Genomic DNA, 55,795 nt, shown 5'->3' on the forward strand with positions numbered 1-55,795 from the left:
CTGGTCCGGGGTATGCCGGGCCTCATGGTGCCGCTGACCGGCGGCGCCAAACTAGAGGACGGTGTCCGATGAACGGGCGTTCGCAACGGGGCCTCGTCGCCCGCTTGCTCGTGTTCACAGCGTTGATCGGCGTGCTGCTCGCGGGAATCGTGATCGCCATCCAGCGCCCTGTCGACGGGTCCACCCGGACGTTCGAGGCGCTGTTCACCGACGCCAGCGGCCTCAGGGAGAACGCCGACGTCAGGATGTTCGGCGTCGCGGTCGGCAAGGTCACCTCGATCGAACTGGACGGCAACCAAGCGCGTGTGCAATTCACCGTTGTCGAAGATCGGCCGATGTTCGATACAAGCGTCGTCGCCATTCGATACCAGAACCTGACCGGCCAGCGATACGTCGACGTCAAGCAACCGGATTCGGCCGGCAGCACGCTCGGGCCCGGCACGGTCATCGGCACCGACCACACCATTCCGTCGTTCGACATCACCGCCCTGTTCAACGGCATGGAACCGGTACTCGCTGAATTCTCGCCCGCGGCGGTGAATCAGTTCCTGGAGAACGCGATCGCCGTGATCGAAGGGGACGGAAAAGCAGTCGGATCGACCCTCGACGCGATCGACAAGCTTTCCGCGTTCGTCACCGACCGACAACAGGTGATCTCGCTGCTGTTGCGAAACTTCGAGCAGGTCTACCAACAGCTCGGCGGAAAGTCTCCCGAAACCGCGACGCTCATTCGCGGTATCAGCGACGTATTCGTCAACCTGCAGAAGCAGTTCGAGGGCCTGATGGATTTCGTCGACATCGCACCGTCGGTGCTCGGTCCATTGAATAACTTGTTGGCTGCACTCGGCTTCACGCAGCCCGACAACCCGGATCTGCAGAACGACCTGCGACTGCTGTTCCCCGATCCCCAAACCACGATCGATCTTCTGAACAAGCTTCCAGGTTTGCTGCAATCGTTGACCAACCTTATGCCCGACCCCAACAACCCGATAAATACGACCTGCGCCAACGGGTCGGCGGATGTACCGGGAATCGTCGCGGTACTTATTGCAGGACAGCAGGTTTCGATATGCAACGGCTGAAGCACGGGCTGGGGTGGGTGCGCGAGCTACGGTACGGCCAAGACACCGACCCCCGTACCCAACGACTGCTCGGCATCCTCGGTCTCCTTGCCGTCGTGATCGTCGTCATCGTGAGCGCCGTCATCTACGTGTTTCCATTCGGCAAAACCACCTACGCCGCAATGCTTTCCGACGGCGGCAGCGTTCGTGCAGGCGACGATGTCCGCATCGCGGGCATCTCCGTCGGAGCGGTGGAATCGGTCGAGCTGACCGAGGATTCGGTGCGTATGGAGTTCACCGTTCGCGACGACGTCTTCCTCGGAGATCTGACAACTCTCGACATCCGTATGCTCACCCCGATCGGCGGCCACTACGTCGCAGTGTCTCCGTCCGGCACAGAGCCGCTCGGCGATCAGCCGATCCCCGCGGACCGAGTTCGCCTGCCGTACAACCTCGTCGAAGCCCTTCAGGATGCGCAGAGACCGATTGCGGAGATCGACGCAGGCAGCTTGCAACGCAGCCTCGCCCAGCTCACGTCGTCACTGCAGACAAGCCCGAACTCGGTCTCCTCACTCACCGACGCGGTGTCCACCATGGTCGGCCTGCTCGACAAGCAGAACGCGGACGTCTCGCGCGCGCTCGACGTAGCCGAGGAATATCTCCGCGTCCTCGGCGACACAAAATCGGTGATCGGGTCGATGCTTTCCAAGATCGGGCTGATGGAAACGCAGATCCTCGACCGCAAGACAGAGGTCATCGAAGCGCTTCGGGTCGCGAACGAATTCCTCGCTCGCATCGCTGCGATCGAACCCGCGTGGCGTGAGCAACTCGAACCACTCGCCGACCGAATCGTCGCAGCGGTACCACAACTCGACGAGCTCGGCAGGCGCCTCGGTACCGTCGCCGACTTGCTCGTCCGAGCTGGCGACAGGTTCCGCAGCCTCGTCACACCTGCGGGGATCGCGATCGATCACTCCGAGACCACAGTTCGACCGATCTGTATCCCTGTTCAGGGAAGGAGCTGCTGATGCTGCGCAACTTGGTCGCATCGCGCGGATTCGTGTCGATTCTCGGAACGGTTGTCGTGGCCGCCGTTGCCGCAGCGGGTGCGTTCGTGCTGCTGGAGCCGACCAAAGCACGCATCGACTACTGCGCGATCATGCCCGACTCGATCGGGTTGTACGTCGGTAACGACGTAACCCTTCGGGGCGTTCCGGTCGGCACCGTGAGCGATATCCGGTCCGAAGGGACCCTGGTTCGTGTTGACTTTCGCATCGACGCAGATCATCCCCTACGCGATACCGTCACCGCCACAACAGTTTCCGATACCATCGTCGCCGACCGGCGACTCGCTGTGAACGATTCCGCCGGCAACGCCTGGAATCCGTCGGAGTGCGTCACTCAGACCGCGACACCGAAAAGTATTACCCAGACGCTAGATTCACTCGCGGGCCTCGCCGACCAACTCGACGGAGGCAACGACCCCGCTGCCCGGAACACCATCAGTGCCGCTGTCAGTGCATTCGACCGGTCGGTATCGGGCACGGGCCCGAAAATGAACGACATCATCACCCAGCTTGCGGCCGCGCTCCGCTCACCCGACGCCGCGATCGGTCGGATCGGATCGCTGATCGACACTCTTGCGTCTCTATCGCAAAGCGTCGCCGATGGCTGGGGAGATCTGCGCACAATGCTCACCGGCCTCTCCCCCTTGCTTCAGCTGGTGAACCAGGTCTGGGATCAGGTCGTTGTGGTCGTCGATTCGATCGTCGTGATTCTCCCCTGGCTCAACGACATCACCACCAAGTACGGCGGACCGATCCTGCAGTTACTCGACAAAACCGTGCCGTTTCTCGACCTGGTGGCCGCCAACGTCGGCACGCTCGAGCAACTGATCGACATGATCCCAGCCGTCGAAACGGCGTTCCGAACCGTCATCGATCCGCAAACCGGACTCGCGATGGTGTCCTACGCGCCACCGAGGGTCGCGCTGGACGAGCAACTTTCCGTTCAAGTCTGCGCAGCGACCAACGCGGTCGCCCCGGGGTCCTGCCATAGTGCCGAAACGGCGTTCACAGCAACAGATCTCGCCGCACTCGTATTCGGCCCGTCAGGAGGCGTGCGATGACCCGACGCAAGACCATCACCCAGATGGTGACTACGCTCGCTGCCTTGCTGGCCGTCTGCATGCTCGCGGGCTGCGGGGTCGATCCCGCTGCACTCAGCCTGCCGGGCAGCAAGGCCGGCGGTCCCACCTACACCATCCACATCGAGTTCGCGAACGCGCTCAATCTGCCTTCTCGTGCACGTGTGGTCGCCAACGGCGACCACGTCGGCGACCTCGCGGGATTGACCGTCGCCGACCCGACGTCGGCCCGTCCGGGTTCGGTCGTTGCCGATGTCGAGATTCAGCAGGGCGTTATTGTTCCCAGTTCTACAACGGCCCAGTTGCGGCAGGACACTATTCTCGGCGACATCTACATCAGCCTCGATATTCCCGCCGATGCAGACCGCCGGGACCGAATCGAACCCGGCGGCACAATTCCACTGGAAAAGACCGAAGCCGCACTCCAAGTCGAAGACGTGTTGGCAGGACTTGCCACCTTCGTCTCCGGTGGTGCCATCCGGTCCGCGCAGGATGCCATCACTCGCGTCAACGCCGCACTTCCGGCCGACCCTGCCGAGACCGCCCGTATCGCCGACATCCTCAAACGGGATGTCGTCGACGTCGCGGCGAATCAGGAGGACCTCGACGCCTTCATCGCCGCTATCGACACCAACGCTCGGCTTATCATCGACAACCGCGAGCAACTCGATCAGATACTTACTCCCACAGGCGTTGTCGACATCACCGAAATCGCACGATCGCTGATCGGTGTCATCGGAGTCATCGGCGCCCTCGGCGGCATCGTGCATGCGCTCGAATGGATCGCGCCGCTGGCCACCGAAGGCGACGCGGCCGCACGGGCCTTCCTTCCCATGCTGCTCAACACCGGGCGTCCCCTGAACCTCTCCGCTCCGTCGAATCTCAACCGCATCACCGCGTTCATCCGAGACAAGCTCATTCCCTGGGCCGAACGACCGACAGTGAACATTCACGGAATCCGCACCGAGACAGCCTCTTCGGCTCAACCGGTCTCATCCGAAGACCAAGTCGACCAGGTGCTAGCCACCTTGCGCATGATCGGAGTCGTCCGATGACAAAGCCTCGTCTCAGCTCGATCGTGTCACTCGGATCGATCCTCGTCGTCGCCGTTGTTGCCATCACCTATCTGCTTTTCGGTGTCGCCCGGGTCGACTGGTTCAAGCACTCGACCTCGGCGGTCATGTTGATACCCGACTCGGCAAATCTGGTGCCGCGCTCGCCTATTCTTTTGTCCGGCATACGCGTTGGCCAGGTGACTGCGGTGACGAACACAGTCGACGGGGTCGAGGTTCGCTTCGACATCGACGAGGGCAGGAAGATTCCGATCGACAGCCGAGTGGCGATCGAAGCACTGTCGGCGCTCAGTGAGCCCTACGTCGAATTCCGCCCCAACACGGCCGGCGGGCCGTTTATAGGCGACGGGCAGCTGGTGAACAGTCTTTCTGTCGCGACGCCGAGGTCCATGCCCGAGGTCGCTCGCACCATCACGACCCTGCTGCAGCAGCTCGATCCCGCCGCCATCGCGTCCATCATCGACACGTTCGACCAGGCGTTGGACGGTACGGAATCGGTACTGCCCGAACTCACTCACGCATCCGATCTCCTCGCCGCCACGCTCTTGTCCCGCGCGCCACAGATCCGCGCGATGCTCGACAACGCGCAAGTTCCTGGACCCGACGTCGCTGTCGCCGGAACCAACATGGCCGACGCAGGGCCACAGTTCGCCGAATTCGGTGACAAGGTCGGGGAGGTCGTCGACTCACTCGAGGTGCTGCTCGACGCCCGACCTGTGCCCGACGCATACACGACCGGCACTGGACTGATTCCGTTCCTCCACGAACTCGACGCCTATCTCGAGGAAGTTGGCCCCGACCTGGTTGCCCTCTACCCGATCATCGGTCCCCTGCTTGCAAAGGCCGGCGACGCGACGCAGGGAATCGATCTGTCCGCCTTGATATCTGCAGCCCTTGCCTCCGTCAGCCCCTCTGGCGCAGTCGAACTGCAGGTCACCGTCAACTAGCTCCACCAAAGCCTCAGGAGGCAACGATGACTACGCAATTCTTCAGCTACAACGGCAACAAGGTCGCCTACACCCGTGAGGGACGTGGAAAGCCGATTCTGTTCTTGCACAACGGCGGAGCGTCCAAAGAGATTTGGACTCGGCAAGTCGACGCGCTTCGCGATCGCTACGAGGTGATCTGCCTCGACCATCTCGGCTTCGGCGAATCGGACATGCCGGAGTCGGGATACACACTCGATAAATACGTCGACCTGTTGTCGGCCTTCATCGATCACTTGCAGACCGACAAAATATCGGTCGCGGCCAACTGCATGGGTAGTGCCATGACGTTGATACTCGCTGACCGCCGCCCCGAGATCTTCGAGGCACTCGTACTACTCAATCCGTTGTCGGAGCAGACGACGCGCGGAGGCGCAATCGGTTTGGCGTTACCGCTCGTGAAGCGATTCCCTCAGCTATCGCTCGCTGCCAGTCGGCGAATTCGGATACCGGCACCTTTGACGAGGTTCATCATCGCAGCCCAGTACGGCCCACGCGGTTGGCGCAGAGGCCTGATCACTCCGTTGCCCGGTGCTGCCGCCGCCGGCGCGGGCTGGGGCCGCAGAGGCAGACTGACGTCGATGGCAGAGATGTTCTCCGACCTCACGCTGTTCCGCGCCATCGACCAACTTCGTCCGGGCGCAGACTTCCCACCGCTCGCTGTCGTCTGGGGAACGGCCAACCTCGGTCTATCCGCTCGCAAGGGGCGCGTTCTCAATCGGGCCCTGGAGCCGGATCGCGAAGAATTTCTACCTCGCTGCGGCCACCTCCCGATGATGGAGAACCCGGAGGCCGTCACCGCCATCATCGACGAGTTCGTCGGCGCGCCGCCCGCCCGTCGGGTAGGGGTCACACTGGTGGCCCCCGCCTGATGTTCCGCCGCTCGAGCGCGAAATCGCGTTGAATACCGCCTCCATCGGGATTGCATTGTTATTCGGATAATAGTATTCTTTCAATGAAAATCAGCACCAAACACGACAAGGGAGTCGACGGATGACCGTGACAGTGGTGACGGGTGCCGGTAGCGGCATCGGCCGAGCGACGGCGAGCCGCTTCGCTCGCAAAGGTTCGGCGGTAGTTGTGGCCGACATCAACGAGAAGACCGGCACCGAGACCGCCGACCTCATCCGGAAGAACGGCGGCAACGCAATCTTTCGCCGACTCGATGTTGCGGACGTGGCGGACTGGGAAGACTTCACCGACTGGGTATGCGCCGAATTCGACGTGCCCGACGTCGTGGTCAACAACGCGGGCATTCTCATCGGCGGCGGATTCCTCGAGCAATCCGGGGACGACTGGCGTCGGATGATTGCGATCAATCTGATGAGTCCGCTCATCGGCTCGCGACTATTTGTCGAGCGAATGGTCGACGCCGGTCGGCGCGGCCATATCGTGAACGTCGCCTCCGTCGGCGCGTTTCTGCCGACTTCGGTGGCCCCGTCCTACGTCACCGCGAAAGCTGGAGTCTGGCTGGGGACACAGGCGCTACGGCAGGAGTTCGGTAGCAAGGGCATCGGCGTCAGCGCCATCTGCCCCGGACTCATCCGAACCAGTCTGGCGGCCAACGGAACTCGGGCGGGTGTCGACGAATCCGAAAGTTCCGCGTGGTCCGCGAGGCTTGCCGCCGGCCACCGCATCATCGGCCGCTCCCCCGACCGTGTGGCGTCGGCGATCGAGCGTGCGGTCCGCTGGAACCTGTCGACCGTCCCGGTCGGCACCGAGGCGTGGGCGGGCTACTACCTGTCTCGGCTCTCACCATCAGCAGTCCGGGGTCTCAGCGGCCTGGCGTCGATGGATTTCGCAGATCGTGGAGTCTCGTTGTCCGGCAAAGTATTCGGAGGTGCTCGATGAAGACCGTGATCGTAACCGGCGGTGGCGCCGGCATCGGCCGGGAGACGGCAAAGCTGTTCGCACGCAAAGGTAGCCGGGTGATCGTCGCTGACATCGACGAGGCGGGCGCCGAGGAAACCGTTGCGGCGATCAAGTCCGCGGACGGTGAAGCTGTGCCCTACCGACTGGACGTACGCAGCGAAGACCAGTGGGAAGACTTCGCAGGCTGGGTTCGCACGGTCTATGGCGGTGCGGATGTCCTGATCAACAATGCCGGCGTGATGGATCTCGGCGGCTTCGTCGAAACCACGATCCCGCAGTGGCAACGGATGATCGACATCAACCTGATGAGCGTCGTGTACGGCTCCAAGGTCTTCGCCAAGCAGATGATCGACACCGGCGTACACGGCCACATCGTCAACATCTCCTCCGGCGCTGCATTTCTCCCCTCACAGCTCGAGCCCGCCTACGGCGTGGCGAAGATCGGCGTACTGATGGCTACGCAGTCGCTGCGGGTCGAACTTCGCAAGCACAACATCGGTGTGACCGCGATCTGCCCGGGAGTCATCCGTACCAACCTGCTGGCCAACGGTGAGCGGAACGGACTCACCGCTGAACAGCAGGCCGAATGGAAAGCCCAGATGGGCACCGTCCAAACGTCATTGGGCTTCGGCGGACCCGACAAGGTGGCCCGAGTCATCGAGCGATCCGTGCGAAACAACTGGGCGATCGTTCCGGTAAATCCGGAGGCTTGGCTCGGCTACGGGTTATTCCGGCTCTCGCCGACCCTGCTGCGCACGGTCGCGTCGGTTGCGTCCTACGGCCGGATCGACTCGCTGATCACCACCGCTCGGCCGCTGCTGGATCGTCTGACCAAGTGAGGGGCGGGATCGTTCCCATCCACGCGGAGGAGGCATCGGCGGCATCCAGCGTTCGGGTTCAGGTAGTCGGGGGCCGAGTAGGCGAATGCAGATTCTGCACGCGATGTCCAGAGCATTCTTCCGACCGCTCGTGGGCGGGTACTTCGTCTTAGTCGAGCGCGGGCCCCTACGCGGAGATCGGGCGTTCCGGTTGGCGAACTTCGTCGATCTCCTTCTCGCGCCACTGCGTCCGCCACGCGGAACTCAACGCCGGGCGGTCCAGTTCGAGAAGTTCCGTGCCGAATGGTTGTGGCACCGCGAGGATCCCAGCCCCGACGCGGTCGGGCACGGCGCGATCCTGTACTTGCATGGCGGAGCGTTCGTGACCGGAGGGCTCAACAGCCATCGCAGACTTGCAGCACGCATCGCCCGCGCCGCCGGGGTAGCGCTCTTGAACGTGGATTACAGGCAACTGCCACACGCTCACTTTCTCGACAGCGTCGACGACGTGGTCACCGCCTACGAACATCTGCTCGAGCTCGGCTTCGCTCCGCGGAGGATCGTCTTCGCGGGGGATTCGGCCGGTGGCGGTCTGACGTTCGCCGCCGCACTCGCCGCCCGCGATCGCGGCCTGCCCACTCCGGCAGCGATCGCCGCCATCTCCCCCTTGGCCGACTTGGACTCCACCTTGCGCGCAGCGCATCCCAACGACCGGCGCGATGCAATGCTGTCGGCGCGTGGGCTTGGCGCGCTTGCCAGAGTTGGTTTCGCCCGCGGCGACGAACTCGATCCGCAGTGGTCGCCGGTCAGTGCGGAGTTCACCTGCATGCCCCCTGCATTGATCCAGGTCAGCGACTCCGAGGTGCTCCTGGTTGATGCAGAACTGCTGGCCGATCGCTACCGTGAGGCGAATGTTCCTCTGACGCTGCAGATTTGGGACAACGCGATCCACGTATTCCAGTTCGGAGCCGATCTACTCCCCGACGCACGCTCGGCGATCGCCGAGATCGGCCACTTCGTGCGGAGCGCATTCGACGACGATATCCAGGACTTGCAATCGGTAGACGGGGAGCGGTCGTGATGGGTTTCTACGAAGATCGCATGCTCCCCCGGTTCGTCGATCTGGCCTGCGGTTCGTCGATGCTGGACTCGGTGCGCGAGCGAACGTGCGCGGGATTGTCCGGACGCGTGGTCGAAATCGGGTTCGGTTCAGGGCGAAATGTGCCCTTCTATCCGGCCTCGGTGACAGCAGTCAGCGCCGTCGAACCCGCCGACCTCGGTTGGGGTATGGCCGCCTCCCGGGTGGCCGCCTCGGCAGTGTCGATCGAGCGCGCAGGACTCGACGGACAATCGTTGCCCTTCGAAGACAGCATGTTCGATTCCGCGCTGTCGACGTGGACGCTGTGCACTATTCCGGATGTGATGGCAGCCCTCGCGGAGGTACGCCGCGTGTTGGTGCCCGGCGGCGCCCTTCATTTCGTCGAGCACGGGTTGGCGCCCGATGCAAAAGTGCAAAAGTGGCAGCACCGATTCAATCCTCTCCAACAGGCCGTCGCGGGGGGCTGCCATCTGAATCGCGATATTCGCGGCTTGATCGAGGCGGCGGGATTCGAGATTCGGGATATCGAGCGCTTCTACGAAAAGCCTGTGCCGAAGACCTGGGGAGCAATGTCGCTGGGTGTCGCTATCGCACCGTGAGTGCAGCGCAATCGGCCAGTCGGGCACAGTCGTATTCCGGCACACACAGTTTCATCTCCGACCGCACGGTTCCATATTCGGATAATGTTATTCCCTGGATAACACAGAACTGCTCCTCCAAACGAGGGTGTCCGACGATGCTTCTTCCGTATGCAGCGAACTCGTCGCGGGTGACCGAATAATGTCGCGTATAGCAGCTCTGTACGAAGTCGGCGGCGTCCGATTCGTGAAGCGTTCGCTGTTCGGTATCCAGGGTTTCGGCTTCGTAGTCACCATGTTCACCAGCTTTTTTGTTCTGCCGATGTACTTGCCGACCTCGCTGGGCGAGCGAGTGTTTCTCGCTGTCGGTGCCTTCGCGTCCGGTGCCTCTGAAGGAGTACTGGCGATCTGGTTGATGCGGCCCGCACTGAACCAGCTCGAAACGTGGAACCGAACCCGGGATCCATCGACCGCTCGCGCGACCTGGGACGTCGTCGCTCGGGCGCCGCTGCTCCCGGTGCGGTCGGTGGCGACCTATGGCCTGGTGACTGCGCTGGTAGTCGCATGGACCGTTGCGGCGCAATGGAAAATGGATCTGGATCGGGTGTCCGTCGCGGCGTTGTTCGTCGGCTCGGGACTCGTCTGGTTCTTCTGGATCGCGGTGCGCCTCTTCGCCGCCGAACGGTTGTTGCAACCCGCGCTCGCTCAGATCGGCATTGTGATGCTCGAGCACGACGCGCCTGTGTCGAGCGCCGTGCACGTCAGCCTGACCCGCCGTTTGCTCATCACTGTCACCGGCATCACGGTGGTTGCAGGAACTGTCGTGACCGGAATAGTCGGGGACCGCACCCCACAATCGTTGCTCCTCGGGATCGCCGCGTCCATCGGGGTGACCATCGCGGTTACCAGCTGGCTCATGATTCCACTCGCCCGGTCGATCACCAGACCACTCTCCCAGCTACGCGCCGCTCTCACCAAAGTCGGACAAGGAGATCTCGACACCACGGTCGCGGAGGTTTCAGCAGACGAAATAGGTTCACTTGCAATGTCTTTCAATGCAATGGTCGTCGGATTGCGGGAGCGAGACCGCATTCGAGACACCTTCGGAGCCTACGTCGATCCGGCAGTCGCCGAGCACATCCTCACCCATGGCCACGCGATCATCGAGGGCGAGGACGTCGAGATCACCGCCCTCTTTCTCGACGTACGCGGGTTCACCGGTTACAGCGAAACCCACACAGCACGCGAAGTGGTCACGATGTTGAACCAACTGTTCGAACTTGTCGTTCCCGTGATCGCACGCCACGGCGGTCACGTCGACAAGTTCATCGGCGACGGTTTGCTCGCCGTGTTCGGCACCCCACAGCCATTGACCGACCACGCAAGCAGAGCATTAGACGCCGCTTGCGAAATCGCCGTAGTCGTTGGCGATCGTGAACCGCGAATTGGCATGGGGCTCAACTCCGGAACGGTCGTCGCGGGCACCCTGGGCGGGGCTGGGCGCTACGACTTCAGCGTGATCGGAGACGTCGTCAACGTCGCAGCGCGCGTAGAATCCGCCACTCGCCGGACCGGCGACACCATTCTCGTCAGCGAACACACGCGCACATTGCTCCCAGCCGCAGAAGCCTCCGCCCTGATTGCTCGACCCGCCGTACCCCTCAAAGGGCGAGCCGCGCCGGTAGCCCTCTATGCGCCCGGCACTGTGCGAAGCTCGCGGGTTGGCGACCACCGACCAGGGCAACGAGACTAGTGGGCCGCAACCATCGCCTTGCGTCGCGCAGCCGACACTTCCCTTCGGCGAAAGTCGAGGCCATCGGCATCGTGCATCAACAGCAGCGACAACAGCGACAACAGCGACAGCGCCAGCAAGCCGACGAATGCCGTTGCAACCGGCTCGATATTCAGAATGAACATGTGATCGGACTCCTCCGTGGGAACCAACTCGGATAGCTGCCCGGGCTCGAAGTCTGGGCGATCCCACAACCCTAGATCCGATAGGTATCCGAATACCATCAGTCTTCCGAACGAGTGGCGATGAACTCGCCATTCGCCGATTGACGCGTACGTCACACCTCCACCACAGAGCCACGGCCGACCCGATCTCCAAATCTGTCCTCAATCAGGATTGTCTTGATATTCGGATAATGCTATTCTTTGAATCGAAAGTTCTCGCTACGACAAGGGAGTCGAACGATGATTCATCCGACATGGTCAACAGCTCGCATCCGGCGGTGTGGAGGATGACCGCCGCGCCGAAGTCAGCGTCGGACGGCAGCGTCGACCACGAGGTACTCATCGTTGGCGCGGGTTTCGGCGGCATCGGCACTGGAGTGCAGTTGACCAAGGCTGGAATCGACGACTTCCTCATCGTCGACAAGAACGACGGCATCGGTGGCACCTGGCACGCGAACACCTATCCCGGTGTGGCCGTTGATATTCCGTCGATCTACTACAGCTTCTCCTACGAACCGCCGAAGAAGTGGACACGAATGTTCGCGCCGGGAGCTGAGGTGAAGGAGTACGCCGAGCAGGTCGTGGATTCCTACAAACTTCGCTCGCGGATCAAGCTCGGCGTGAAGGTCGAGAGCGCAGTGTGGGACGAACAAGCTCATGTGTGGCGCGTCGGGCTCGGTACCGGCGAAACCATCGTCGCCCGCTACATCGTCGGCGCGATCGGCGCACTGGAGATCCCCCAACTGCCCGATATTCCAGGCTTCGAGATGTACGCCGGGAAGGTGGTGCACACGTCGAAGTGGGACCACGACTACGACTACGCGGGTAAACGAATCGGCGTCATCGGCACGGGAGCAACTGCGCTGCAGCTGATCCCGGAGCTTGCCGATATCGCCGAACAGTTGACGGTCTTCCAGCGCACCCCGATCTGGGTCGCACCGAAGCCCGACTTCCCGATTCCCAAGGCCGTCAGTACCGCACTGCTCAACATGCCGGTGCTGCGTCGCAGCATTCGAGCGGGGGTGACCGTTGCGATCGATTTCGGTCTCACCGGCATCGGCGTGTTCCACGAACGTATCCCGTACCTCGTCGAAGCACTCGAACGAGGCGGCGCCAAGGGCTACAAGGCCTGGCTGCGCGGCAATCCTGAACTTGCACAGCAACTTACGCCAGACTATGCCCCCGGCTGCAAACGCCCATCGGTGTCGAACCGCTACCTGAAGACGTTCACAAGGCCGCATGTCGAGCTGGTCACGTCACCGATCCAGAAGATCACCGAAAGCGGCGTTGCAACCGACGACGGCACGACTCGCGACTTCGATGTCCTCGTGTGCGCCACCGGTTTCAAGGTCATGGGCAAGGGCACCACTCCCCCGTATCCGATGCACGGCGTCGGCGGGCTCGACCTGAACCAGTTCTGGGACGAGAACCGCTTCCAGGCCTACCAGGGAGTTTCGGTTCCGCGGTTCCCGAACGCTTTCCTCATCACCGGACCGTACGGCTTCGCCGCGGGCTCCTACCTCGCGATGATCGAGTGCACCAGCCGCCATGCCGCACGCGCAATTGCGGAGTCCCGACGCCGTGGTGCAACGCGAGTCGAGATCAAGCAGGAAGCGCACGACGCCTACTACGACAAGTACCGCCGCCGTGGGGAAAAGACGATGTGGCTCTCCCCCGCCTGCGAAGGCTCCAACACCTACTACGTCAACTACCAGGGCGACGCCGCGACGATTCGCCCGAGCACCCATCTCGAAATGTGGTGGGGAAATAAGCATTTCCCGCTGGACAACTACCGCTACTCGGTCCTGCTGTCCGACTCGGCCCACCATCCAGCCATCGAACTAGAGGAGGCCCGATCATGAAGATCAACCGTTTGCAGCCGAAGCTCGTTGTGGTTACCGGCGCCGGCAGCGGAATCGGCCGCGCGATCTCGCTCCGATTCGCCAAACTCGGCGCACACGTCGTGGTCTCCGATATCGACCTCACGACCGCTGACGAGACCGTCGCGCTCATCCAAGCCAACGGAGACCGCGCGTCATCGACGCTGCTCGATGTCACCGACCCCGATGCGTGGGAGCGCGTCGCCGCTGACGTCCGGGCAACGTTCGGCGTCGCCGACGTGCTGGTGAACAACGCCGGCCTGGTCATCACGGGGGCATTCCTCGACACAACTCCACAGTCGTGGGACCGTCAGCTCGGCCCGAACCTGCTGGGCGTCGTGTACGGCAGCCTCGTATTCGGAAGGCAGATGGCAGAACTCGGCAGAGGCCACATCGTCAACATCGCCTCCGCGGCGTCCTACACACCCGTTCCAGGAACCTCCGCCTACAACGTCTCCAAAGCCGGAGTTCGGATGCTGACCGATTGTCTCCGAGTCGAATTGGGACCGAAGGGCGTCAGCGCCACCTCGATCTGTCCCGGACTGATCAACACAAATCTCGGCAATCACGCCGAGACGGTGGGTATCGATGCGAACCTGTTCCAGGACGGCATGGGAATGCTCGACCGAGTCAGAGACTTCGTCGATACCCTGCCGATCTCGCCGCTCAGCCCGGATCTTGTGGCGCGGGCTGCGGTGCGCGGCGTCCGCTTCGACCTCGACGTCGTTCCCGTTCGCACCGAAGCCTGGCTCACCTACGCCATGTACCGCATCGCCCCCTCGGTAACCCGCGGCATCCTCCGGCAGTTCCCTGTCGAGCGTCTCGAGGCGGCAGGCGCTCGACTGCTCGACGTACTGGACCGCACGGCCAAACCCGATACTGCGTCCCACGGTCGACCGCTGGTTGCAGCAACAACCAACGGCCACAGTGCATTCGACGGAGGTCACCAGTAATGACACTCTCGAAATCCGAGCCGCAGTACGAAGTGGCTGTCATCGGCGCAGGGCCGGCGGGCATCGCCGCCGGCGCGAAACTCCGCAAGGCCGGGATCGACGACTTCGTGATTCTCGAACGCGCCGACGATGTCGGCGGCAGCTGGCACGAGAACCACTACCCCGGCCTCGGCGTGGACGTACCAGCGATCGCCTATCAGTACTCGTTCGCCCGCAACGCCAATTGGAGCCGCTTCTTCCCACGAGGCGAAGAGGTCAAGCAGTATCACGTCGACGTTGCGCGCCGTTTCGATCTGTATCCACGAATCCGCTTCGGCAGTAACGTCGAACGCGAGGAATGGCATGACGTCGGCCGGTATTGGACGCTGCACCTCGACGACGGGTCGACAATCACCGCACGGTTTTTGATCAGCGCAATCGGCGCCTTCGTCCGACCCAAGGAAGATGTCGGTATCGCGGGTGCGAAATCGTTCAAAGGCAAAGTCCTGCGGCCGAGTTCGTGGGACGACGAGTACGACCTGACCGGCAAGACGGTCGGAATCATCGGCACCGGTGCAAGCGCGGTTCAGATCATTCCGACCATCGCACCGGACGTTGCCCAGCTGACGGTGTTCCAGCGGACCCCGGTGTGGTCAGTGCCGAAGCCCGACTTCACTGTCCCGCGACCGGTACAGCGTGCCTTCGCAATTCCAGGGGTGCAGCCTGCACTGCACGGAGTTGCCCTGGTTGCGATGGACCTGCTCTTCCGGTCGATCGTCAAGCCCCCACCACGTTTCGTCAACCCAACGTTGAACAAGTTCGACGCGGTCACCATCGCGGCATACAAGCGCTTCGTTCGTCGAGTTGTGAGTGATCCGCAGACCGCCGCGAAACTCAGTCCGAATTTCGGCTTGCTCGCGAAACGTCCCACGATGTCGAGTGGCTACTTGAAGGCCTACAACCGAGACAACGTCACGTTGATCACCGACCCGATAGAGAAGATCACTCCGACCGGGGTCAAGACGCGTGCCGGAGTGCTGCACAAACTCGACGCGTTGATCCTCGCAACCGGATACGAGGTCTTTTCCGATCCCGAGACCTATCGTCCGGGAACGATTGTCGGACGCGACGGTTTCGATCTCGCCAAGTTCTACAACGAGGACGGACTGCAGGCCTACGAAAGTGTGTCGGTCCACGGCCTACCCAACCGGTGGACGTTGTGCGGGCCGTACTCGTGGACCGGATCGGGTTGGCACTCCTTCGTCGAGATGACCGCCGACCACGCGATTCGGGCTATCACCGAAACCCGCCGCCGTGGTGCGCAGGTCTGCGAGATCCGCAAGGACGCCGCGGACGCCTACCACGCCAGGACCTACGAGCGCGGCGCATCGCTGCGCTACTACCTCGCCGATCTCAACGGCCACGTGCCGACTTACTACCGAAACTCCCAGGGCGACACCACTTATCTACGTCCAGCCGGATTCTTCGAGGCCAGCCATGGGAACCGCAAGTTCCCGCTCGATGACTACCGCTACGAACGGGTCGCCGAGAACGCATTGCCGACAACGATTTCCGCTACCGCCTGAGAAAGTGAGCTGACCATGTCCGTCACATCGATTCTCCGCAAAGACAAGACACCGCTTCGTACCTCGAAGGACACAACGCCGCCGAAGGTCCGGCGTATGCGGTTCCGCTTCGGCGAAGCGGCTCCGATGGAACACCTCTTCATCAATGGGAACATCCCTTTGAGCCACGGCCTGGCGATCGGGAACGCGGCGATCCCGCTCGGCGAGGAAACAATGCTCCGCGCGGTCAAGAAGTTCATGAAAGATATCGAAGATCCCGTACTCAAGAAGCGGGTCGTCGGATTTGTCGGTCAGGAACTGGTGCACAGTAAGGAACACGACCGCCTGAACGACGAACATCTCGCCAACCTGCGGTATCCGATCGCGAACTCGGTCATGACCGTTCTTCGCGAAGGAACACGCAGCTTCGAGGCGTTGGTGAAGCTCGAAGACTTCGTCGGGGTGAAGTTGCACATGGGCGTGACCGCGATGCTCGAGCACATCACCGCGACGCTCGGTCGTCGGATGTTGGCGAACGAAGAGCTCTACAACATGCCAGGCGCCGATCCGGAGGCACTGAAGCTCCTCACCTGGCATGCGTTGGAGGAACTCGAGCACAAGTCGGTGATGTTCGACGCGTACCGCTACGTCGGCGGCTCGGAGGTCGCGCGCATCGGCAGCATGGCAGTCGTCGTTATCGGCCTGTACCCGGTCCTCGGCCCGCTGGTGCTGCTGTCGATCCTGCGCGACCGCGAGTCGTGGCATCCGCTTGTCGTCGCGCGGCAAACCGCGCAGATCGCCCGCGGCCCGCTCCTCAAGGGTCTGCTCGGCGAACTCGCGGAGTTCATGCGTCCCGGCTTCCACCCGGACGATATCGACACCGAAGACCTTGTCCAGGAGTGGCAACTGAAGCTGTTCGGCGCGAACGGCGAACTGGTGGACCGACTCCGATGACGACAACACACGGTCGAGAATTCGACATCGTCGTGTTCGGTGCCACCGGGTACTCCGGCGCAGCCAACGCTCGCTACCTCGCGACGCATGCGCCAAGCGACGTGTCCATCGCGCTCGCGGGCCGCAGCTTGCAAAAGCTGCAGAAGATTCGAAGCACGTTGCCGAGCCGCGCCGCGCAGTGGCCGCTGATCGTCGCCGACGTCGACACTCCGTCGACGCTGGATGCCATGGCAGCCCGCACGAAAGTGATTGTCACGAGTGTCGGCCCGTGGATGCGCTACGGGGAGAATCTCCTCGCCGCTGCGGTGAATGCGGGATGTCACTACCTCGACCTGACTGCCGAAGTTCCCTTCGTCCGCTGGTCGATCGACAAGTACCACGAGCAAGCCGTCGCGAACGGCTCGCGAATCATTCACTCTGCCGGATTCGACTCCATCCCTTCGGATCTGCCCGTTTATCTGCTGTACAAGGCTGCAGCACAGGACAATCAGGGCACGTTGACCGACACGACAACCATCGTGCGGAAGATCGTCATGGCTCCCTCGGGCGGTTCGGTGGACACCGTTCGCGTATATGCCGAACAGATGTTCAAAAAGGGCTTCCTCCGGATGATGCTCGACGCGGACTCCCTCACCGACAGTCCAGGTACACCCCATCGGCAGCGGACCCGCCAACCACGAGACATCAGGATTGTGGGCGCCGCCACGGTGGACCCTTCTCTGAAGGGAACGCTGGCACCGTTCATCGCGTCGTTCTACAACGCTCGTGTAGTGCGCCGCACGAACGCACTTCTCGACGGCGCGTACGGTCCGGAGTTCCGCTACAGCGAGGCCCTCGCCGTGACCCAACTGCCGATCGTGTCGACGATTGCCGCTGGCGTCGTCACCGCGGGCTACGCGATCGGGTTGAGTGCGTTCGCGCTCCCACCGGTTCGACGGCTGCTCGACTTCGCGTTACCCAAACCGGGATCAGGTCCGGGTGAGATGATCACCGACAACGGTTCACTCGCCGTCGAAACCTACACTCGCACAACGACCGGTGCACGATACGTTGCTCGACTGCAGGCTGACTGTGAACCCGGCTACGTCATGACATCCATCATGATCGGCGAATCAGCGCTAGCCCTCGTACGCGACGAAGACCGCCTGCCACCGGCTGCCGGTGTCCTCACAACAGTCGCAGCTCTCGGTGACGTGCTCGTCGAGCGGCTTCATGCCACCGCCAAAATCCACCTGGAATGTGAACGCCTCAACTGATGTGCCCGCCGACAACATTCACAACGATGTGAAGGGAAAGACATGACAGCCTCAGCCGAGCTCGCCACCGTATCGCCACTGCACCCGACCGTTGTCGCGGAGTTTCCGCGTCGATCGAGTCGGCGGTTGCGTGCCACCCATGCCGTTCTTCATGCGACCCTCCGCAAAGCTTGCGACGCAGCGGTGTGGGCCGACGACCGCAAGGTGCTGAGCCCGAAGGTGGGCCTCGCCATCACAACTCGCGTCGATCGCCTGCTGCTACCGCTACGCCCCCGGCGCGGTACACGGTTGCGAATGGTCGAGTTCCCGAAGTTCCGTGCGGAATGGGTATGGGATTGCTCCGTCGTCGACCCGGACGTCGAACAGCATGCCGCGATCATCTACTTTCACGGCGGCGGTCTATTTGCCTGCGGGCTCAATTCGCACCGGCGGATGGTCGCCCGCATCGCGCGCACCTGCGGAATCCCGCTCTTGAATGTCGACTATCGGCAGATCCCGGAAGCACACGTCACCGAAACGGTCGACGATTGCGTCGAGGCCTATCGGTATCTGCTGGACAACGGGTTCGCTGCGGAACGAATCATCGTCATGGGCGACTCCGCCGGCGGCGGGTTGTCGTTCTCCCTTGCCATGGCGGCCCGTGATCGCGGACTACCGATGCCGGCAGCCATAGTCGGCCTGTCGCCGTGGGCAAACTACGACTCGGCCCTTCGAAAGACCCATCCGAACAACCCGATCGACGCTCTCATCTCCGCCGACGGCTATGCAGTGCCCGCGAAGTGGGGCATCGCAATCGACGCCGGATTGGATCCCGCGTGGTCACCGGTCAACGGCAACTTCGCCGGCCTGCCACCCACGCTGATCCACGTGTCGTCGACGGAAGTACTGCTGTCCGACGCCGAACTTCTCGCCGCCCGCTACGCCGAATACGGCATTCCGTTGACACTTCAGATCTGGGACAACGCCTTTCACGTCTTCCAGATCGCGGCCGACCTCATCCCCGACGCCCGGGACTCGATCGGCGAGATCGCCACTTTCGTCGGCCGCACTCTCGACGCGGAACAGACCTCCCGACCGTCGATCTGGTCGGTCAAAACTACCGCTTGACAACAACTCTCGACGAAAGCGACTCCTCATGACCCGCACTGGTTCACCGACACCGACCGCACGCGCGGCCGACCTGCTCGACCCGGCTCGATGCCGGACCGTCGAAGCGCACCGCGACGGCTACCTCGACACGCTCGGCGCAACGGAACCGCCGATTCTCACCTTCGCGCAGCGACTGATGCGCACCACGATCTACTCGACCGGCTATCAACTGCTCCGCCCGTCCGTTTACCGACTTCTCGCCGGCGCCATCGGGTCGAACGGGGATGCCGAGCGTGCGCGTATCACCGGCTTGCTCCGGCTGGAACCGGGTGACACCATGCTCGATATCGGTTGCGGTCCCGGCAATTTCACCGGCTGGTTCGGATCCCAGACCTTTCCCGGCGGTCTCGCCGTCGGCGTCGACGCGTCACATCAGATGCTGCATCGAGCAGTCGCCGACAATTCCGGCCCCGCCGTCGCCTACGTTCGCGGAGACGCCGAAAACCTCCCGTTCGCAGACGGGATCGCCGACGCGGTCAGCTGCCTCGCTGCCCTGTATCTCATCAACAAACCTTTCGACGCGATCGAGGAGATCTACCGCGTCCTCAAACCAGGCGGTCGCATCGTGATTCTGACCAGTCTCGCGCCGAAAGGAATTCCGGTCGGCCCGCTCGAAAAGGTCAGCGGGATCACCATGTTCGGCCGCGACGCAATCACCGACGGCCTACGCAACGCCGGCTTCATCGAGATTGCGCTGCAAACAGGCGGGCTAGCGCAGACCGTGTCCGCCGTCAAACCAACCCGCTGACCCACCACACCACCGAGAGGTTCACCATGTCCAGCCCCTTTCTCGACCCCGGCATCGCCGACGGCGAAAAATCGATCTACTCCGTCCGAGTTGGCAGAAACCCATCGACCAGCCAGCTGACGTCGGTGATCGAACACGATAACGACGCCTACGTCGCCTACCTCGAGTCCGGTTCCAAGGACTCGTTCGGCATCAAGGTCGAGCAGCGCTTCCTGCGGGACAACGGTCGCATCGCGACCGACAGCTACCGTGCGGAATCGCGGTTCAAGGATCGCGTGGTCTCCCGCGAAGAAGGCTTCTTCACCGACACCGAGCACATCCCCTTCGGCGGCGAACTTGCCCCCTACCCGAAAGGTGTGATGCCTCTACTCGGCGGACTGACACTTCTGCGCGGCATGGACTTCACCCGCGGCGCAAAGATGAAACTCGACTTCTGGATGATGTTTTCGATCACGTGGCCCATCGAAGCCAAGGTCGAGAAGAGGACCACCGTGGATGTCGAAGCCGGACAGTTCGACACCTGGCAGGTCAACATCCGACCGAGTTTCAACCACATCAACGGCCTCCTCGACAAGGTCGTCGCCGGCTTCCTACCACCGTTCACGGCCCACTTCGACACCGGTGCTTCGCATCGCATGATCCGCTTCAGCTTCCCCACCGGACCGCTCCCCTCACACCCGAAATGCGTTCTCGAACTGTCTGCCTGACTATCGACGGCTTTGCTTCGACGTAGTCGTCACGTGCCCTTCCGACTGCCGGTAGGGTCGGACGAAAGCAAGTGGAGGTAGTTGGTGGCAGGCCGAGTTCCCAAATCCCGTGTCGCGCGCGGCGGCAAGCTGGGCCGCTTGGCCGCAGAGCAGGCCGTTCGTGGCGCGGGCACTCGAATTTCGATGATCGGCAGGTCCGATCGAGCGCGTGCCATTCTCGCGGAACGTTCGACGATGCAAGCCGCGGAGCAACTCGTCACCGTCCTTGGCACCATGAAGGGCGCGGCAATGAAGATCGGACAGATGCTGTCCGTTCTCGACCTGGACCTGATCCCGGAATCGCATCGAGAGGTTTTCCGCGACAAGCTCGCCGCATTGCGCGACCAAGCACCGGCGGCGCCGTTCTCGGCCATGCGCAAAGTGATCGAAACCGACCTCGGACCGCTGTCGGGGATATTCCGCGATATCGACGAGACAGCGATTGCGGCGGCATCGGTCGGCCAGGTCTATCGCGCGACCTTGCGCGACGGCAGGGCGGTCGCCGTCAAGGTCCAGTACCCGGGTGTGGACGACGCCATCCGCGCCGACATGCGCAATCTGAAGTTCTTCGGAAAGCTCGCCGCGCCGTTCTGGCCGGCGCTGAAAGACAACTCCATCTTCGACGAGATCGCGCGGAATCTGGAGAGCGAGCTCGACTACGAGCAGGAATCGCGAACGCAACACACAGTCGCGCAGCGGTATCGGGGCCACCCGTTCATCACGATCCCCGACAGCGTCGTCGAGCACTCGTCACCGCGCGTTCTTGTCACCAAACTCTTCGACGGTATCGGCTTCGATCACATGCGCACTTTGCCCGATGCCGACCGTAACCGCATCGGCGAGTTGATCTACCGCTTCTACATCGGGTCGATGTTCAGCCACAACGAATTCTGCGGCGATCCGCACCCCGGCAACGTCCTACTCGGAGCAGACGGGATGGTCGCATTCATCGACTTCGGCCTGTACAACCGGATGGATCCGGTCAACGTCGAGTTCGAGCGCTCGCTCTTGATCGCCGCGTGCGACGATCGGCCGGAAGAGTTGTACGGGCTGATGGTGGGCCGCGGCATCATCGATGCGACATCGGCTGTGACGCCAGCGGAATGTCTCGACTACGTACGATCTTCGGCCGGCTGGCATCTCCTCGACGAAGAGCTCACCATTACCCCTGAATTGGCCACCGGCGCACTGGTACTCGCGATCGATCCGCGGGCGGCGCAGTTCACCGGAATTCGTCGTCAGCAGCTTCCCGCCGAGCACGTATTCTCGCGTCGAGCAGACTTCTTTACCTTCGGCCTTCTCGGACAACTCACTTCGACCAACAACTGGCACCGCATCGCCCGCGAATGGGCTTACGGCGACGAGCCGGTCACCGACATCGGTCGGGCAATTGCGGAATGGCGGGCGACTGTCACTGATCGAACGCAATAAAGATCTCGTCGGATTCAGGCAGAGTCTGGCACGCAAGCGTGACGCCCATCTCGATGTCGTCGTCGGTGAGCGCATCGTGCATCAACATCCGCGTACGTCCTTTACGCACCGAGCACACACAGGTGCCGCAGATGGATTCCCTACATACGTACGGCGCGTCTATACCGTTGTCCAGCAACACATCCAGCAGGGTGCTGCCTTTCGGCCAGGCTAGCGTGTGATTCTGACCGTCGATCTCGACCGCGAGGACGGGGGCGTTGCCCGTGGTCGGGCGAGCCTGCGGCGCAGCAACCGATTCGAACGGATTGCTGTCGAGCGACCGGTATGTCTCGCGCCTGACCCGTTGCTCGGCTACGCCGATCGACAACAGTGCTTTCTCGATTTCATCCATGAATCCCGCAGGACCACAAACGAATACGTCATCGAAGGTGTAACTGCCGACGACGTCGGCCAGGGCTGCGGCCGTCGGCACACCTTTTTCTTCGACGAGCCAATGCACTACGTCGAGGCGCTGCGGGTACTCGCGCTCGAGTTCGGCCAGTTGGCGGTCGAAAATGACCGACGCACGGTTCTGGTTCGCATAGAGGACGGTCACTGCGCCTTCGCCACCCGCAAGGACCGTTTTCGCGATCGACATGATCGGCGTGATTCCGCTACCTGCCGCGCAGAGCAGGACGTCTTGGTTCAAGGTCGACGGAACGAACGTTCCCGACGGCGCGAGCACAGTGAGTACCGATCCAGTAATTATGTTGTCGCACAACCAGTTCGACGCGTAGCCAGCCGCGGTGCGTTTCACCGTGATCGCTGGGCTGGAGTCGCGGCTCGGACTCGACGACAACGAATAGCACCGCGCGACCGACCCGGTGGTCGAACTCGGAATCCGAACGGTCAGAAACTGCCCGCACGAGTACTCGAACTCGTGCGTCATGTGGTCCGGGATGTCAAGCACAATCGTGACCGAATCAGAGGTTTCAGCGATCACATCGCGAACCGCAACTTCATGAACGTTCGCGTTCATCAGGGAACCTCCTACACCAGGCGACGTCGCAAAGGCGATGCTTCTCGGATACATATGTTATCCGAATAACATCGCTCTTTCAATGCCCGGCGGGAGAGCTCCTAGGCGTGTGCCGCGATCAAGCCGTCGACCCAGAGCCTGAGGGTCTTCGTGAGCAACGCCACCGACTCGTCGACGTCGATGACCCCTGCCGACTGTGCAACGGCCAGTCCGGTGCCGGTGGCGAGCACAGCATGAATCGCCTCCGTCGTCGCTTCGTCGGACGGCGAGACACCATCGGGCAGATACGCGTCGAGCATCACGCCGGCCGATTCGATGAAACGAGAAATGGTAGCGACCGCATCCGCCCGGCGATCCAGGTCACGGACGATGCTCAGTAAGTATTCGGAGATCAGATTTATCACGTCGGTCTGAGCGGACACACGCCGCCACCACGTCGCGAGCACGTCCAAACGACTGTCGAAATCTTCCGGCGACGACGCGAAACCAGTTACCAGGCTTGTGAGTTCACCCGACGACCGACGCTTCAGCACCTCGACGCACAGGTCCTCTTTGTTCTCGAAGTTGCTGTAGACCGCACCGACCGTGCGGCCGGCCTCCGCTGCAATCGCACCGATCGACGTGACGTGGTACCCGTTCGCGAGAAACAGCGACTCGGCGGCATCGAGCAACTCCTCGCGCGTACGCGCTTGAGTTTCGGCGCGAGTCAAGACCTTCCGGGCCGCCACGACGTCCTCCTTCTCGAATAAAGTTCGCCACCTACCGTCCGAGCACGAACGATCTGCACTATCGGAATAGTACCGTTATCGACTCCCGTGTACCGTCACGAAACGGACGCGTATGAATGGCGGAAAAGTCAGCGCGACTTGAGGAATCCAGAATTTTCTCCGACTCGAACCGCCGCGCGCTGCCCGAACACTCAGCGCGTCGCGATCAGAGGAGTTACCGCGCCGTGCTGCAGCGCCTTGTCACTTGTCGCAATCGCGAGGCCTCGTCGTGCGGCTTGGGCAACGATCATGCGGTCGAACGGGTCCTTGTGATCCCAGCTGAGCTGCCCTGCCATGACGGCATCTGCGGAATCGATTGGTAGGTCGGTCGCGTACATGGACTCCAAGATCTTGCCCCAGCTGGACAGGAGTGCGTTGCCTTCGAGTCGACCCAGACGGGTCTTGATCGCGATCTCCCAGGCCGAAGCGGCTGATACGAAGAGCTCGTTGGAAGTAGCTTCGAGTTGCTGGCGCGCTGATGTAGCGATTCGGTCGGGTGTCGATACCAGCCAAAGGAAGGCGGTGGTGTCGAGCAAGATAGCGGTCACGAACCAGACTCCCAGCCGGCCAGCTCGTCGTCGGGTAGCGGAGCGTCGAAATCGTCCGGAACGATCAGCCCGGGGAGTTGACCGAACAAGCGCGGTCGCGGGACCACCGGTGAGAATGGCCCCTCAGCTTCATGGTCTATCCGTACGGATCTTCGTCGGCCGCCCTCAACCGCGAACTCTGTGCCCGCCGGTGTCGATGATCTCGGCCGCCAAGAGTTCGATGTCCTCCCACTCGCGCGCGTTCCGTGTACTGGTGCGGGAGGACGGCGCGTCGGGAAAGAACGGATGATGGACCGGGTCGAACACGACCGTCTCGATATGGCGGTCCGCGAGGGTATGTAGATCGGTGGCAATTTGTTCGACCGACCCAACTCCGAGGGGTCGGTCATCCTCCGGCAGAGCTGTTGCAGAGATCGACAACCGAATTCGGGGAGCGATGCGGGGTGCCGACACTCCCGCCGCATCAGCGAGCGTCGCGGCCAGGCGAGCCCCAGCGTCGAGAATTTCGAGTGTCGGGAACACCGGATGCCAGACGCCGTTGTTTGCAATCGCCCGGGGTACTGCGACTTTCGCGCTCCCGCCGACCCAGATCGGTGGTCCACCCGCCTGATATGGAGCGGGTGTGGCGAGAAGATCGTCGAACTCGACGAACTTGCCGGTGAAACTGACGTGCCCACCGTTCCAAAGTTTGCTGAGCACCTCGAGATATTCGTCGGTCATCGCGCCGCGGCGGCGATATTCGATGCCCAGAGCGCTGTATTCCTGTTCGTTGCCGCCGACGCCGATCCCGAAAACGACTCGTCCTCGGCTCAGTTGGTCGATGGTGGCGATGGCACGTGCGGTATGAACGGGGTGGCGCAGCGGCAGCACGGTCACCGAAGTGCCGAGTCTGATCGTCGAAGTGACGCCTGCGAGATAGGTGAGTGCGGCGAAGCACTCGTAGAAGTCTTCGGGGTAGGCGCGGCGGACGTCGGCGGGTTGAGCAAGGTGGTCGGTGACCATGGCAAGGTCGAAGCCAAGCCGTTGGCTGCCTGCACCCCATTGGGACAAGCGGTCCGGTGACACCGCGGATCCGTAGTTTGGAATAGATATACCGAATTGCATGCGCGAGCTGTCCTTTCGACTCCGTACGCGCCGGTCAGAACGGCTGAGGGTGGCCTTTCACGTGGCGGAATCGCTTTGGGCGAGAGCGCGGCTGGTCGACGATGAGACACCAACGCTTTGTCCCGAATTCGTCACAGGAAGTTGCCGATATTCGTAGTCGTCGCGGTCGAATCGTGTTGCCCGACGGTAGGTTTTCAGCAATGACCAGGGGCGGATGTAGGGGGATTTGCCCTGCGAGTTGACGAAGTAGGTATTGGATCCTTCGCACCGAGTCTCGAGGTAGTACGACAGGTTCCGGCCGCTTTGGATCATTTCCTGGTGGAAGCGTTCTTGGGCTTCGGGGCGAACCTCGACGACTGTGGCGCCGCGTCGTCGAGTTTCGTCGATGACCGTGGCGATGTGACGCATGGCATTCTCGACGAAGTAGTGGAACGCCGTGCCCGTCCAGGAGTAGGGGCCGACCATGATGAAACGGTTGGGAATGCCGGCTACCGCGGTGCTGTAATAGGCCTTGAGTTCCTCGGTGTTGTAGAACTCTCCGAGATCGAATCCGTTGCGGCCGATGACAGTTCCGGTTTTGTAGCTCTCGGGATCGGAGAACACCTCGTAGCCTGTGGCCAGGACGAGGGCGTCTATTTCGCGTTCCACGCCGTCGACGCTGCGGATACCGGTCGGGGTGATCTCGGCGATGCCGTTGGTAACGAGCTCGACGTTGTCGCGGTTCAGGGTGGGCAGATATTGGCCGCCCGCGCCGCCGCGGATGCACACGATTCCGAAGTCGGGACGCAGGTGTGGATGAAGCTCTTTGTCCTTCACTTTGTGTCGTACCCAGCCTTTGTAGGCGTGGCGACCGGCGAAATCGACGACACGTGCACCGCCTTTCCACAGCGGAGCCGGGGTGAATATTGCGACGCGCAACAAGGAGTCGATCACGGCTTGGGCGACTCCGTTGACAACCGCGGAACCGCCGGGGAGAGCGAGAAAGCGTTGCATCCACGGGGTAAGGACGAAGTCCGGTTTCGGCAGGTAGACCTGCGGGGTCCGCTGGTAGATGTCGAGACGCTCGACCTGTTCGGCGAGCTTGGGGGCGATCTGCATGGTGCTCGCGCCGACGCCGATGATGCCGACGCGCTTGCCGGTGAAGTCGTAGTCGTTGTCCCAGGTCGCCGGGTGCATGGAGACGCCGGTGTAGGAGTCGAGGCCGGGGATGTTCGGTTTGGTCTTCGGGTTGATGTAGGCGCCGACGGCGCTGATCACGAACCGAGCCGTGATGACCTCTCCGGTGTCCAGATGCAGCCGCCAGAGCCCAGCGTCGTCGTCCCATTCCTCACGAACGATGGTGGTGTTGAACTGCATTCGGCGTGGCAGGTCGTAGTCGGCGGCGACATCCTGGAGGTATTCCAGGATTTGGTCGCGCTTGGCGAAGAACCTGTCCCAGTCTGGTTTTCGTGCAAACGAGAACTGATAGGTGGTGGTCGGGATATCGCAGCCGGCGTCGGGATAGCTGTGGGTGTACCAGGTACCGCCGAGCCCGCCGACACGGTCGATGATGAGGAAGTCGTCTATACCGATCTCCTGCAGCTTCACGCCGGCGCAGATGCCGCCGATGCCTGCGCCGATGATCACCACCTCGTGCTGCGGAGTCTCGGGCATGTTCGTCTGTGTCATTTCTGTTCTCCAGCTGAAGCTTTGATCACTCGGCGCGGCCGGTGTCCGTTGGTGGAAGGGATGGATTCGGATCGGCGTGCGTCGAGTTCGGCCACCCGACGCTTCAGGCCGGGTCCCAAGCCGACTTCGCGGTAGGCGAGACGCCACAGCGCCGGCGCGTACTTGGCGAACCGGAACGGCAGCCGCGGCGTCACGGCGACGTCCCAGCTCAGATCGGTGCCGCCGTTGACGTTGGTCGCGAAGTCCATGTTTTCCGCGTATTCGCGGACCAGCAGATACTGAATCCAAGTCCCGCTGACCACGCCGAAAGTGATGCGCTGGTAAGGCTCGTAGCGCCAAAAGCGTTCCCGCTCAACCCAGAGCGCGCGATAGATGCCGTGAGGACTACCCATTTCTCGGATCATGCCAACCCCACGTTCGGGCGAATCGTAGCGAACACCGACACCGGGAAACGGCAGCCATTCCCAGGCGTGGGCATCGTCGATGGCGTCCCAGACTGCCTCGACCGATGCGTCGAATGTCCGACGAACGGTGAAGGTGAGCGAGGCGTTCTCGATAGTCGAATCGCCGACTTCCGTCGCGGCAGGACGCTGCTTGTGTAATACGGACAGAATTCCCATGGTGGTCTCCGTTGACAGTTGGGTCCGCCGGCGTCGATCCGCCGGCTAGATGCTGACCCTATCAAGATACTGTCATTATTTGAATAGCGCTATTCTTGATTTTCGGTCCGCGTTTCCAATTGCCCCCACCTGACGTTCGGGCGGTTCCTGCGCCCCAGAGGTGCGCACGTTAGGGTCGTGGTTGTCATCGATCGCGATCGACGTCCCGACGGAACGGGCTGCAGGCACCGAAGGAATGGCGTGACGTCTCGAAAAGCGTTGAATCGCAACGAATCACGGGAACTGATCCGTGAAGAACTTCTCGATGCCGCCGAGCGACTATTTGTATCAGTCGGATATCACGGCACTTCGGTCGCGGCAATCGTTGCGTCGGCCGGTCGCACGGTGGGTGCGGTCTACAGCAACTTCGCGAACAAGGAAGACCTCTGCTTCGAAGTCATCAAGCGCCGGGGTACGGCCGAGCTGTCCAGCGTTATCAGCGACCTCGCCGCAGCGTCGGACGACCTCGACGCACGTGTCGACGTCATCATCGCCTGGTGGTCACGCCTGTCCAGCGATTCGAATCTGCTCATCCTCGGCGCCGAGTACCTGCTGGTGATGTTGCGCGACACCGAACGACAATCGGCAGCAGCTGAGGCGATCGACCGGCTGGTCGAGTCCGCTCGGGCTCTGTTCGACGACCATCTTCCCCACGGCACGCCGGACGTCGAGTACGAGAAGGCGGTGCGCGGAATCCTTGCGACCGCTACCGGCCTGTCGGTCGCCCAAGCTGCTGGAGTCATCGACACCGTCGAGTCGACAGCGCTGCTGCTGGACGCCTTCCAGCTGCGCATGGCCCGGATTCTCGATTACTCTCAGCCGAATTGACCTCCGCCAGGGATGGTCGGCGCATACGGTCGAACATCTTTCTTGCCAAGTGATCAGATTGCGCTGAACGGGCGCCACTTGGTGCGGTGCCGTTGGACTGCGGTTCGACGGCGGTAGGCGCCGGCGACCTCCTCGCCGTAGAAGTCGCCATCAGAGCGATACAAAAACAGCGAGACGATCCAGATTGCGACCAAGATGCCAGCTAGAAGACTCATGGTTTAACTCCTGCGCAGTAGGTGACACGAGTCGGCTCGGGACTGCCGGCGTGGAGTGGTTGAGGCACCGGAATCGGCAGCTGTCGTTCGTGTTGCGACCACTGTTCACATTACGATCACTGTTTGTCAATACTCCAGCCACAGATCGTGGCGCGGACCACAGCGGGCGGATCATGGCGACGCCCCGGAGTCGAAACGCGCAGCGTGAGCGGCATCTTGACAAGCAAGTGCGATCACTGTTCACTTAGTGACTATCGATCCAGCAATTGATTTTCAAAGCACCGGAGGTAGCCATGGCAGAACTGTCAGATACTGCGCGAGCAATTCGCCAGCGCATCATGACTCAGGTCCGCGACGACGGGACTGCACCGACGATCGCAGAGCTACGGCACGAATTCGGGCTGACCGCCGACGAGTTGTCCTCAAACCTCCACGATCTCGAGGCCGCGATTTGCCTTGCGCGCCAGGACGAAGAGCACGCTGGCAGTGCGGTTTTCCAGGACGAACCGTTGCAGACCCCACAGCCAGCCCTCGGCGAGATCGTGTACGCGCGACCGTTCGCGAACTTCGAGAACCACTACCCCATCACCGTCGACGGCGAACAACGCTGGTACGCCGAGTGCGCCGTCGAAGCGTGCGCGATTTCGGGCCAGTTCCCCGGATCAGAGGTTGTCGTGGAGTCGCGTTGTCGACAGACCGGGCAACCGATTCGTCTCGTCGGACGTGACGGCATCCTGCTCGACTATGCGCCGAAGACTCTGCGCGTTCACCTCGGCTACCCACTGCGCGACATGCCCACACGGGTCGTCGGGTGGTGTGACTACAACAGCTTCTTCGCCTCCGAGGAAGCCGTCGAGCAGTGGCGTCAGGAACACCCCGAGATCAATGGCGTGACACAGTCACCGGAGGAGATGTCGCGCGGCATCACCGAACTCCTCGGCAAGGGCCGACTCGACTACAACTACCAACCCGACTTCCCACTCCTGACCCTGGTGAGCAAAATGCGCCGGTTCGGACTCCTCCGACCGACACGACTCGGTATTCCCGTCCCTGACCCGTTCTGGATGCCGACGCCGAAGATGGCCCTCGACTGGAAACGCCAGGGCCACGGCAACTTCTTCCGCGTACACCTGCGCTGATCCCCGCACCCTGTCACCACCGGAAAGGACTGAACGATGAACGCATTGACCGCTCTTGTCGGCGGGTACGACCTGAGGAAAGAGATCGCGGCGGAACGTCTGGAACTCGCGAACCTGCTCCGAGATCTCAGCGGCAAGGAATGGGAGACCGAAACGCTGTGCGCCGGTTGGCGGGTCCGTGACGTAGTCGCGCATCTCCTTTACGACGCGACTCCCCCGCCGATCTATCTGTACGACATAGTTCGCGCGGGCGGCTCGACCGAGCGACTCAACGACCGATACCTGCGCAAAGCGGAGTCGTTCACCACCGCCGAACTGTTGACACGTTTCGAACTGTCGATCGGTAGCGGCTTCGGCGCCACGACGGCCCCGCGGCTCGCGCTCTACGACGTGCTGGTCCATCACCAAGACATCCGACGTCCACTCGGTCGTCCGCGTACCGTCCCCGAGCGCCGACTGCGCGCAGTACTCGACTACCCGGACCCGTTCGTCCATCCGACCCGGCGCATGCGCGGATTGCGATTCGAAGCAACGGACATCAACTGGACGAACGGCGACGGTGCGGCCGTCCGCGGTCCAGCCGAGGCGATCGTCATGGCGATCGCAGGCCGCCCCACTGCCCTACGCGATCTCACAGGTGACGGCGTTGAAGAGCTGACCAGGAGGCTGACATGAGCACGTCGGTCACTGGGAACGATGTAGCCGGGTTCGGCACCGACGAGTGTGTCGATGTCAAAGTCTTCACCACCCGATGGTGCCCGCACTGCCTTCGCCTGAAGCACGGTCTACGCCGCCATGACGTCAGGTGGCACGAGATCGATATCGAGACCGATTGCGCAGCAGCAGATTTCGTCGCCGGCGCCAACAACGGCAACCGAACTGTTCCCACTGTCGTATTCCGCGACGGAACTGTCATGACCAACCCGCCGATCCGGACATTCCTCGATACCCTGGCCGCTATCGCAAACCGAGACAATGCCCGCCGTTCACCATGTGAGCGATGATCACCCGTTGCCGTATAACAATGGTGAGACAGCACCGAGCGAAAGTTGTGCATTGACTACTGCATCCGACGCCGCCCCGCCGAGCAGACGAACAGAGCGGCGCGCCGAGACCATTGCCGATATCAAGTCTCACGCCTGGCAACAACTCGCGTCCGACGGCACCGGCGGACTGTCTCTGCGAGGCATCGCCCGCGAGATGCGGATGTCCCCCGCAGCCTTCTTCCGGTATTTCGACAATCAGTCCGCCTTGATCACAACGCTGTGTGTCGATGCCTACACGTCGTTGGCCGACGCAATCACGGGCGCGACGGCGGCAGCGCCGACGCCGGAGCAGGGGTGGCGCGCACTGTGCCACGGCGTCCGAGCGTGGGCGCGCGACAACGCCGCTGCCTTCGCCCTGATCAACGGCACACCCGTTCCGGGTTACGTCGCACAACCCGAGGAAACCGGCCCCGCCGCCGGCCGCATGATGATCGCGGTGGCATCGACCTACCTCGCCGCCGTCGCCGACGGCTCCGCCGACCCCGCCGCCACCGATGTACCGTCGCTCGCCGCCGGACCGCTGCTGCTCAGCCTCGCCGACGGCAGCCCAGTACCCGACAACCCCGTTACCGGGATTGTCCTCAATGCGTGGGCCTCGATCCTCGGATTCGTCGGCGCAGAAGCGTTCGGAAGCCTCGACCGGCTCGTCGCCGATACCGATGCCCTCTACGACAGTCACGTCACCACCGTCATGCGTGGCATGGGATTCCGGCTCGAACCCGAGAATTGACCGTCAACAAACCGTAAACCGCTGACCGCATAGTCATGTCCAACCAGCCGAACCAACAAAGGACAGGACATGACACTCACCCAGACCGCAGCCGCTCCCGCCACCAACGACATCTCTCGCAAAGCCCGCCGCGTGGGCACGATCATCGGCGGCCTCGTAGTCGCCTTCCTGACCATCGACGCGGTCGCTCACCTGCTCAACGGCGAAACCTCGCGTAAAGGATTCCTGGAACTCTGCGTACCTGCCCACCTCGGACCGATCTCCGGCATCGCGATGCTGATCTTCCTCGCCCTGCTGCTCTTCCGGCCGACAGCCGTGATCGGCGCAATCTTCGTGACCGGCTACCTCAGCAGTGTCGTGTCCGTGCACCTGATCAACGAGAACCCGATCTTCAGCCACGTGCTGTTCCCGGTGTACCTCGGCATCCTGCTGTGGACCGCGCTCTACCTACGCGACGAACGCGTCCGCGCAATTGTCGGCCGCTAGATCGCAGATTTTCCGTCAGCCTCGATTCACGCGATCGCCGCAACACTCTCGACCAGAGAGGTTGCGGCGATCGCGTTAGCCGGAGCTGTGACTTCTATGCAGTAGCGGCGGCAAGCCGACCGAGTGTGTCGGTCAACTGATCCTCGGTGACGAGCGGGAACTTCACCTTGTCGAGCAGGTTCTTATCGGTGACTTTCGACCAGTCGTAGGTGTGGCGAACCAACGTTTCGTTCGGTCCCTGAGACTCCAACTCCCACAGCCACTCCCACCCGGGAGGCTCCGTGCCAGCCGGCGCCGTCTTCCACGCCAGCAACTTGTCTTTCGCATAACCGGAAACATGGTTGTCGGTTTTGTACTCGCCGCCCATGTGATCGCCCTGCATGTTCATCGTGAACACGTCGCCGACGTGCTGAATCCGATCGGCATGGTCCACGCCGCGGATAAACCCAGAACCATCAAGCGCTTGGTGGCGCTCGGGATTGGAGAGGACGTCGAAAATCGCGTCGACGGGTGCCGTGATGGTGCGTTCGACGATGACCTTTGTGTTGTCGCTCATTCCTCGACACTGTCGGAAACTCGCCAATCGTGCAACGTTGCCTACGCCGAAGGCGCGAGATCGTAGCCAAAAAAGTAGGCCGGGCGGGGCTCGAACCCGCGACTGTCGCACCCCACATCGGTGCGTGTACGGGTGCCACCGGCAAGCACCGACAATCGACGTCCGGGCAGTCGAGCGGACTCGAGAACGTGAGGTCGGCGCTGGGTTTACCCTGTGACCAATCCCCATCCCGGATGGTTACGGGAGTTGAGATAGTCCCGCTCGTAGACTCGCACCACTGAGTCTACTGACAGTGGACAGCTGCGTTAGCCTCTGTGGATGACGACATCCGACTCGGTCGCTACTCACCGCGACACCGGCGATCCGGCGCCGGTCGATCGTGAAGTGCCTGGTGACACCTCGACGGGACCGGACCTCGAACGAGCTATCGCGAAACAAGTTCGTGCGCTTCGCCGTTCGACAGGATTGTCGGTCGCCGACATGGCTGAAAAAGTCGGAATCTCCAAGGCAATGCTGTCGAAGATCGAGAATGCTCAGACATCGTGCAGCTTGAACACTCTCGCTCGCCTCGCCGTTGGTTTGGATGTGCCCGTCACGTCTCTGTTTCGTGGTGCGGATTCGGCGCGTGAAGCCGTGTACGTCGAGGCCGGCCACGGTGCCGTGATCGTCGGTCGCGGAACCCGAGCCGGTCACCACTACGAGCTGTTGGGCGCACTGCGTGGCCAGCACAAACGGCTCGAACCGGTATTGGTAACGCTGACAGATGCCAGCGAGGTATTCCCGCTGTTCCAGCATGCCGGAACAGAGATGCTCTACATGCTCGAAGGCGTCATGGTCTACGGTCACGGCGAATCGGAATACACACTGCGACCGGGCGATTCGTTGCTACTCGACGGAGAAGGCTTGCACGGCCCGCACAATCTTGTACGCCTACCCATAAAGTTCCTCGCCATCACCGCGTACCCCGATCACCACGAGGACTGACCGAGCGAATCACGATTGCGACGAGGGCATCGGGACGAACAATGACACGCCGAAACGGGCGTGGTCACCCTATGCGATCCGACGTACACTCCCAGTAAACTTGCGCTCGACTACCTGCTGAGGCTTTCACGCCAACTGCAGTTCGCCCCGTGGTGCCTCTCGGTTGGACTCGGTGCCTTCGGCTACACATCCGACAACCGCCTTCGCAGAGAGAGTCGTCGATGACCAACCGCACTTCCGCCGTTCGACCCACCGATCGGAAAAGGGTGCCGTGGAAGAACGGAGAGGGCGTCACCGAGGAAATCGCGGCAGGAGACGGCACTACGCCACTGTGGCGAGTGAGCATCGCAGATCTGTCTAGCCAGCCCAGCACTTTTTCGGCCTTCGAGGGCCAGCACAGGGTGTTCACCGTGATCGGCACGCACGGTGCGACTCTCGACTGGGACGGGATGAAGACTGACGTGGAACCGTTCCAGCCGTTCCCTTTCGATGGATCCCTCCCGCCGAAATGCACGACTAGCGGACCTACCCGCGCCCTCAACGTCATGGTCGACAAATCCGCTGGCACGGCCACAGTGTCTGTGCGAAGTGTCGGTTCGGAACACATCGAGACGGACCGATGCGCGATCACCGTCGTGTACGTCGCGGGCGGGTCGGTCGCGGCAAGTGGAACTGAGGCCCAGGTTGGCGATTGCCTGGTCGTGGATCACGACTCGGTCGTACTTCGTGGCAACGCCGATGTACTCATAGCCCGGATACAACTCACGACAGGCTAAGTGGGGTCCACACCGCCGAGGATCCCGGAGTCGGAGAAGACGTCCAGGACGAAACCCCTTCGGGGATGGCCACTCGGCCCGGGACGTCTGCGGCAGGTTCCCACGGAAGCCTGGTTGACTTCCCAACCCACATACGCCGCTGGGGTAGACCCTAGATACTAGGATGAAACCACAGTTCACAGCGAATGCGCTTACAAATCTCAGCCCCCAGTGCAGAGACTTGTGAATCTGCCGGTGAATCCAGCATCGCAACAGGCCGGATGAGCGTCGCACGCTAGTCGCTAACTTTTTCGTAACACGTTCGTCATCATTCGGGTGTTTCATATTAGATAACAATGATTCACTTGCTGAAACCAGCAAGGACGACTCCAACGACCACTGGCAAACATCGGTAGAAGCGCCCACCGCAAAGGATCGGCACGTGAGTGACACGACAAAGTTCTTGATCATCGGCGGCGGCCTCGAAGGATTGGCCATCGCATACTCGCTCGCCGATCGCGGCGAGACCGACGTGCTCGTTCTCGAACGCGACACCCTCTGCTCCGGAATGACCGGTAAGTCCTCCGGCGTCGTCCGCTGCCACTACGGCACGCCTTCGCTGGCGGCGATGTCCTGGTACGGCGTCGACACCTTCACTCGCGCAACCGAACTCTTCGACGACGACATGGCGTTCCGACAGTGCGGATATGTAGTCGGCGTCGCCGAGAACAACGTCAAACCTCTCGAAGCAAACATCGCAATGATGCAGGGGCTGGGCATCGCGACCGAATTCATCGCTCACGACAAGATGGCCGAACTGTGGCCGGGCCTGCACCTCGACGACTTCGCACTCTTCGCCTACGAGCCGCTCGGCGGTCGCGGAGAGGCGTACATGGCCGGCATGGCCTTCGCCGCGACCGCGCGAAGGATGGGTGTCAAGATCCGTCAGAGCACACCCGTTGTCTCCCTTCTGCAAAACACGGCCGGAGCGGTGTACGGCGTGACACTGAAGGACGGATCCGAAGTACACGCGGACCACGTTGTGCTCGCGACCGGACCGTGGGCTCCCGAGTTGGCAGCAGGTGTCGGTGTAGACCTCGACGTGAAAGCTCAACGTGCACAGCTAGTCCTGATCGACCAGGGTGTACCGACGCCGGAAGTACCGGTCCTGTCCGATCTCGCCGGGCTGCAGTACATCTGCCGCGAACCGAACGGTGAACTGCTGGTTGGGAACTCGGATCATCAGGCACCGGAGTACATCGATCCCGACAAGTATGTCAACCGCGCCGACGCGGACGCGATCGAAAAGAACATCATGAAGCTCGGTCATCGATTGCCGGACATGCCCGACCCACGCATCACCAGCTCCTATGTCGGCGCCTACGACGTCACTCCGGATTACAACCCGATCATCGGGCCATCACCCGTCGACGGACTGTTCCTCGCCACCGGCTTCTCCGGACATGGATTCAAGATCTCCCCCGCCGTCGGCGCACTCGTCACGGACCTGCTCATCGACGGCGAGACCTCGCTCCCGAACGTCAACCCCGCCGACTTCCGGTACTCACGATTCGCCGAGAACGACCTGCTCTTCAGTCTTCATCCCTACGAGGGCGCCGGAGAAATGCGATGACCCTCACGGACGCCAGAAATTCAGCCGACACCACACATGCGAAGGACCATGCCATGGCTGTAGATACTTCCGAAGCCGCACCCGTGACCGACACTGCCGACACACCCACGTTGTCCGAGGTCGCCCACGCCAGCGGAACCACCTTCATCCTCGCGTTGTTCGTGACACTGTCCGGCAAACCATGCGCCAAGCTGGTTCCGATTCAGGCCGTCAAGCAACTGGAAGAGGACGGCGTCGGATTCGCCGGCTACGCAGCAGGACACATGGGTCAGGAGCCCAAGGACTCCGATCTCGTGGCGATCGCCGACGTCTCCTCGTTCACCCCGATCCCGTTCATCAAGCCGGGCCTGGCGATCGTGCACTGCGATCCCCATGTCGAGGGGAAGCCGTGGCCCTACGCGCCGCGCATCATCCTCAAAGAGCAGCTGCGCAAAGCCGCGGAGTTGGGGATGACCGTCAACGTGGGTGCCGAGATCGAGTACTTCCTCGTCAACCGGGTGGAGGGTGAGCTCGTCACCGCCGACCGCGGGGACACCAGCGCCAACCCGTGTTACGACGCCCGCGACGTCACGCGAATGTACGACCACCTCACCGAGGTCTCCGACGCGATGAACGCCCTCGGCTGGGGCAACTACGCCAACGATCACGAGGACGGCAACGGTCAATTCGAGCAGAACTTCGATTACGCCGACGCGATGACCACCGCGGACCGCGTCATCACACTCCGCTACCTGCTCTCGGTCATCGCCGAGAAGCGCGGCATGCAAGCAACATTCATGCCGAAGCCGTTCACCACCCGCACCGGCACCGGACTGCACCTGCATCTCTCGCTCTGGAACGACGCCGGCGCCATGTTCCCAGGCGTCGACGACGAGAGGGGCCTCGGCTTGTCCGCCACCGCCTACGCCTTCGTCGCCGGAATCCTCGAACATGCCTGCGCTCTGCAAGGCTTGATTGCCCCGACGGTCAACTCCTACAAGCGAACCGGAGCCACCGCGACGTCCAGCGGGGCCACATGGTCTCCCCGCTACGCCACCTACGGCGGCAACGACCGCACCCAGTATCTGCGGATCCCCGACAAGAATCGTGTCGAACTCCGCGGCGGCGACGGATCGGCCAACCCGTACCTCGCGGCGGCCGGAGCCATAGCGGCCGGCCTCGACGGGGTTCGCCGGGGCCTCGACCCGGGAACACCTGGCAGCGGGGACTCCCCCAGCGACATGCTCCCCATGACCCTGCTGCACGCGATGGATGCGCTGGAAGCCGATTCCGTGCTCACCGACGCCCTCGACATAGCCGGCCCCGGAGTGGCCGAGTACTTCGCAAAAACCAAGCGCGAAGAGTTCTTCTCCTGGCACAACACGGTCTCCTCATGGGAGATAGACCGCTACCTCACCGCCTTCTGACATCTCCCCCCGAATCACAGGAAAGGACCACCATGTGTGGAATCGTCGGGCTTCACCTGCGTGACGCCACGCTCTACCCCCAACTCGGTGCACTACTGACCGACATGCTCGACGCGATGTGCGACCGCGGACCCGACTCGGCAGGAATGGCCGTCTACGGCGACCCCACCTGGTCGCCTGAAGGGGAAGCGACTGTGTCGCTTCTCAATTCACCGATCCCCGCAGCCGAGCTCGCCCACATTCTCAGCGAGCACCTCGGAGTCACCGTCACCGGTCACGACCTCGAGCCGACCCTCGTACTGCACGCTGCAGTCACCTCGGATGCCTTGACCGCGGCCGTGCGCGCGAGTGTTCCCGCTGCTCTCGTCATCGGATTCGGCGACGACCTGACAGTCCTCAAAGGCATGGGAAACCCCACCGACCTCGCGAACCGCTTCGGCCTCCCCCGCGCCAGCGGCTGGCAAGGCGTCGCACACACCCGCATGGCCACCGAATCCGCGGTCACCGCCGCAGGGTCGCACCCCTTCGCTGTCGGACCAGACCAATGCCTGGTCCACAACGGATCGTTCTCCAACCACATGTCCATCAAGCACGACCTCGAACGTGCCGGAGTGAGCTTCGACAGTGAGAACGACACCGAGGTAGGCGCTCGATTCGTCGCCAAGCAACTCGCCGAAGGCGTCGACCTCGAAAAGGCACTACTGATGCTCAACGAGACCTTCGACGGTTTCTACACACTGCTCGTCTCCAATCGCGACTCGTTCGCTGTCGTCCGCGACGCGATCTCGTGCAAGCCGGCGATCATCGCCGAAACCGACCGTTGGGTGGCGATGGCCTCCGAGTACCGCGCACTGGCTCACCTGCCAGGCATCGACAACGCCCGAATCTTCGAGCCCGAGCCGGAAGAGGTGTACGTATGGCACCGTCAGTGACCGCAACGCAGGAGACCGTGACGCACGAGATCACCAGCACCACAATCGATCTCCAGACGTCGAGCACCCGCGCGATCAACGAGCTGCTTAGCTCGCCGGACGCACCCGCACACCTGACGATCACCGAGCCTCAGGGCGCCCATGCACTCGCCTGCGGGCTCGACTCCGACATCGATGTCACCATCGAGGGCCACGTCGGCTATTACTGCGCTGGAATGAACCAGCACGCACGTGTCACGGTCACGGGCAATGCCGGCGTCGGTGTTGCCGAGAACATGATGTCCGGGCGCGTCCACATCAAGGGTGACGCGTCCCAGTCCGCCGGTGCCACTGCACACGGCGGCCTGCTCGTCATCGAGGGCAATGCAGCGGCACGATGTGGAATTTCGATGAAGGGCGTCGACATCGTCGTCGGCGGCAACATCGGCCACATGAGCGCATTCATGGGCCAGGCCGGACGGCTCGTCGTGTGCGGCAATGCAGGGGAAGCACTGGGCGATTCGATCTACGAAGCCCGCATCTACGTCCGCGGCACCGTCGCCTCCCTCGGCGCCGACTGCATCGCGAAGGACATGCGCGACGAGCACATCAACGAACTGAAAGAACTGCTCGATGCCGCAGGCCTGCACCATGATCCGATCGAATTCACCCGCTACGGATCCGCACGCCAGCTCTACAACTTTCACGTCGACAACGCCAGCGCGTACTAGGAGACACAGATGAACGCACACGTCCCCGCGACCCAGCTACGTGAGTCGGCCACCTACGACCGCGGTGTCATCGCCGAGATCCAGCGCGCAGCAGAAACCGGCATCTACGACATTCGTGGATGGGGCGCCAAACGTAAGCTCCCCCATTTCGACGATCTGCTGTTTCTCGGCGCCTCGATGTCGCGCTACCCCCTCGAGGGATACCGCGAAAAGTGTGACACCGACGTGATTCTCGGCGACACCCACGCCAAGTTTCCACTGCACCTGGACATTCCGATCACGATCGCCGGAATGAGCTTCGGCGCGCTGTCCGGTCAGGCCAAAGAGGCCCTCGGCCGCGGCGCCAGCGAAGTAGGAACGTCCACCACCACCGGTGACGGCGGTATGACGCCGGAAGAGCGGGGCCAGTCCAAAAACCTCGTCTACCAATACTTGCCGTCACGCTACGGAATGAATCCCGACGATCTCCGCAAGGCAGACGCCATCGAAATCGTCCTCGGGCAAGGCGCGAAGCCCGGCGGCGGAGGCATGCTGTTGGGACAGAAGATCACCGAACGCGTTGCCGGTATGCGCACCCTGCCGATGGGCGTCGACCAACGATCCGCTTGCCGCCACCCGGACTGGACCGGACCGGACGACCTCGCCATCAAGATCATCGAACTCCGCGAGATCACCAACTGGGAAAAGCCGATCTACATCAAGGTCGGCGCCACCCGCACGTACTACGACGTCAAACTCGCGGTGAAGGCCGGAGCCGATGTCGTCGTCGTCGACGGCATGCAGGGCGGCACGGCCGCAACACAGGACGTGTTCATCGAACATGTCGGCATTCCGACCCTCGCCGCGATCCCGCAGGCCGTGCAGGCCCTGCAGGAAATGGGAGTTCACCGCAAGGTTCAGCTCATCGTTTCGGGTGGTATCCGCTCCGGCGCAGACGTCGCCAAGGCCATGGCGCTCGGCGCCGACGCAGTCGCCATCGGCACCGCAGCCTTGATTGCGTTGGGCGACAACAGCCCTCGCTACGCAAAGGAGTACGAAGCGCTGGGCAGCGCCGCCGGTTTCTACGACGACTTCCAGGCCGGACGTGATCCTGCAGGCATCACCACGCAGGACCCCGAACTGTCCAAGAACCTCGACCCCGTCGAGGGCGGACGCCGACTCGCGAACTACCTCCGTGTGTTGACGATGGAAGCCCAGACACTCGCGCGAGCATGCGGCAAGTCGCATCTGCGCAATCTCGAACCAGAGGATCTCGTCGCGCTCACCGTCGAAGCGTCGGCGATGGCGCGTGTACCTCTCGCTGGCACGAATTGGATCCCCGGACGGTACTGACATCTTCGATCGGGTGGTTGGTCGGTCGCCGGATCGACCACCGATCATCAATATCTCCCCGAGAGGACGCACTACTACATGACAGCCTTCGACTCCCTCTGGGCATCGATTCTCGATGTCGGCCAACATAAATCGACCCGCGGGTATCGCCGGTTCGCCTGGGGTGATGCAGATCTGACTCTTCGCGAATGGTTCTGCGGCGAGGCATCGCGTAGGTCGATGGACGTCGAGGAAGACCGCAACGGAAACCTGTGGGCATGGTGGCTACCAGAAGGTTGGGTCGGAGACCCGACCGGAGCCTTTGTCACCGGATCGCATCTCGACTCCGTTCCCGACGGGGGTGCCTACGACGGCCCTCTCGGAGTCGTCTCCGCCTTCGCTGCCGTCGACATTCTTCGCGAACGCGGCGTCGAACCGTCCATTCCCATAGCAATCACGGCATTTTCGGACGAAGAGGGTGCCCGGTTCGGAGTCGCCTGTGTCGGCAGCCAACTGACCACGGGTGCCCTCTCCCCCGACCGGGCTCGAAGTTTGCGTGATGCCAACGGAGTCACGTTGGCCGAGGCCATGACCAAGGCGGGACGAATGCCGGAGCACATCGGCGCCGACAACACGCTCGTCGACCGCGTCGGGGTCTACGTCGAACTACACGTCGAACAGGGTCGCGCGCTCGATCTCGTGGACAAGCCGATCGCGGTAGCGTCCTCCATCTGGCCGCACGGCCGCTGGGAATTCACGTTCACCGGCGAAGCCAACCACGCTGGCGCGACGCGACTGGTCGATCGACGAGACCCGATGCTCGCTTTCGCGTCCTCGGTGCACAGCGCCCGTTCTGCGGCCACGACCCACGACGCGGTCGCAACGTTCGGCAAGGTTCGTGTACTGCCCAACGGCGCCAATGCGATTCCGTCCGAGATCAAGGCGTGGCTCGACGCTCGTGCCGCCGACGAGGAGACTCTGAAGAGTCTGGTCGCGGTCATCGAGGCCGAAGCGCGGGCCCATGCACTGGCCGATCTTGTTGGTCTGGAGGTGTTCGCTGAGTCGGTGACACCCATCGTCGAGTTTCCCTCTCAACCACGAGAGAAGCTGCAGCGCGCGCTGGCGCATCTGGGTGATATTCCCGTCCTCCCTACCGCGGCAGGCCACGATGCAGGCATCCTGTCCGCCAAGGTGCCAACCGCAATGTTGTTCGTGCGCAACCCAACCGGTGTCTCGCACTCTCCGGACGAGTACGCCGAGGAGGCCGATTGCAACATCGGTGCGCATGCCCTCGCCGAAGTGATGGCGGACTGGGTCACTGAAAAGCACCACTGAATCCAAGACTTCCGGCACACCGCATCCGTGCCGCGTCGATCTGAAACCAGCCGAAGCTGTTACGTACTGACACAAGGATGACCGGCAACACAAGGATCGAAAACCAACGCCCGAGAAGGGCACTGCTTCGCGGTTGAATGCAAAGTTCTTATTAGTCGGACCCCAGTCGCGAAAGTGCATACTGCACGGCGTTTTGCGCGGACATCGGCGTTGGTGCTGACCCACATCATTTGCGGGCCGCGCACAACACCCACTTGCACTCGGTTTGTCGACCTTTCGGACACCACTTTTCAGGATCGAGAGCTCACGATGGTGTATTTCGACGGCGTCCGTGCCGCACGGCTAGCCACACGGGGTTCCTGTCGGAGCGGTTTGCGCAGCTCGAGATCCATTCCGGTTCGCACCTACGACCACACGACACATAGAAGGGCTATCTCGATGTTCCGACACGTCGCGCAAGTCTGAACGTGGGTGCCCGCGATCTTTAGGTGCGCGCTTCCGCAGCCGCGGCGATGTCGCGCAGGTCCTGCATCATCATTTTCTTCGTGATTGCTGCACCGATGCGTGCCGTCACAGTGGCGACGAGCTTTCCGAACGCGCCCGACGGGCCGTCGACCGCGGAGAACGTCATCGCCAATTCTGTTCGCGCACTGGCGGGTACGAGTTCGAAGACCGTGGTGTAGTCCACACCACGCGCACTCGACTTGATGACAGTCCGAGTGAGTGGATCGACCTCGGCAACCCACATCTCCATCGTGTCCGATGAGCCCATCAGCTTGCGGGTCTCCCGCCACCGCGTCCCCACCTCGAACCCGTTGCCCGCCAAGCGCTCCACACGGGTCAAACCTGACAAGACATCCACGGTGCCTTCGATATCGGTGAGCACGGCCCATACGTCGCCGACGGGTGCATTCACTGGCTGGGAAAGCTTGATTTCACTTCCGGACATTTCGCCTCCAAACGACTGCGTGGACGCGTTCGACAATAACGCTCCTGCACGTCAAATGCGTCAGCTGAGCCTTCCCCTGGCGTCGCGCTGTCGAGGCGGAAAGGTCAGGCAATGCGCGGATCTCGTAAAGCTGATCCGCACCGAAGTCGTGACCCATGGCGCGCGAGAAATCCCGGTCGTCGTTCTGGAACGCACCGACACCACCACCCAGGACTGAGTAGCTCTAGGAACACGCGAAATTCGAGTCTATGACGGTGCCCGTTTTGTGAACAGCCTCATCAGTTGCCGCACAGCAGCACTGACTTAGGACGTGGCTAGCCCTGCGAGCTGCGAAGCTGCTCGTCGTTCGACCAAGACCGGCACGAAGTCCCGGATCTGGGCATCGCCGAAGGTTACGTAAGCAGAACCGACAATCGATTCGACAACCTGCGGCGGAACGCCCTCGTGGCGTCCGCGAAGGCGCGTCGCGATATCTTCCAACAGCTTCTGTTCTTCGGCGTCATTCATATTTGCTGCAACCTTCAACTCATTGCCGCTGTTCCCCGACGGCACAGTAGTCTGCGTCACGGGAGAAGCGGCTGCGTCGCTCCCCCGGCGGATGCGAACGCCTGGGCCCGCTCCTGTAGCAGCGCAACTAGTTCCGGCGAGTCGAGCACCTCGAATGGCCAGCGCACCCACAACAATCCCCCAGCGAGTACTTCGAGTCGAACGTCGGCGATCCGCCAGTGGGTCGCGGCCTCGCCTGTCGACAACGTCACGGCAGTGAAATCGGAGGCGAACCCACCCATGTAGGCCTGCACCTGCTCGAGGCCGGCGTGGATGAGGATCGTCGCTTTGTGGGTGCGCGGCGGCGCACCGAACTGCCGAGACAGGAACGCCACCGGATCACCGCCAGGCACCTGTTGCGCCGAGAAGCGGGTCCCGGTGGGTTCGGCTCGCGTGATGCGGTCCACCCGCAACGCGCGCCAGCCACGGTCGGCATCTCGACCAATGAGAAACCATCGTGTCCCACGCGGCACCAGCGCCTCCGGCTCGACATTCCGCACTAAATCCAGGCCGGCCTCGGGTCCAGCTGTGTGCATATAGCGCAGCCGCACGCGCTCGTGATCTCGGCACGCCAGCGCGAGGACACCCAACACCCCCGCATCCAGCGGCGCCGGATAGGCACCCGATGCCGCGTTGGGACTGTCGGCGAGCGAGACCGACGACCGAAGCGCACGCACTCGCCGCCGGACCTTCGTGGGCATCACTTGTTCGATCTTGGCTAATGCAGTCAGCGCCAGCTCGCCGCCGCCCGCGGCGCCGCTGGCCGCCGACGACGCGAGTGCCGCGGCGGTAGTCAACGCCTCGTCGGGCGTGAACACCAGCGGAGGCAGGTCAGAACCGGTCGAGAGACCGTAACCGCCATCGGGGCCGCGCTTCGCCTCGATCCGGTAACCCAATCGTCGTAGCCTCTCGACGTCTCGCCGCAACGTTCGCGCATCTGTCCCAAGCCGCTGCGCGAGCTCGCTGCCGGGCCAGGAGCGGCGCGTTTGGAGCAGCCCGAGAAGCTGCAGGGCACGTTCGGTGGGTGCGCTTTCCGGCATCTGCAGCATCTCCCTTCCAATTCAGAATTCAGGACATTTTATGTCCTCAATACCCGAGAGGATGAAGTTGTTCACGACGCGCCGGACGACCGGTGCAGACCGAAGGAGAATTCGATGACCATCCTCGTCACTGGCGCTACAGGCTCAGTCGGCCGGCACCTCATCACGACCCTGCTCGCTCGCGGTGCCGATGTTCGCGCCGTATCCCGCAAACCCGATGATGCCGCGCTGCCCGCCGGCGTCGACGTCGTCGCCGGCGACTTGGCCGATGCCTCGACACTCGGGCCCGAGGTGTTCGACGGCGTCGACCAGGCATTCGTCTTCCCCGCACAGGGGGTCGATACGTTCGTTGCAGCGGCAGTGTCGGCCGGTGTGCATCGCTTCACCGTCCTGTCCTCTTTGGCCGCCGCGCTGGAGTTCCCACGCGATCACGGCTCGGCGAGCCAGCTCCACCACAGCGCTGTCGAGGCAGCCGTCACCGAGCGGACCGATGCGTGGACCATCTTGCGTCCGGGCACCTTCGCCAACAACCTGCTCTCGTGGGCCTGGCAAATCCGGACAGGCGCCCCGATCCGTGCACCCTTCCTCGCCTCCGCGCAGGCACCGATCCACGAGTACGACGTCGCCGAGGCCGCCGCCGAGACCCTGCTCAGCGACGACTACCTCGGCGAGGTCATTGCGATGACCGGACCGCAGGCGGTTACTCGGACCCAGCAGGTCGCGGCTATCGGCAACGCACTGGACCGAAAGATCCAGCTCATCGAAATCACCCCCGACGAGTTTCGTTCCGAGACCGAGCAGTTCATCCCGGAGCCAGTGCTGAAGATGCTGCTCGACTACTGGAGCGACACACTCGCCACCCCCGACCAGCCGCGCCCCGTCACCCCCGTCACGCGACGTCCCGGCCGCTCGCTCGAGCAGTGGGCAACCGACCATCGCGCGGACTTCGGCGCATAACTTCAGAACCGATCTCGGCGCTAGCGGCCACTGACCACGGCCGCACTCGCCGAGTATTTGTGGTGGGCGACTGTGCCGTCGACGCTGCGGGACAGATAATCGCGACAACCTGCTTCTACATCGATATCACCGACTCCCAACGGGCCGATGTGCACGCCGTCATGGACTCAGCGGTGTATGAATTCACCGAATCCCGCGCCACGATGGAACGCTCCAAGGGAGTGCTCATGCTTGAATCCGGAGTCAACGCCGCACGCGCCTTCGAGGTGCTGGTGTGGCGATCTCATGATGCCAACATCAAGCTGCGTGAACTCGCTCATCAACTCCTGCAAGCGATTACCGACGTGGAGCTTCCTGTGACGGTGCTGGAAAGGTCGACCACCTTCTGCGCGGAATCGCATCGAAAGCCGTGATATCCGAACTCCGACCAGAGGCGACTTCAGCGTGGGTGACCCCAGGCTCGGCGACGTAGGCGACGACAGCCGTCGTTTCGGCAGGTAAGCCGTAGAGCGTTTGTCGGCCGACCTACGGTCGCTTGGGGAATTTGCCCGAGCTGCGCAGGTGGCCCCGCTTTGCGAAGTCCGAGCATTCGGGGCATTCCGCGATGATCGGGTGGCTGCAGGCAGCGAGGTGTTCGAGGAACCGATCTGTGGCGTGCAGCAGGGCGATTCGCTTGCGCACCTCAGCCCTGCGAGCGTCGATGAGGGACAAACGTTGCTCGCGAGCGCTGTAGCCGAGTCGCCTGATCTGATCGAGAGACAATCCAGCGCGCTGCAGGGTGTGGATCAACCGGGCGTAGTCGAGGATGTGCTCGTCATAGCTGCGATGGCCGGACTGGCTGCGCTTCGGCGCGAGCAAGCCGACAGATTCCCAATGCCGCAGCACATGCGCCTCGATACCGAGGGCGGCTGCGGCGTCACCGATCTTCATCGCCGGAATCGTGGTCACGATGCACCCCTTTACTTCAGGTCGACCTTAAGTATTACGTTTCGTCCATGCCCGATGCGGTTCGTACCCCCAGTCTGCTCGAATGCTGCGCCGCAGCAATCGGAGCAGTATCCGGCGCCGTGCAACCCCGGCGCCCCGATGAGCGGTTCCTGCGGGCCATCTCCGATGCGGGACTGCCCAACGCCCGACGCACCGTCACGGTGACCTCCTTGGCGCAAACACCGCGTTCGGTACCGACGGCGGCCGTCGTGGAGGGGCGGTTCTCCCCGCTTCGCATCACCAACTCGCTGACATCGTTCGTGATCCAGCACCCCGACGCGACCTTCATCGTCGATCCTGGCTACTGCGTCGATGCCGATCATCGCGCCCTCGCACAGCTACCTAGACTGTTGCGGATGGCCGTGCGCCCGCCGTCCGACACCATCCCGACGATCGCCGCACTGCTGGCCGAGCCCGACCTACCCGCACCCGATTTCGCGCTGCCGACACACGCGCACTGGGATCATGTGTGCGGGTTGCTCGACCTACCGGGCATACCGGTGCATCTGCACAGCACCGAGCACAACTGGATCTCCCGAGGCACCGTCGCTCCAGTCGGCGGCGTGCGCGATTCTCTCAAGGATCGTCCGCTCGTCGAGTACGACCTCGATGGCCCGCCAGTCCTCACTTTCACCCGCAGCCACGACCTGTTCAGCGACGGCAGCATCGTCCTGGTCGACCTCGCCGGCCACACCCCCGGCAGCATCGGCATCCTTGCCCACACCCGGCGCGGCTGGATCCTGTTGGCGGGCGACGCCGCCTGGCATTCACTGCAGATCGACGAAATTCGTCAAAAGGCCAGCTTCCCAGGCAATTTCGCCGATGTCGACCGCGACCTCACCTTCAAATCGCTGCACCGCCTGCACCTGGCGCGCCACTTCGCCACCATCATCCCCACCCATGACCACGACGCAACACGCCGGCTCGCAACGCGTGCGGAGCAGGACGAGCCATAGCGGTGAGTCAGGAAATTCGGGCGCAACCTGCACCTGACGCCGCGCGGTGCCCGGTTCGTCGGAGCTGTGCTTGACCAGCTCGGCTGACGCCTCTCCTGCTCTGGCAGGTCAGAACGCTTTGTGGGGCGGGCGGGGCTCGAACCCGCGACCAATGGATTATGAGTCCACGGCTCTAACCGACTGAGCTACCGCCCCAGACCCGCGTAGCGCGGGGCGTTGCGATGGTACCGACCCACTGTGGTCGACGACGAACCAGGTGAGATCAAGCCAGGCAACCGTCATAGGCTTGAGCACACTCAGATCCGCCGATGGAAGGTCTCCAGCCTCATGCCTGATCTTTTCGTGACCATGCTCAAGGTTCATCAGGAGATCTACGAGCGCAGCGGCGGGTTCCTCGGTCATCGGTTGCTCTTCGGCATGCCGACGTTGCTGCTACATACGGTTGGCCGTAAGTCGGGCGAACCGCGGACCTCGGCGCTCACCTACGGCAAGGACGGAGACGAGTTCCTCGTCGTGGCATCGAAGGGCGGATCGCCGCGGCCGCCCGCGTGGTGGCACAACCTCAATGCCGACCCCAATGTCGTCGCGCAAATCGGCCGGACCAGGCACAACGTCGTTGCACGCACGGTCCTGCCCGGCGACGACGGCTACGACCGTATGTGGGCGAAAATGAACAAGATCAACCGCGGGCAGTACGCCGAATATCAGAAGAAAACGAGCCGTCCGATCGCGGTTGTCGCGCTGAAGCCGACCGACTGATCTCAGCGCGAGGTTTAGACAAACCACATTCTGGGAACCCCTCTCTCAGCAGTTGGTCGGCTCTCGTTCGACCATGCGTTGCGTCGCAGGTCACAGACATTTGTTGGTTCGAGTAGGTACTCTGGGCCACTTGCCCGACGCCACACCTCGACAGAGACGGATGCCTTTGATGCCAGCACTGACCACGACCGCCGAACCGATTCTGGAACGACGATCGGGATCAGCGACTGCCAAGCCGAAGCGTCGTTGGGCCGAACGAATCCGCGACAACTGGTCGCGTACCGATTCCACTGTTGCCCTCGTCTTCCTCGGGTTGGCCGTCTTCGTCCTCAACCATCAGTGGCGAAATCTCGGCAACGGCTACCTGTCGAAGAGTGGCCAGGACCAGACGATGTGGGAGTGGTTCTTCGCCGTCGCCGCGCACTCGTTGTCGAACTTCGAAAGCCCACTGAGCACCGATCTCCAGAACTTCCCGCTCGGCGTGAACATGATGGCGAACACCGCGATGTTCGGCGTGAGCATCCCGCTGGCACCCGTGACGCTGATGTTCGGCCCGATCGTCACCTACGTTCTTGCATTGACGGTCGGCCTCTTCGGAACAGCTCTCGCGTGGTACTGGGTGTTCTCGCGTCACCTCGTCGAATCACGCGCCGCAGCAGCGATCGGCGGACTCTTCTGCGGTTTCGCGCCCTCGATGATCTCCCACGCCAACGCGCACCCGAACTTCGTGTGCCTCTTCATTCTTCCGTTGCTCGTGTTGCAGATGATTCGACTGACTCACAGCGGCAAGTGGATTCGCGACGGCATCGTGCTCGGCCTGATGGTGACCTTGCAGATCGGGCTCGGTGAGGAACCACTTCTCATCTTCGCGATCGCCTTCGGAATCTTTGCTGCTGTCTACTACTTTCAGCGCCGCGACGAGTTCATGCCCGCGGTACGCAACGCCCGCAAGGCTTTCGGCCTCGCCGTCGCGATCTCAGTCGCGATCACGGCAATTCCGCTGTGGTGGCAGTTCTTCGGACCCCAGAGCTACCACCTGCTCAGCCACGACAAAACCGGTAACGACTCGCTGTCCCTCTTCCAGTTCCCGTCGCAGTCGATCGGCGGCATCCTCTGGCCACCGGGGCAGGACGTCGCGATCAATCCGACCGAAGAGAACGCCTACTTCGGCTGGCCGCTACTCGCCTTCGTGGCCTTCGCATCAATTTGGCTGTGGCGAAACCGCATCGCACGTACCGCGTCCATCACGATGGCCGGTGTTCTGATCCTGTCGATGGGTCCGGAAATCACTGTGGGGTGGGTCGGCACCGGGATCCCGATGCCGTGGCACCTGATCGGCAAGCTTCCCCTTTTCGAGTCGTTGCTCGAGACGCGGTTCGCGATGGCCGCACTCCCCCTCATCGGCATTCTGCTTGCCCTCGGCACCGAGCGCGCACTGCGGCTTCGCGCGTCGTCGGTGCCGTGGTTGGTCGGTTTGGCCGTGGCGCTACTCCCCCTGACGCCGACCCCACTACCCGTCGTAGAGCGTCCGGCCACACCCGAATTCTTCGCCGACGGCACGTGGCAGAACTACGCGGGCGACGGCTCGATCGTCACCGTCCCGCTGCCCAAAGCGCAGGATGCCGCTGCCCTGCGCTGGCAGGCCGAAAGCGACTTCGGTTTCGCCGTCCCCGGCGGCTACTTCCTCGGACCGGGCACCGACGACAAGACCGGCATCTACGGTCCCGTCGAACGCCCGACGGCACGCCTGCTCTCTCAGGTGCAGAAGACCGGCCGAGTGCCGATCATCGACGACAAGACCCGTGCTGCGGCGATCGCCGACCTGCGCTTCTGGCATGCCGAGATTCTCGTACTGCCCGAAGAGAAGAACCAGGAAGCGCTCAAGGCAACCGTGACGCAGATACTCGGTGACCCGGGTCGGCAGGTCGACGACGTGTGGCTCTGGGACGTGCGCTTCCGAGCCGACGTTCAGCCCGACCCCCGAACCTAACGGCGAATCCGCTCCACAACTTCGCGGAGCGGCTTCACGTGCACGCCTTCCTCGTCGGCGAGCTTCTTCCGCGCTTTGTTGCGTGTGATCAGCACTCCGACGATGGCAAGTGCCCACACCGGATACAACGACAGCCAGGCGACGCGGAACGAATCGAAGCTGTAGCCGCCACGGCGATCGAGAATCACGCCCATCACCTCGATGACGATCAACGTAGCCAGGAAACCGCCGATGTTGACCATCCCCTGAGCGGTCCCCAAACTGCTGCCGGGATTCGAGGTCCGCGCGTAGTCGAAGCCGATCATCGACCCCGGACCGCCGACCGAGATCACGATCACGAGCAGACACAGCAACCACAGTGGTGACGGTTCCGACCGAGCAAGGACGACGGTCCAGACGACGACGTTGCTGAGGATGATCGCGAGCACCAGCCAGGACCGTCGCATCGGATAGCGGCCGGTCAGCACTCCGAGTATCGGGCCGGCGGCGACGGCTGATGCGACGGACACGGTCAACATCGCACCAGCTGCCTGCCTCGAAAGTCCCTGCGCGGAGACCAGATACGGCACACCCCACATCAACGCGAACGTCGTGATGGAGAACTGGGTGCCCATGTGCGTGAAGAAGCCGAGCCGCGTGCCCGGCCGCATCCAGACCAGGCGCAGTTGGCGCCCGACTTCGCGGACACCCATCGGATTCGTCGTCAGCGTCGTTCCCGGCGGCGTATTCCGGATCACCGCAAGGCCGAGCACACAGACGAGCAATCCGGTCGTCGCGACGACACCGTAGGCGGTCTGCCATCCCGTCGCACCGAGTATCGCGACGAACGGGACGGCCGACAGCACCTGACCGAGCTGGCCGAGAATGCCCGTCAACTGCGACACCACCGGCACACGACGTGGCGCGAACCATTGCGGCACAAGTCGAAGCACGGAGATGAAGGTGAACGCGTCACCGGCACCGACGAGGACCCGGGCGACGAACGCAAGCGGAAGCAACTCCGTGAACGCAAGCAAGAACTGACCGGCCGCCATCGTCGCAGCACCGACGGCAATCATCGTCCGGGCACCGACCCTGTCGAGCAGCACGCCAGCCGGGATCTGCATACCCGCGTAGACGATGATCTGCAGCACGACGAAGCCGGACAGGACCGTCGGCGTCACATCGAATCGCTCGGCAGCGTCCAGGCCCGAGACACCGAAGGTCGTCCGCTGCAGGACCGCCGCGACGTACGCGACGACGCCTGTCGTCCACACCACCCACGATCGGCTCATCAGCGGTAACCGTACTCGCCCTGCCGCGTCGTCCAGCGCATAGCTTTGCAGGTCGAGACGCCCGTTTCGGCATGAACAACAATGCACTCGATGGCGATGTCGAGAATCGACAGCCCACTCCGACCCATTGCCGAACGAACCACACACAGCACTGAATGGAGCTCACAATGTCGACAGTTTCAACGTTCCTCTGGTTCGAGAACAGCGCAGAGGAAGCCGCCGAGTTCTACACAACTCTGGTCCCGAATTCCAAGGTCAACGACGTCGCTCGCGGACCCGACGGCAACGCCTTCCTAGTCACGTTCGAGCTCGATGGCCAGCAGTTCACCGGCCTCAACGGCGGACCCGCGCACAAGTTCAGCGAAGCAGCGTCGATCTTCGTCAGCGTCGAAGGCCAGGACGAGGTCGACCGACTGTGGACCGCCCTCACCGACGGCGGCGAGGAAGGTCCGTGCGGGTGGCTCAAGGATCGCTACGGCTTGTCGTGGCAGATCATTCCCACCGCGCTGCAGCAGCTGATGTCGGACCCGAATCCGGCGAAAGCAGGCGCAGTCGCAGCCGCGATGCAGACGATGCGCAAGATCGAGGTGCAGGGCCTGCAGGACGCGTACGACAACGCGTAGCCGCCGGTCAGCCCTGAGAGATGTAGGCCTGCAACTGTTCTCGATTGAGTTCCAGTTCCTCCATGCGGATCTTCACCACGTCGCCGATGCTGACGATGCCGACAAGTGCACCGTCGACAAGCACCGGCACGTGGCGAATCCGCCGTTCCGTCATCAGGGCGGACAGGTGGTCCACCGAATCCTCGGGTCCGCAGCTGGCGACCGTCGTCGTCATGATCGCCGACACAGGCATGCCGAGCAGGTTCGGTCCGTGCTGATTCAGCTTGCGGACGACGTCACGCTCGGACACGATCCCCACCATTCCGTCCGGACCGACGACCACCATCGCGCCGACGTTCCGGTCGGCCATTCGACGTAGAAGGTCGCTGACCGACGTTCCTGGTTCCACCGTCGCCACCGCCGCGCCTTTGCTTCGCAACACGTCGGATATGCGCATAGCCAGCCTCCAATTGTTGTGACTCAGCTCACATCAGATTAGGTCTTCCTGCGCGAACGCGGAAGCACATCCAGGCAACGGGAACATCGTGGCGCGCTGGGCGGTTGCGCGAACTACCGCGCAAAACAACGCAGTCGACCAGGAAAGCGAGTTGCCGCATGTCATCGGTCACCCCGAGTCTCGATCCACTCTTCACACCGTTCGCAGCGTCCTCGCTGCGCGTGCGGAACCGATTCGCGATGGCACCGATGACACGAGCCAAATCCCCCGGCGGCATTCCGAATGCGGAGAACGTCGAGCACTACCGATCACGCGCTGCAGGTGGTGTGGGTCTGATCATCACCGAGGGCACCTACATCAACGCGCCCGCCGCAGGTCCGCGCACCGACGTGCCGCGCTTCTACGGTGAGCAGAGCGCGGCAGGCTGGTCGGCGATCGTCGACGCCGTCCATGCCGAAGGCACCGCGATCATCCCGCAGCTCTGGCACACCGGCGTTGCTCGCGGCGAGACGCCCGACTTCGACGCACACGTACCGACCGTGAGCCCGTCCGCGATCGACCTGTTCGGCAAAGAACTCGGAGCCGAACTGACGATCGCCGACATCGATCGCGTCATCGCCGGATTCGCCGAATCTGCAAAACTGGCACAGGAACTCGGCTTCGACGGCGTCGAGCTGCACGGCGCGCACGGCTATCTGCTCGACGAATTCTTCTGGGAACGGACCAACAAGCGCTCGGATCGCTTCGGCGGATCCATCGGCGAACGCGCAACGCTGCCGGCCGAAGTCGTCGCGGCCGTACGTGACGCAGTAGGTCCCGATTTCGCCATCGTCTACCGCTACTCGCAGTGGAAGGCAGGCAACTACGACGCGCAGGTCGCCGAGAACCCAGCCGAACTCGAGGCGCTTCTCACTCCCCTCGTCACAGCCGGAGTCGACATCTTCCACTCCTCGACGCGACGCCACTGGGTGCCCGGCTTCGACAGCGGATCAGCTTCGGACCCAACGGGACTCGCGGGCTGGACCAAGAAGGTGACCGGCCGTCCGGTGATCACGGTCGGGTCGGTCGGGGTGGACTCGGTGTTCCAGTCCGAGGACTCACCGATCGCCGAGTCGAGTTGGCGACGCCTGGAAATCCTGCGCGAGCAATTCGAGCGCGGCGAATTCGATGTCGTCGCACTCGGCCGCGCATTGCTGGCCGATCCAGCCTGGGTCGACAAGATCCGGACCGGACGCCCCGACGAGATCGTCGCATTCCAGAAGCGAGCGTCCTGACCGACATTCGGCGCCTTGCATGCCCGCAGCTACTTGATCTGATCCGGGTACAGCGCCTGGATGAGCGAAAGCACGATCTCGGTGGTCGCGGTGCTGGAGTTGGTCGACGAATTGCCCAACGCAACGAACGTCGCGTCCTCGTTGGGTAGGCGCAGCACGATCGAGGAATAGCCGAGGATCGCGCCGTTGTGCCCGACGAGGTCGTTGATCGTCATCACACCGAGGCCGTAACCGAGGTTGATCGGCGCACCGTCGATCCTGTTGCTCTGCAACCGTTCCCGCTTCAATTCCGGCGACAGCAGGGTCTCGTCCGTCAGCTCACGTCCCCAGGCTTCGAGATCGTCCAGAGTCGACGTCATCGCACCAGCCGTCCAGCCGACCTGCGGGTTGACGTCGTCGACGATCAACTGCGGCTTGCTTGGGTCGGCAGGATCGGGTGTGTATGCCGTCGGATGTGGGTCCGGAACTGTGACGCCGGTCGGGAAATTGGTGTTGGCAAGGCCTGGCAACTTGGCGACGACCTGTTCGTTGATGACCTCGGCCGCCGTCTTGCCGGTGACCTTCTCGAGAATCAATCCGAGCAAGATGTAGTTGCTGTCGCAGTAGACCGTCTTGGTTCCCGGTTCGAAATCGGCCGGACGCTGCTTCATGATGTCGACGGCCTGCTGCGGGGTCCACGCCAGCGTCGGATTCGCGCCGAATTCCTTCTCGAAGGTCTCGTCGGCAGTGAAGTCGTAGATGCCCGACTGCATGCCGAGCAAGTTGCGGATCGTGATCTTGTCGCCGTTCGGGATACCCGCGACGAACGGCTCCAGTGTGTCGTCCAACGAGAGCTTCTTCTCGTCGACGAGTTGCAAAATCGCTGTGGCGGTGAAGGTCTTGCTGATGCTGGCGATCCGGAAGTTGTCGTCGGGCAGGATCGGCGTCTTCTTTTCCAGGTCACCGACGCCAAGCGACTTGACCCACTTCTGATCGCCGATCGTCATCGACACCAGCACACCGGGCAGCCCGGACGCGGCGAACTGGTCGCTCAGGATCTTGTCGAACTTGTCCTGGAATGCTTGATCGAAAACCACCTTGGGCTTCGCCGACGTCGCAGCCGCCGCCGTACTGGTTGCTGCGGCATCGTCGGACCCGTCGGATCCACATGCCGCAATGGCAAAGGCGACTGCCACCAAGCCGACGAAGGCACGCAGGCGCGCTGGAGCAAAACGATTCGGATGAGACATCAGAGGACCTCGGCATTTCGCATCGGGCGTCGCGGCGCTTAGCAGTGTAATGCTGGTAGCGCGCAATACGTGGGCCGAATCCGAGCAATCGAATCGAGGTTTTGCGATGGTCGGTCAGGTCGCCTCGCGCCCACTCTGGTGGCGGGTCCTCCGCGCGGTCTGGGCGTATGTGCGTAGCGCCCCCGCGACGTTCATGTGGCTCGCGGTCCTGCTCTACACCGCGCACGTCGCTGCCGAACTCTCGCCGCATGTCCTCGACAGAGTGCTCGGCAACCGGTCGACCAATCTGCACCATCTGTCCGAAGACCCTGTGCGCGTGCTGATCTCGAGCGCGTTCTGGCTCGACGGCGGCAGCTGGATCGAATACTTCCTGCTGTACAACATCTTCCACGTCCCCGCCGAACGCTGGCTGGGGACATTGCGCTGGTTCGGTGTCATCGTGATCGCGCATGTGGGAGCGACCTACATCAGCGAAGGGGTGCTCTACTGGGCGATCGAGAACGGGCACGCGCCTGCGGATCGGGTGAACACGCTCGACGTCGGCGTGAGCTACGCGCTCGCGGGAATCGCTGCGGTACTGACGTACCGGATCCCGTCGCCGTGGCGCTATCTATACCTGGCTGGCGTCCTCGTCGTCGTGATCCGACCGCTGATAGGTCACATCACTTTCACCGAGGTCGGGCATTTCAGCGCAG

At 62.6% G+C, this 55,795-nt stretch carries 60 protein-coding genes and 1 tRNA gene (2 of these 61 cut by a window edge); 44 read left to right on the plus strand and 17 right to left on the minus strand.

What is annotated here, in order from left to right; all coding sequences use genetic code 11:
- The 12 genes from JGU71_RS24295 to JGU71_RS24350 all read left to right on the plus strand — a co-directional run.
- A protein-coding gene (locus tag JGU71_RS24295; protein ID WP_199707197.1) for an MlaD family protein crosses the window boundary here: on the plus strand, positions 1-72 show its final stretch. The gene continues 969 nt to the left of window position 1, outside the view; only the last 72 of its 1,041 coding nucleotides appear in the window; the start codon falls outside the window, past its left edge; its stop codon occupies positions 70-72.
- Positions 69-1,082: an MlaD family protein gene (locus JGU71_RS24300; RefSeq protein WP_199707199.1), complete on the plus strand. Its 1,014-nt coding sequence runs from the start codon at positions 69-71 to the stop codon at positions 1,080-1,082. Before JGU71_RS24295 ends, JGU71_RS24300 begins: the two co-directional genes overlap by 4 nt.
- Complete coding sequence (locus tag JGU71_RS24305; protein ID WP_199707201.1) at positions 1,070-2,089, plus strand: MlaD family protein; 1,020 nt, start codon at positions 1,070-1,072, stop codon at positions 2,087-2,089. Before JGU71_RS24300 ends, JGU71_RS24305 begins: the two co-directional genes overlap by 13 nt.
- On the plus strand, positions 2,089-3,189 hold the full coding sequence (locus JGU71_RS24310) for an MlaD family protein (RefSeq protein ID WP_199707203.1): 1,101 nt from the start codon (positions 2,089-2,091) through the stop codon (positions 3,187-3,189). Before JGU71_RS24305 ends, JGU71_RS24310 begins: the two co-directional genes overlap by 1 nt.
- Entirely contained in the window at positions 3,186-4,262 is a 1,077-nt protein-coding gene (locus JGU71_RS24315) for an MlaD family protein (RefSeq protein ID WP_233530034.1), read from the plus strand. The genes JGU71_RS24310 and JGU71_RS24315 overlap by 4 nt, the downstream gene beginning before the upstream one ends.
- Positions 4,259-5,227 (plus strand): MlaD family protein, encoded by a 969-nt coding sequence (locus JGU71_RS24320; protein ID WP_199707205.1) that lies wholly within the window; start codon positions 4,259-4,261, stop codon positions 5,225-5,227. Before JGU71_RS24315 ends, JGU71_RS24320 begins: the two co-directional genes overlap by 4 nt.
- 26 nt (positions 5,228-5,253) lie before the next feature.
- Positions 5,254-6,138, plus strand: coding sequence for an alpha/beta fold hydrolase (locus JGU71_RS24325; RefSeq protein WP_199707207.1), 885 nt, complete (start codon positions 5,254-5,256; stop codon positions 6,136-6,138).
- 121 nt (positions 6,139-6,259) lie between these two features.
- Positions 6,260-7,117: an SDR family NAD(P)-dependent oxidoreductase gene (locus JGU71_RS24330; RefSeq protein WP_199707209.1), complete on the plus strand. Its 858-nt coding sequence runs from the start codon at positions 6,260-6,262 to the stop codon at positions 7,115-7,117.
- Positions 7,114-7,977, plus strand: a complete 864-nt coding sequence (locus JGU71_RS24335; RefSeq protein ID WP_199707211.1) for an SDR family NAD(P)-dependent oxidoreductase — start codon at positions 7,114-7,116, stop codon at positions 7,975-7,977. Before JGU71_RS24330 ends, JGU71_RS24335 begins: the two co-directional genes overlap by 4 nt.
- Before the next feature lie 103 nt (positions 7,978-8,080).
- Entirely contained in the window at positions 8,081-9,037 is a 957-nt protein-coding gene (locus tag JGU71_RS24340; protein ID WP_233530035.1) for an alpha/beta hydrolase, read from the plus strand.
- A complete protein-coding gene (locus JGU71_RS24345) occupies positions 9,037-9,654 on the plus strand; it encodes a class I SAM-dependent methyltransferase (protein ID WP_199707215.1) in 618 nt (205 codons plus the stop codon). Before JGU71_RS24340 ends, JGU71_RS24345 begins: the two co-directional genes overlap by 1 nt.
- A 181-nt stretch (positions 9,655-9,835) precedes the next feature.
- Complete coding sequence (locus tag JGU71_RS24350) at positions 9,836-11,386, plus strand: adenylate/guanylate cyclase domain-containing protein (protein WP_199707217.1); 1,551 nt, start codon at positions 9,836-9,838, stop codon at positions 11,384-11,386.
- On the opposite strand, the gene JGU71_RS24355 is transcribed toward JGU71_RS24350, so the two are convergent.
- The gene (locus JGU71_RS24355) at positions 11,383-11,550 is read right to left on the minus strand and encodes a hypothetical protein (protein ID WP_199707219.1); all 168 of its coding nucleotides are present in this window, start codon (positions 11,548-11,550) and stop codon (positions 11,383-11,385) included. The genes JGU71_RS24350 and JGU71_RS24355 overlap by 4 nt on opposite strands.
- A gap of 326 nt (positions 11,551-11,876) precedes the next feature.
- Between JGU71_RS24355 and JGU71_RS24360 the strand changes: the two genes are divergently transcribed.
- From JGU71_RS24360 to JGU71_RS24400, 9 genes are all read left to right on the plus strand, one after another.
- Positions 11,877-13,451: a flavin-containing monooxygenase gene (locus JGU71_RS24360; RefSeq protein WP_199707221.1), complete on the plus strand. Its 1,575-nt coding sequence runs from the start codon at positions 11,877-11,879 to the stop codon at positions 13,449-13,451.
- Positions 13,448-14,422, plus strand: a complete 975-nt coding sequence (locus JGU71_RS24365; protein WP_199707222.1) for an SDR family NAD(P)-dependent oxidoreductase — start codon at positions 13,448-13,450, stop codon at positions 14,420-14,422. Before JGU71_RS24360 ends, JGU71_RS24365 begins: the two co-directional genes overlap by 4 nt.
- Positions 14,422-15,987 carry a flavin-containing monooxygenase gene (locus JGU71_RS24370; protein WP_199707224.1) on the plus strand — a complete coding sequence of 522 codons (1,566 nt, stop codon included), beginning with the start codon at positions 14,422-14,424 and terminating at the stop codon, positions 15,985-15,987. The genes JGU71_RS24365 and JGU71_RS24370 overlap by 1 nt, the downstream gene beginning before the upstream one ends.
- Before the next feature lie 15 nt (positions 15,988-16,002).
- Positions 16,003-16,920, plus strand: a complete 918-nt coding sequence (locus tag JGU71_RS24375) for a metal-dependent hydrolase (protein WP_199707226.1) — start codon at positions 16,003-16,005, stop codon at positions 16,918-16,920.
- Positions 16,917-18,176, plus strand: a complete 1,260-nt coding sequence (locus JGU71_RS24380; RefSeq protein ID WP_199707228.1) for a saccharopine dehydrogenase family protein — start codon at positions 16,917-16,919, stop codon at positions 18,174-18,176. The genes JGU71_RS24375 and JGU71_RS24380 overlap by 4 nt, the downstream gene beginning before the upstream one ends.
- A 42-nt stretch (positions 18,177-18,218) precedes the next feature.
- Complete coding sequence (locus tag JGU71_RS24385) at positions 18,219-19,283, plus strand: alpha/beta hydrolase (protein WP_199707230.1); 1,065 nt, start codon at positions 18,219-18,221, stop codon at positions 19,281-19,283.
- A 28-nt stretch (positions 19,284-19,311) separates the two neighbouring features.
- Positions 19,312-20,073, plus strand: coding sequence for a class I SAM-dependent methyltransferase (locus JGU71_RS24390; RefSeq protein ID WP_199707232.1), 762 nt, complete (start codon positions 19,312-19,314; stop codon positions 20,071-20,073).
- 26 nt (positions 20,074-20,099) lie between these two features.
- Positions 20,100-20,780: a hypothetical protein gene (locus JGU71_RS24395; RefSeq protein ID WP_199707234.1), complete on the plus strand. Its 681-nt coding sequence runs from the start codon at positions 20,100-20,102 to the stop codon at positions 20,778-20,780.
- Positions 20,781-20,864: 84 nt separating this feature from the next.
- Positions 20,865-22,250 carry an ABC1 kinase family protein gene (locus tag JGU71_RS24400; protein WP_199707236.1) on the plus strand — a complete coding sequence of 462 codons (1,386 nt, stop codon included), beginning with the start codon at positions 20,865-20,867 and terminating at the stop codon, positions 22,248-22,250.
- Here the strand turns inward: JGU71_RS24400 and JGU71_RS24405 are convergent.
- The 6 genes from JGU71_RS24405 to JGU71_RS24430 form a co-directional block, all read right to left on the minus strand.
- A complete protein-coding gene (locus JGU71_RS24405) occupies positions 22,231-23,268 on the minus strand; it encodes a ferredoxin--NADP reductase (RefSeq protein WP_199707238.1) in 1,038 nt (345 codons plus the stop codon). The two genes, JGU71_RS24400 and JGU71_RS24405, sit on opposite strands and share 20 nt — an antisense overlap.
- 101 nt (positions 23,269-23,369) lie before the next feature.
- Positions 23,370-23,996: a TetR/AcrR family transcriptional regulator gene (locus JGU71_RS24410; protein ID WP_199707240.1), complete on the minus strand. Its 627-nt coding sequence runs from the start codon at positions 23,994-23,996 to the stop codon at positions 23,370-23,372.
- A gap of 191 nt (positions 23,997-24,187) precedes the next feature.
- Positions 24,188-24,583, minus strand: a complete 396-nt coding sequence (locus tag JGU71_RS24415; RefSeq protein ID WP_199707242.1) for a type II toxin-antitoxin system VapC family toxin — start codon at positions 24,581-24,583, stop codon at positions 24,188-24,190.
- A 165-nt stretch (positions 24,584-24,748) separates the two neighbouring features.
- Positions 24,749-25,687, minus strand: coding sequence for a TIGR03619 family F420-dependent LLM class oxidoreductase (locus JGU71_RS24420; protein ID WP_199707244.1), 939 nt, complete (start codon positions 25,685-25,687; stop codon positions 24,749-24,751).
- 57 nt (positions 25,688-25,744) lie between these two features.
- Positions 25,745-27,355: a flavin-containing monooxygenase gene (locus JGU71_RS24425; protein WP_199707246.1), complete on the minus strand. Its 1,611-nt coding sequence runs from the start codon at positions 27,353-27,355 to the stop codon at positions 25,745-25,747.
- On the minus strand, positions 27,352-27,975 hold the full coding sequence (locus JGU71_RS24430; RefSeq protein WP_199707248.1) for an SRPBCC family protein: 624 nt from the start codon (positions 27,973-27,975) through the stop codon (positions 27,352-27,354). The genes JGU71_RS24425 and JGU71_RS24430 overlap by 4 nt, the downstream gene beginning before the upstream one ends.
- A gap of 240 nt (positions 27,976-28,215) precedes the next feature.
- On the opposite strand from JGU71_RS24430, the gene JGU71_RS24435 reads away from it, so the two are divergent.
- Positions 28,216-28,842 carry a TetR/AcrR family transcriptional regulator gene (locus JGU71_RS24435; protein ID WP_199707250.1) on the plus strand — a complete coding sequence of 209 codons (627 nt, stop codon included), beginning with the start codon at positions 28,216-28,218 and terminating at the stop codon, positions 28,840-28,842.
- A 53-nt stretch (positions 28,843-28,895) separates the two neighbouring features.
- On the opposite strand, the gene JGU71_RS24440 is transcribed toward JGU71_RS24435, so the two are convergent.
- Positions 28,896-29,057: a hypothetical protein gene (locus JGU71_RS24440; protein ID WP_199707252.1), complete on the minus strand. Its 162-nt coding sequence runs from the start codon at positions 29,055-29,057 to the stop codon at positions 28,896-28,898.
- A 293-nt stretch (positions 29,058-29,350) separates the two neighbouring features.
- Here JGU71_RS24440 and JGU71_RS24445 point away from each other — a divergent pair, with 293 nt between their 5' ends.
- The 5 genes from JGU71_RS24445 to JGU71_RS24465 all read left to right on the plus strand — a co-directional run bounded on the left by JGU71_RS24445 (position 29,351) and on the right by JGU71_RS24465 (position 32,458).
- Complete coding sequence (locus JGU71_RS24445) at positions 29,351-30,196, plus strand: alkylmercury lyase family protein (RefSeq protein WP_199707254.1); 846 nt, start codon at positions 29,351-29,353, stop codon at positions 30,194-30,196.
- Positions 30,197-30,232: 36 nt separating this feature from the next.
- Complete coding sequence (locus JGU71_RS24450; RefSeq protein ID WP_199707256.1) at positions 30,233-30,871, plus strand: maleylpyruvate isomerase family mycothiol-dependent enzyme; 639 nt, start codon at positions 30,233-30,235, stop codon at positions 30,869-30,871.
- Positions 30,868-31,200, plus strand: coding sequence for a glutaredoxin domain-containing protein (locus JGU71_RS24455; protein WP_199707258.1), 333 nt, complete (start codon positions 30,868-30,870; stop codon positions 31,198-31,200). Before JGU71_RS24450 ends, JGU71_RS24455 begins: the two co-directional genes overlap by 4 nt.
- Positions 31,201-31,252: 52 nt before the next feature.
- Positions 31,253-31,972, plus strand: coding sequence for a TetR/AcrR family transcriptional regulator (locus JGU71_RS24460; RefSeq protein WP_199707260.1), 720 nt, complete (start codon positions 31,253-31,255; stop codon positions 31,970-31,972).
- A gap of 69 nt (positions 31,973-32,041) precedes the next feature.
- The gene (locus tag JGU71_RS24465) at positions 32,042-32,458 is read left to right on the plus strand and encodes a DoxX family protein (protein ID WP_199707262.1); all 417 of its coding nucleotides are present in this window, start codon (positions 32,042-32,044) and stop codon (positions 32,456-32,458) included.
- Positions 32,459-32,552: 94 nt separating this feature from the next.
- Here the strand turns inward: JGU71_RS24465 and JGU71_RS24470 are convergent, their stop codons facing one another.
- Complete coding sequence (locus JGU71_RS24470; protein WP_199707264.1) at positions 32,553-33,014, minus strand: SRPBCC family protein; 462 nt, start codon at positions 33,012-33,014, stop codon at positions 32,553-32,555.
- A 318-nt stretch (positions 33,015-33,332) separates the two neighbouring features.
- On the opposite strand from JGU71_RS24470, the gene JGU71_RS24475 reads away from it, so the two are divergent.
- From JGU71_RS24475 to JGU71_RS24510, 8 genes are all read left to right on the plus strand, one after another.
- Positions 33,333-33,998 carry a helix-turn-helix domain-containing protein gene (locus JGU71_RS24475; protein WP_199707266.1) on the plus strand — a complete coding sequence of 222 codons (666 nt, stop codon included), beginning with the start codon at positions 33,333-33,335 and terminating at the stop codon, positions 33,996-33,998.
- Between the two features lie 221 nt (positions 33,999-34,219).
- On the plus strand, positions 34,220-34,774 hold the full coding sequence (locus tag JGU71_RS24480) for a HutD/Ves family protein (RefSeq protein ID WP_199707268.1): 555 nt from the start codon (positions 34,220-34,222) through the stop codon (positions 34,772-34,774).
- A gap of 421 nt (positions 34,775-35,195) precedes the next feature.
- Positions 35,196-36,386 (plus strand): NAD(P)/FAD-dependent oxidoreductase, encoded by a 1,191-nt coding sequence (locus tag JGU71_RS24485; RefSeq protein ID WP_199707270.1) that lies wholly within the window; start codon positions 35,196-35,198, stop codon positions 36,384-36,386.
- A 53-nt stretch (positions 36,387-36,439) separates the two neighbouring features.
- A complete protein-coding gene (gene glnT / locus JGU71_RS24490) occupies positions 36,440-37,792 on the plus strand; it encodes a type III glutamate--ammonia ligase (RefSeq protein ID WP_199707272.1) in 1,353 nt (450 codons plus the stop codon).
- A 32-nt stretch (positions 37,793-37,824) separates the two neighbouring features.
- A complete protein-coding gene (locus JGU71_RS24495) occupies positions 37,825-38,724 on the plus strand; it encodes a class II glutamine amidotransferase (protein WP_199707274.1) in 900 nt (299 codons plus the stop codon).
- Positions 38,709-39,434, plus strand: a complete 726-nt coding sequence (locus JGU71_RS24500; protein ID WP_199707276.1) for a GltB/FmdC/FwdC-like GXGXG domain-containing protein — start codon at positions 38,709-38,711, stop codon at positions 39,432-39,434. The genes JGU71_RS24495 and JGU71_RS24500 overlap by 16 nt, the downstream gene beginning before the upstream one ends.
- Before the next feature lie 9 nt (positions 39,435-39,443).
- Entirely contained in the window at positions 39,444-40,766 is a 1,323-nt protein-coding gene (locus JGU71_RS24505; protein WP_199707278.1) for an FMN-binding glutamate synthase family protein, read from the plus strand.
- Positions 40,767-40,844: 78 nt separating this feature from the next.
- A complete protein-coding gene (locus JGU71_RS24510; protein ID WP_199707280.1) occupies positions 40,845-42,080 on the plus strand; it encodes an allantoate amidohydrolase in 1,236 nt (411 codons plus the stop codon).
- A gap of 484 nt (positions 42,081-42,564) precedes the next feature.
- On the opposite strand, the gene JGU71_RS24515 is transcribed toward JGU71_RS24510, so the two are convergent.
- Positions 42,565-43,029 carry an SRPBCC family protein gene (locus JGU71_RS24515; protein WP_199707282.1) on the minus strand — a complete coding sequence of 155 codons (465 nt, stop codon included), beginning with the start codon at positions 43,027-43,029 and terminating at the stop codon, positions 42,565-42,567.
- A 19-nt stretch (positions 43,030-43,048) separates the two neighbouring features.
- Between JGU71_RS24515 and JGU71_RS24520 the strand changes: the two genes are divergently transcribed.
- Complete coding sequence (locus JGU71_RS24520; RefSeq protein ID WP_199707284.1) at positions 43,049-43,246, plus strand: hypothetical protein; 198 nt, start codon at positions 43,049-43,051, stop codon at positions 43,244-43,246.
- Between the two features lie 86 nt (positions 43,247-43,332).
- Here JGU71_RS24520 and JGU71_RS24525 read toward each other — a convergent pair whose 3' ends face one another.
- Entirely contained in the window at positions 43,333-43,536 is a 204-nt protein-coding gene (locus tag JGU71_RS24525) for a three-helix bundle dimerization domain-containing protein (protein ID WP_199707286.1), read from the minus strand.
- Between the two features lie 56 nt (positions 43,537-43,592).
- On the minus strand, positions 43,593-44,615 hold the full coding sequence (locus JGU71_RS24530; RefSeq protein ID WP_199707293.1) for a helix-turn-helix transcriptional regulator: 1,023 nt from the start codon (positions 44,613-44,615) through the stop codon (positions 43,593-43,595).
- A 114-nt stretch (positions 44,616-44,729) separates the two neighbouring features.
- Here JGU71_RS24530 and JGU71_RS24535 point away from each other — a divergent pair, with 114 nt between their 5' ends.
- Together JGU71_RS24535 and JGU71_RS24540 are read left to right on the plus strand one after the other, a co-directional pair.
- Entirely contained in the window at positions 44,730-45,572 is an 843-nt protein-coding gene (locus JGU71_RS24535; protein ID WP_199707295.1) for an SDR family oxidoreductase, read from the plus strand.
- A gap of 173 nt (positions 45,573-45,745) precedes the next feature.
- Positions 45,746-45,985 carry an ANTAR domain-containing protein gene (locus JGU71_RS24540; RefSeq protein ID WP_199707297.1) on the plus strand — a complete coding sequence of 80 codons (240 nt, stop codon included), beginning with the start codon at positions 45,746-45,748 and terminating at the stop codon, positions 45,983-45,985.
- A 112-nt stretch (positions 45,986-46,097) separates the two neighbouring features.
- Here the strand turns inward: JGU71_RS24540 and JGU71_RS24545 are convergent, their stop codons facing one another.
- A complete protein-coding gene (locus JGU71_RS24545) occupies positions 46,098-46,520 on the minus strand; it encodes a MerR family transcriptional regulator (RefSeq protein ID WP_199707299.1) in 423 nt (140 codons plus the stop codon).
- 47 nt (positions 46,521-46,567) lie between these two features.
- On the opposite strand from JGU71_RS24545, the gene JGU71_RS24550 reads away from it, so the two are divergent.
- Positions 46,568-47,515: an MBL fold metallo-hydrolase gene (locus JGU71_RS24550; protein WP_199707301.1), complete on the plus strand. Its 948-nt coding sequence runs from the start codon at positions 46,568-46,570 to the stop codon at positions 47,513-47,515.
- 121 nt (positions 47,516-47,636) lie between these two features.
- Here JGU71_RS24550 and JGU71_RS24555 read toward each other — a convergent pair.
- Positions 47,637-47,710, minus strand: a tRNA-Ile gene (locus JGU71_RS24555).
- A gap of 132 nt (positions 47,711-47,842) precedes the next feature.
- Between JGU71_RS24555 and JGU71_RS24560 the strand changes: the two genes are divergently transcribed.
- Complete coding sequence (locus JGU71_RS24560) at positions 47,843-48,274, plus strand: nitroreductase family deazaflavin-dependent oxidoreductase (RefSeq protein ID WP_199707303.1); 432 nt, start codon at positions 47,843-47,845, stop codon at positions 48,272-48,274.
- A 169-nt stretch (positions 48,275-48,443) separates the two neighbouring features.
- Positions 48,444-50,264: a glycosyltransferase family protein gene (locus JGU71_RS24565; RefSeq protein WP_233530037.1), complete on the plus strand. Its 1,821-nt coding sequence runs from the start codon at positions 48,444-48,446 to the stop codon at positions 50,262-50,264.
- Here JGU71_RS24565 and JGU71_RS24570 read toward each other — a convergent pair.
- Complete coding sequence (locus JGU71_RS24570) at positions 50,261-51,538, minus strand: MFS transporter (protein WP_199707307.1); 1,278 nt, start codon at positions 51,536-51,538, stop codon at positions 50,261-50,263. The genes JGU71_RS24565 and JGU71_RS24570 overlap by 4 nt on opposite strands.
- Positions 51,539-51,705: 167 nt before the next feature.
- On the opposite strand from JGU71_RS24570, the gene JGU71_RS24575 reads away from it, so the two are divergent.
- Positions 51,706-52,161 (plus strand): VOC family protein, encoded by a 456-nt coding sequence (locus JGU71_RS24575; protein WP_199707309.1) that lies wholly within the window; start codon positions 51,706-51,708, stop codon positions 52,159-52,161.
- 7 nt (positions 52,162-52,168) lie between these two features.
- Here JGU71_RS24575 and JGU71_RS24580 read toward each other — a convergent pair whose 3' ends face one another.
- On the minus strand, positions 52,169-52,597 hold the full coding sequence (locus JGU71_RS24580; protein WP_199707310.1) for a CBS domain-containing protein: 429 nt from the start codon (positions 52,595-52,597) through the stop codon (positions 52,169-52,171).
- A 158-nt stretch (positions 52,598-52,755) separates the two neighbouring features.
- Between JGU71_RS24580 and JGU71_RS24585 the strand changes: the two genes are divergently transcribed.
- A complete protein-coding gene (locus JGU71_RS24585) occupies positions 52,756-53,871 on the plus strand; it encodes an NADH:flavin oxidoreductase (RefSeq protein WP_199707312.1) in 1,116 nt (371 codons plus the stop codon).
- Between the two features lie 29 nt (positions 53,872-53,900).
- On the opposite strand, the gene JGU71_RS24590 is transcribed toward JGU71_RS24585, so the two are convergent.
- Positions 53,901-55,100 (minus strand): serine hydrolase domain-containing protein, encoded by a 1,200-nt coding sequence (locus JGU71_RS24590; RefSeq protein WP_199707314.1) that lies wholly within the window; start codon positions 55,098-55,100, stop codon positions 53,901-53,903.
- A gap of 106 nt (positions 55,101-55,206) precedes the next feature.
- Here JGU71_RS24590 and JGU71_RS24595 point away from each other — a divergent pair, with 106 nt between their 5' ends.
- Positions 55,207-55,795, plus strand: the 5' portion of a protein-coding gene (locus JGU71_RS24595) for a rhomboid-like protein (protein WP_199707316.1). Its footprint extends 83 nt past the window's final position; the window shows 589 of its 672 coding nt (coding positions 1-589); its start codon is at positions 55,207-55,209; its stop codon lies beyond the right edge, outside the window.

Source organism: Antrihabitans stalagmiti (assembly GCF_016482825.1).
GTDB lineage: Bacteria > Actinomycetota > Actinomycetes > Mycobacteriales > Mycobacteriaceae > Antrihabitans > Antrihabitans stalagmiti.

Coding starts and splice junctions, on each gene's coding strand:
- JGU71_RS24300 (WP_199707199.1), top strand. CDS start 69: ATGAACGGGCGTTCGCAACGGGGCCTCGTCGCCCGCTTGCTCGTGTTC.
- JGU71_RS24305 (WP_199707201.1), top strand. CDS start 1,070: ATGCAACGGCTGAAGCACGGGCTGGGGTGGGTGCGCGAGCTACGGTAC.
- JGU71_RS24310 (WP_199707203.1), top strand. CDS start 2,089: ATGCTGCGCAACTTGGTCGCATCGCGCGGATTCGTGTCGATTCTCGGA.
- JGU71_RS24315 (WP_233530034.1), top strand. CDS start 3,186: ATGACCCGACGCAAGACCATCACCCAGATGGTGACTACGCTCGCTGCC.
- JGU71_RS24320 (WP_199707205.1), top strand. CDS start 4,259: ATGACAAAGCCTCGTCTCAGCTCGATCGTGTCACTCGGATCGATCCTC.
- JGU71_RS24325 (WP_199707207.1), top strand. CDS start 5,254: ATGACTACGCAATTCTTCAGCTACAACGGCAACAAGGTCGCCTACACC.
- JGU71_RS24330 (WP_199707209.1), top strand. CDS start 6,260: ATGACCGTGACAGTGGTGACGGGTGCCGGTAGCGGCATCGGCCGAGCG.
- JGU71_RS24335 (WP_199707211.1), top strand. CDS start 7,114: ATGAAGACCGTGATCGTAACCGGCGGTGGCGCCGGCATCGGCCGGGAG.
- JGU71_RS24340 (WP_233530035.1), top strand. CDS start 8,081: ATGTCCAGAGCATTCTTCCGACCGCTCGTGGGCGGGTACTTCGTCTTA.
- JGU71_RS24345 (WP_199707215.1), top strand. CDS start 9,037: ATGGGTTTCTACGAAGATCGCATGCTCCCCCGGTTCGTCGATCTGGCC.
- JGU71_RS24350 (WP_199707217.1), top strand. CDS start 9,836: ATGTCGCGTATAGCAGCTCTGTACGAAGTCGGCGGCGTCCGATTCGTG.
- JGU71_RS24355 (WP_199707219.1), bottom strand. CDS start 11,550: ATGTTCATTCTGAATATCGAGCCGGTTGCAACGGCATTCGTCGGCTTG.
- JGU71_RS24360 (WP_199707221.1), top strand. CDS start 11,877: ATGACCGCCGCGCCGAAGTCAGCGTCGGACGGCAGCGTCGACCACGAG.
- JGU71_RS24365 (WP_199707222.1), top strand. CDS start 13,448: ATGAAGATCAACCGTTTGCAGCCGAAGCTCGTTGTGGTTACCGGCGCC.
- JGU71_RS24370 (WP_199707224.1), top strand. CDS start 14,422: ATGACACTCTCGAAATCCGAGCCGCAGTACGAAGTGGCTGTCATCGGC.
- JGU71_RS24375 (WP_199707226.1), top strand. CDS start 16,003: ATGTCCGTCACATCGATTCTCCGCAAAGACAAGACACCGCTTCGTACC.
- JGU71_RS24380 (WP_199707228.1), top strand. CDS start 16,917: ATGACGACAACACACGGTCGAGAATTCGACATCGTCGTGTTCGGTGCC.
- JGU71_RS24385 (WP_199707230.1), top strand. CDS start 18,219: ATGACAGCCTCAGCCGAGCTCGCCACCGTATCGCCACTGCACCCGACC.
- JGU71_RS24390 (WP_199707232.1), top strand. CDS start 19,312: ATGACCCGCACTGGTTCACCGACACCGACCGCACGCGCGGCCGACCTG.
- JGU71_RS24395 (WP_199707234.1), top strand. CDS start 20,100: ATGTCCAGCCCCTTTCTCGACCCCGGCATCGCCGACGGCGAAAAATCG.
- JGU71_RS24405 (WP_199707238.1), bottom strand. CDS start 23,268: ATGAACGCGAACGTTCATGAAGTTGCGGTTCGCGATGTGATCGCTGAA.
- JGU71_RS24420 (WP_199707244.1), bottom strand. CDS start 25,687: ATGCAATTCGGTATATCTATTCCAAACTACGGATCCGCGGTGTCACCG.
- JGU71_RS24425 (WP_199707246.1), bottom strand. CDS start 27,355: ATGACACAGACGAACATGCCCGAGACTCCGCAGCACGAGGTGGTGATC.
- JGU71_RS24430 (WP_199707248.1), bottom strand. CDS start 27,975: ATGGGAATTCTGTCCGTATTACACAAGCAGCGTCCTGCCGCGACGGAA.
- JGU71_RS24440 (WP_199707252.1), bottom strand. CDS start 29,057: ATGAGTCTTCTAGCTGGCATCTTGGTCGCAATCTGGATCGTCTCGCTG.
- JGU71_RS24445 (WP_199707254.1), top strand. CDS start 29,351: ATGGCAGAACTGTCAGATACTGCGCGAGCAATTCGCCAGCGCATCATG.
- JGU71_RS24450 (WP_199707256.1), top strand. CDS start 30,233: ATGAACGCATTGACCGCTCTTGTCGGCGGGTACGACCTGAGGAAAGAG.
- JGU71_RS24455 (WP_199707258.1), top strand. CDS start 30,868: ATGAGCACGTCGGTCACTGGGAACGATGTAGCCGGGTTCGGCACCGAC.
- JGU71_RS24465 (WP_199707262.1), top strand. CDS start 32,042: ATGACACTCACCCAGACCGCAGCCGCTCCCGCCACCAACGACATCTCT.
- JGU71_RS24470 (WP_199707264.1), bottom strand. CDS start 33,014: ATGAGCGACAACACAAAGGTCATCGTCGAACGCACCATCACGGCACCC.
- JGU71_RS24475 (WP_199707266.1), top strand. CDS start 33,333: ATGACGACATCCGACTCGGTCGCTACTCACCGCGACACCGGCGATCCG.
- JGU71_RS24480 (WP_199707268.1), top strand. CDS start 34,220: ATGACCAACCGCACTTCCGCCGTTCGACCCACCGATCGGAAAAGGGTG.
- glnT (WP_199707272.1), top strand. CDS start 36,440: ATGGCTGTAGATACTTCCGAAGCCGCACCCGTGACCGACACTGCCGAC.
- JGU71_RS24495 (WP_199707274.1), top strand. CDS start 37,825: ATGTGTGGAATCGTCGGGCTTCACCTGCGTGACGCCACGCTCTACCCC.
- JGU71_RS24500 (WP_199707276.1), top strand. CDS start 38,709: ATGGCACCGTCAGTGACCGCAACGCAGGAGACCGTGACGCACGAGATC.
- JGU71_RS24505 (WP_199707278.1), top strand. CDS start 39,444: ATGAACGCACACGTCCCCGCGACCCAGCTACGTGAGTCGGCCACCTAC.
- JGU71_RS24510 (WP_199707280.1), top strand. CDS start 40,845: ATGACAGCCTTCGACTCCCTCTGGGCATCGATTCTCGATGTCGGCCAA.
- JGU71_RS24515 (WP_199707282.1), bottom strand. CDS start 43,029: ATGTCCGGAAGTGAAATCAAGCTTTCCCAGCCAGTGAATGCACCCGTC.
- JGU71_RS24525 (WP_199707286.1), bottom strand. CDS start 43,536: ATGAATGACGCCGAAGAACAGAAGCTGTTGGAAGATATCGCGACGCGC.
- JGU71_RS24530 (WP_199707293.1), bottom strand. CDS start 44,615: ATGCCGGAAAGCGCACCCACCGAACGTGCCCTGCAGCTTCTCGGGCTG.
- JGU71_RS24535 (WP_199707295.1), top strand. CDS start 44,730: ATGACCATCCTCGTCACTGGCGCTACAGGCTCAGTCGGCCGGCACCTC.
- JGU71_RS24550 (WP_199707301.1), top strand. CDS start 46,568: ATGCCCGATGCGGTTCGTACCCCCAGTCTGCTCGAATGCTGCGCCGCA.
- JGU71_RS24560 (WP_199707303.1), top strand. CDS start 47,843: ATGCCTGATCTTTTCGTGACCATGCTCAAGGTTCATCAGGAGATCTAC.
- JGU71_RS24565 (WP_233530037.1), top strand. CDS start 48,444: ATGCCAGCACTGACCACGACCGCCGAACCGATTCTGGAACGACGATCG.
- JGU71_RS24570 (WP_199707307.1), bottom strand. CDS start 51,538: ATGAGCCGATCGTGGGTGGTGTGGACGACAGGCGTCGTCGCGTACGTC.
- JGU71_RS24575 (WP_199707309.1), top strand. CDS start 51,706: ATGTCGACAGTTTCAACGTTCCTCTGGTTCGAGAACAGCGCAGAGGAA.
- JGU71_RS24580 (WP_199707310.1), bottom strand. CDS start 52,597: ATGCGCATATCCGACGTGTTGCGAAGCAAAGGCGCGGCGGTGGCGACG.
- JGU71_RS24585 (WP_199707312.1), top strand. CDS start 52,756: ATGTCATCGGTCACCCCGAGTCTCGATCCACTCTTCACACCGTTCGCA.
- JGU71_RS24590 (WP_199707314.1), bottom strand. CDS start 55,100: ATGTCTCATCCGAATCGTTTTGCTCCAGCGCGCCTGCGTGCCTTCGTC.